The sequence below is a fragment of the Pseudomonas saudiphocaensis genome (assembly GCF_000756775.1).
Classification (GTDB): domain Bacteria; phylum Pseudomonadota; class Gammaproteobacteria; order Pseudomonadales; family Pseudomonadaceae; genus Stutzerimonas; species Stutzerimonas saudiphocaensis.
In genome coordinates this window covers 3118379-3172850 of sequence record NZ_CCSF01000001.1, presented here as the reverse complement: position 1 = coordinate 3172850, position 54472 = coordinate 3118379, and the positions used below count along the sequence as shown (strand labels likewise).

The window sequence follows — 54472 nt, the reverse complement described above, 5'->3', positions numbered from 1 at the left end:
AACACTGGGGTGTTGTTGCCCACCAGGTCCCAGTTGCCCTGCTCGGTGTAGAACTTCAGTGCCGCACCGCGGATGTCCCGCTCGGCATCGGCCGCGCCACGCTCGCCCGCCACGGTAGAGAAGCGTGCGAACATCGGCGTACGCTTGCCCACTTCTGAGAAGAGTGCTGCTTTGGTATAGCGGGTGATGTCGTGGGTGACCACAAATTCCCCGAAAGCACCCGAGCCCTTGGCATGCATGCGTCGCTCAGGGATCACTTCGCGGTCGAAATGGGCAAGTTTTTCCAGAAACCACACATCCTGCAGCAGCATGGGGCCGCGAGCGCCAGCCGTAAGGACGTTCTGATTCTCAGCTACCGGAGCACCGGCTACGGTAGTCAATCTTGGCTTGTCTGTCATAACTGCTTCTCCATGGTGTGCGTCGTCTTGAGCAGTACGGGTGTCTGCTGCATGGCGCCATCATAGGAAAGCGCACCGGTGTCGACCAATGATGAAGGTCAAAGCTTTCAATAGAGCAAATCTTTCAGGCATAAAAAAACCGAGCCGTAGCTCGGTTTTCTTGAACGCTGCGAACTTACTCCGCGGCCTCCACTTCACCGGTAACCGGACGGTCAACCAGCTCGACGTAAGCCATGGGCGCATTGTCACCAGCGCGGAAACCGCACTTGAGAATACGCAGGTAGCCGCCCTGACGGGAGGCGTAACGCGGGCCCAGGTCGTTGAACAGCTTGCCAACGATAGCCTTCGAACGGGTACGGTCGAAAGCCAGGCGGCGGTTGGCAACGCTGTCTTCCTTGGCCAGGGTGATCAGCGGCTCGGCAACGCGACGCAGTTCTTTGGCCTTGGGCAGGGTGGTCTTGATCAGTTCGTGCTCGAACAGCGACACCGCCATGTTCTGGAACATGGCCTTACGGTGTGCGCTGGTGCGGCTCAGATGACGGCCACTTTTACGATGACGCATGATTGAAATTCCTTACCAAACGATCAGTTCGGTGACTAGGGGCGATCAGGCCGTAGCCTTATCGTCCTTCTTGAGACTTGCCGGCGGCCAGTTATCGAGGCGCATACCGAGGGACAGACCACGAGAGGCCAGAACGTCCTTGATTTCGGTCAGGGACTTCTTGCCCAGGTTCGGCGTTTTCAACAGTTCCACTTCGGTGCGCTGAATCAGATCACCGATGTAGTAAATGTTCTCTGCCTTGAGGCAGTTCGCCGAACGCACGGTCAGTTCCAGGTCGTCAACCGGACGCAGCAGAATCGGATCGATCTCGTCTTCCTGCTCTACCACAACCGGCTCGTTGTCACCCTTGAGGTCGACAAATGCAGCCAGCTGCTGTTGCAGGATAGTCGCAGCACGACGGATCGCCTCTTCGGGATCCAGGGTGCCGTTGGTTTCAAGATCGATGATCAGCTTGTCGAGGTTGGTACGCTGCTCAACACGAGCGTTTTCGACCACATAAGCCACGCGACGAACCGGGCTGAAGGTGGCGTCGAGCTGAAGACGGCCAATACTGCGGCTTTCATCTTCATCGTTCTGACGCGCATCAGCAGGCTCGTAACCACGGCCGCGAGCGACCTTGAGCTTCATGTTGATCGAACCATTGGCCGCCAGATTGGCGATCAGGTGATCGCCATTGACGATTTCAACATCGTGATCCAGCTGGATATCGGCAGCGGTAACAGCGCCCGCGCCCTTCTTCACCAGGCTCAAGGTCACTTCATCACGGCCGTGCAGCTTGATGGCGATACCTTTGAGGTTGAGCAGGATTTCGATGACATCTTCCTGCACGCCCTCTATGGCGCTGTACTCGTGGAGCACGCCGTCGATCTCAGCCTCGACCACAGCGCAGCCCGGCATTGAGGACAACAGAATACGACGCAGCGCGTTGCCCAGGGTGTGGCCAAAGCCACGCTCGAGAGGCTCGAGCGTGATCTTGGCACGGGTCGGACTGACCACCTGCACATCAATGTGGCGGGGGGTCAGGAACTCATTTACCGAACTCTGCATGGATACACCTATTTTCTAGCCCTTACTTGGAGTAGAGCTCGACAATCAGGTTTTCGTTGATGTCGGCAGACAGATCACTGCGAGCCGGAACACTCTTGAAAACACCGGTTTTTTTGTCGGTATCTACTTCGACCCACTCAACACGACCGCGCTGTGCGCACAGTTCCAGGGCCTGGGCGATACGCAACTGGTTACGGCACTTCTCACGCACCTCAACCACGTCACCCGCTTTGACCTGATAGGAGGGTACGTTCACAGTCTTGCCGTTGACGCTGATTGCCTTGTGGGATACCAGCTGACGCGATTCGGCACGCGTGGAGCCGAAGCCCATGCGGTACACGACGTTGTCCAGACGGCATTCGAGCAGTTGCAGCAGGTTCTCACCGGTAGCGCCCTTGCGGCTGGCAGCTTCTTTGTAGTAACCGCTGAACTGACGCTCAAGAACGCCGTACATGCGACGTACTTTCTGCTTCTCGCGCAGCTGGGTACCGTAGTCGGAAAGACGACCACGACGCTGACCATGAACACCCGGTGGGGTTTCGATATTGCACTTAGATTCGAGCGCGCGCGCACCACTCTTCAGAAAGAGATCGGTGCCTTCACGACGAGACAGTTTGCACTTGGGACCAATATAACGAGCCATTCTTCACTGTCTCCTGATTACACGCGGCGCTTCTTCGGCGGACGGCACCCGTTATGCGGGATTGGCGTCACGTCGGTGATGCTGGCGATTTTATAACCACAGCCATTCAGAGCACGAACGGCAGATTCACGTCCAGGACCTGGACCCTTGACGTTCACGTCGAGGTTCTTGAGGCCGTATTCCAGTGCCGCCTGACCAGCACGCTCAGCAGCTACCTGAGCAGCAAAGGGGGTGCTTTTACGCGAACCACGGAAACCGGAGCCACCGGAAGTGGCCCAGGACAACGCATTGCCCTGACGATCGGTGATAGTGATGATGGTGTTATTAAAAGAGGCATGGACGTGGGCGATGCCATCAACCACTGTCTTTTTAACTTTCTTACGAGGACGAGCAGCAGGTTTTGCCATTACTTAAATTCCTACGCGATTACTTGCGGATCGGCTTGCGCGGGCCCTTGCGGGTGCGGGCGTTGGTCTTGGTACGCTGACCGCGAACCGGCAGACCACGACGATGGCGCAGGCCGCGGTAGCAACCCAGGTCCATCAAGCGCTTGATCTTCATGTTGACTTCGCGGCGCAGATCACCTTCAACGATGAACTTAGCCACTTCGCCGCGCAGCAGTTCGACCTGCTCGTCAGAGAGATCCTTGATTTTTGCTGCCGGATTTACGCCGGTAGCTGCGCAGATGGACTGCGCACGAGTGCGACCAACACCATAGATGTAGGTCAGCGAGATAACAGTGTGCTTGTTATCCGGAATGTTTACGCCTGCAATACGGGCCATTCAGTGAAACTCCAATTGACAGCTACCCAACGCCCCGGAAGCCAAGAAAAGGGCGCGAGATACTAACGCTGTAGTAACAAATAATCAACCCGGCAGCGCACTAGCTACCGGGTTCTAGCTTTAGCTCACAATCAGCCTTGGCGCTGTTTGTGACGCGGTTCTGCACTGCAGATAACTCGAACGACGCCATCGCGACGGACGATCTTGCAGTTGCGGCACAGCTTCTTGACCGATGCACGAACTTTCATGACCAACTCCTCGAACCTTACGAGCCAATCAGCGGAGCATTCCGCTGCCATAGCCCTTCAGGTTGGCTTTTTTCATCAGGGAATCATACTGGTGAGACATGAGGTGTGACTGCACTTGAGACATGAAGTCCATCACCACTACCACCACGATCAGCAACGACGTCCCGCCAAGGTAGAACGGCACGTTTGCAGCCACCACAAGGAACTGAGGTAACAGGCATACAGCCGTCATGTACAGGGCACCGAACATGGTCAAGCGGGTCAGTACGCCATCGATATAGCGCGCGGACTGCTCACCAGGACGGATTCCCGGGATAAATGCACCGGACTTCTTCAGGTTTTCTGCGACGTCCTTCGGATTGAACATCAAAGCCGTATAGAAGAAGCAGAAGAAGATAATACCGGCACTGAACAGCAGGATGTTCAGGGGCTGACCTGGAGCGATCGCCTGCGACATATCAGCCAGCCAGCCCATGTTCTCGGACTGACCGAACCACTGCCCCAAGGACGCCGGGAACAGCAGAATGCTACTAGCGAAGATCGCAGGAATAACGCCCGCCATATTGACCTTCAGCGGCAGGTGGCTGGTCTGCGCAGCAAAAACCTTACGGCCCTGCTGACGCTTGGCGTAATGCACGGCAATCCGCCGCTGACCACGCTCAATGAACACCACGAACGCAATGATCGCCACAGCCACCAGACCGACCGCCAGCAGCGCGATGATATTGATATCACCCTGCCGGGCAGACTCGAAGGACTGGCCGAGAGCACCCGGCAAGCCAGCAACGATCCCCGCGAAGATCAACATGGAGATGCCGTTGCCAACACCCCGCTCAGTGATCTGCTCGCCCAGCCACATCATGAACATCGCACCAGCCACGAAGGTGGTGATAGCCACGAAGTAGAAGCTGAAATCGTTACTGAAGGCGACACCCTGCCCTGCCAGACCAACCGACATACCGATCGCCTGAACGATAGCCAGCACCAACGTTCCGTAACGCGTGTACTGACTGATCTTACGGCGCCCGGCCTCGCCTTCCTTCTTCAACTGCTCCAGCTGCGGACTGACAGCGGTCATGAGCTGCATGATGATCGACGCCGAGATATACGGCATGATCCCCAACGCAAAAATGCTCATGCGCTCCAGCGCGCCGCCGGAAAACATGTTGAACAGGCTAAGGATGGTCCCTTCGTTCTGACGGAACAGCTCGGCCAATCTGTCGGGGTTGATCCCCGGCACCGGGATGTGTGCGCCAATCCGATAGACGACGATCGCCATCAGCAGAAAACGCAGACGTGCCCAGAGCTCGGACAGCCCACCATTACTCAGCGCGGAGAGAGCACCTTGCTTAGCCATTTATTCCTCGAACTTGCCGCCAGCTGCTTCGATAGCCGCACGCGCACCTTTGGTGGCGGCGATGCCCTTGAGAGTCACCGCACGACCAACCTCACCGGACAGCATGACTTTTACGCGCTGTACGTTGTGATTGATGATGTTGGCGTCTTTGAGGCTCTGCAGAGTTACAACGTCGCCTTCAACCTTGGCCAGTTCGGAAGTACGCACTTCTGCGCGATCCATGGCTTTCAGAGAAACGAAGCCGAACTTCGGCAGACGGCGATGCAGAGGCTGCTGACCACCCTCGAAGCCGGGAGCGATCTTGCCACCGGAACGGGAAGTCTGACCCTTGTGACCACGGCCACCGGTCTTGCCGAGGCCGCTACCGATACCACGGCCCGGACGCAGCTTTTCGCGACGGGCACCTGGCGCAGAACGCAGATCGTTCAGTTGCATGGCTTAGCCCTCCACACGGAGCATGTAATAAGCCTTGTTGATCATGCCGCGGTTTTCAGGAGTATCCTGAACCTCAACGGTATGACCAATGCGACGCAGGCCCAAACCCTTGACGCACAGCTTGTGATTGGGGATACGGCCGCTGACGCTTTTGATCAGCGTAACCTTGACGGTTGCGTTAGCCATGATCAGGAAATCTCCTCAACGCTCTTGCCACGCTTCGCAGCGATCGACTCGGGCGACTGCATGGACTTCAGACCCTTGAACGTAGCGTGCACCACGTTTACAGGGTTAGTGGAGCCGTAGCACTTGGCCAGAACGTTCTGAACGCCGGCGACTTCGAGGATGGCGCGCATGGCACCACCAGCGATGACACCAGTACCTTCAGATGCCGGCTGCATGTAGACCTTGGAGGCGCCGTGGGCGGCCTTCGTGGCGTACTGCAGAGTAGTACCGTTCAGATCGACCTGAATCATGTTGCGGCGAGCCGCTTCCATGGCCTTCTGAATGGCGGCAGGCACTTCGCGGGACTTGCCACGACCGAAACCTACACGACCCTTGCCATCACCCACCACGGTCAGCGCGGTGAAGGTGAAGATACGACCACCTTTTACAGTTTTGGCGACGCGGTTAACTTGAACCAGCTTCTCAATGTAGCCTTCGTCGCGCTTTTGCTCGTTATATGCCATAACTTAGAACTCCAGCCCGCCTTCACGAGCAGCATCAGCCAGTGCCTTGACACGACCGTGGTACTTGAAGCCAGAACGGTCGAACGCCACCTGGGTGACACCTGCGGCCTTAGCACGCTCAGCGACCAGCTGACCAACTTTCTTGGCAGCGTCGACGTTGCCGGTGGCACCGCCGCGCAGTTCTTTGTCGAGTGTCGAGGCGCTGGCCAGGACCTTGTCGCCACCGGCCGCGAGGACCTGGGCGTAGATGTGCTGGGAAGAGCGATACACACAAAGGCGTACGACTTCCAACTCGCGCATCTTCAGACGGGCCTTGCGAGCGCGACGCAGACGAGTAACTTTCTTTAGGCTCATTTGCTATGCCCTACTTCTTCTTAGCTTCTTTACGACGAACCACTTCATCCGAGTAACGCACGCCTTTGCCCTTGTAAGGCTCTGGGCGACGGTAATCACGGATTTCAGCGGCCACCTGACCGACCAGTTGCTTATCGATACCCTTGATCAGGATATCAGTCTGGCTGGGGGTCTCAGCGGTAACGCCTTGCGGCAGTTCATACTCCACCGGATGCGAGAAGCCGAGAGCCAGGGACAGCACTTGACCTTTGGCTTGCGCTTTGTAACCAACACCAACCAGCTGGAGCTTACGCTCAAAGCCCTGGCTGACGCCGACTACCATGTTGTTCACCAGAGCACGAGTGGTACCAGCCATGGCACGGGTCTGCTGATCGCCATTGCGACCGGCAAAACGCAGCTCACCATCTTCCTGGATCACTTCAACCGAAGAGTGAACGTTCAGTTCCAGGGCACCCTTGGCACCCTTGACCGAAAGCTGCTGGCCATTCATCTTGACTTCGACGCCGGCAGGCAGCTTGACGGGGTTTTTAGCAACGCGAGACATGCTTATTCCCCCTTAGAACACAGTGCAGAGCACTTCGCCACCAACGCCTGCGGCGCGAGCAGCACGATCAGTCATCACACCCTTGTTGGTGGACACGATCGAAACGCCCAGACCGCCACGAACTTTCGGCAGCTGGTCGACGGATTTGTACTGACGAAGGCCAGGGCGGCTTACGCGCTTGAGTTCTTCAATGACCGGACGGCCTTCGAAGTACTTCAGCTCGATGGACAGCTGCGGCTTTACATCACCACTGACGTTGTATCCCGCGATATAGCCTTCACCTTGAAGAACGTTGGCTACTGCCACCTTCAGTTTGGAAGACGGCATGCTTACGACGGACTTTTCGGCCATCTGGGCATTACGGATACGAGTTAGCATGTCCGCTAACGGGTCCTGCATACTCATGGGCTCTTGGCTCCTAATACGAAAAAATAAGCCCTTAAGGGCTCGTGTCGCCTCTAGACAAGTCCGCAAAAATGCGAGGCTCTGGCGAGCCGGACATTCTAGAGAGAGAGCTGAAACGAATCAAGCCCCAGAGGGGCTTGATTCATCAACATCCAGTCCGACGGTTAAGCCGGACCTTTTGCTTACCAGCTGGCCTTGACCAGACCCGGTACATCACCACGCATGGCGGCCTGGCGCAGCATGTTGCGCGCAAGACCAAACTTGCGATACACACCATGCGGACGACCAGTCAGGCGGCAGCGGTTACGCAGGCGCGAGGCGCTGGCGTCACGAGGCTGCTTCTGCAGGGAAACCTGGGCTTCCCAGCGCTCTTCCGGCGTGGAGTTCGGGTTGGCGATGACAGCCTTCAGGGCCGCACGCTTTGCCGCGTACTTGGCAACCGTCTGCTGACGCTTCAGCTCGCGGTTCTTCATGCTTTGCTTAGCCATGTACCTACTCCAATCAGTTGCGGAACGGGAAGTTGAAGGCGCGCAGCAGAGCACGACCTTCATCATCCGTCCGGGCGGTAGTGGTCAGAGTGATGTCCAGACCACGCAGCGCATCGATCTTGTCGTAATCGATTTCCGGGAAGATGATCTGCTCTTTCACGCCCATGCTGTAGTTGCCGCGGCCATCAAAGGACTTGGCATTCAGGCCGCGGAAGTCGCGAACCCGAGGCAGGGAGATGGAAAGCAGACGATCCAGGAATTCGTACATGCGATCGCCACGCAGCGTCACCTTGACGCCGATTGGCCAGCCTTCGCGGACCTTGAAGCCAGCGATGGAGTTCCGGGCGTGGGTCACTACGACCTTCTGACCGGTGATCTTCTCCAGGTCGGCAACAGCATGATCGATGATCTTCTTGTCACCGATGGCTTCGCCGAGACCCATATTGAGGGTGATCTTGGTGATGCGCGGAACTTCCATCACGTTGCCCAGCTGAAGTTCTTCCTTCAGCTTGGGAGCGATTTGCTTCCGATAAACTTCTTTTAGTCGTGCCATGGTTATCTACCTAGCAGTCTCAAGCTTCAACCGGCTTTTGGGTCGACTTGAAGACACGAATTTTCTTGCCGTCTTCAACCTTGAAACCAACGCGATCAGCCTTGTTGGTTTCGCTGTTGAAGATAGCGACGTTAGAGACGTGCAGAGGCGCCTCTTTCTCGACGATACCGCCCTGAATGCCAGCCATCGGATTGGGCTTGGTATGACGCTTGATCAGGTTGATGCCACCGACGACCACGCGGTCGTCAGCGAGAACCCGAAGCACCTTACCGCGCTTGCCCTTGTCCTTGCCGGCGATGACGATGATCTCGTCGTTGCGACGAATCTTTTGCATGCGGCTACTCCTTAGAGCACTTCAGGCGCAAGGGAAACGATCTTCATGAACTTCTCGTTACGAAGCTCACGCGTCACCGGCCCGAAAATACGAGTACCGATAGGCTCCTGCTTGTTGTTCAACAGAACAGCAGCGTTGCCATCGAAGCGAATAATGGAACCGTCTGGACGACGAACACCGTGACGGGTGCGAACCACAACAGCGGTCATCACCTGGCCTTTCTTGACCTTGCCACGCGGAATCGCTTCCTTGACGGTAACCTTGATGATGTCGCCGATGCCGGCGTAACGGCGGTGAGAACCGCCGAGCACCTTGATGCACATAACGCGACGCGCGCCGCTGTTATCCGCCACATCGAGCATTGATTGAGTCTGAATCATATAATTTCTCCGACCCCTAGCCCTTAGACTTCGACGGCACGTTCAACGACATCAACCAGCATCCAGGACTTGGTCTTCGCTAGCGGACGAGTCTCGCGGATGGTGACCTTGTCGCCGATACGGCACTGGTTGGTTTCGTCGTGGGCGTGCAGCTTGGTCGAACGCTTCACGTATTTGCCGTAGATCGGGTGCTTGACGCGACGCTCGATCAGTACGGTGATGGTTTTGTCCATTTTGTCGCTGACGACGCGGCCAGTCAGCGTACGGACAGTCTTTTCAACTTCAGCCATGATCACTTACCTGCCTGCTGGTTGAGCACAGTCTTGACACGAGCGATGTCGCGCCTGACTTGCGAGAGCAGGTGAGACTGCCCCAACTGGCCAGTCGCTTTCTGCATACGCAGATTGAACTGGTCGCGCAGCAGCTCGAGCAGTTGCTCGTTCAGCTGCTGAGCGGATTTTTCACGAAGCTCATTCGCTTTCATCACATCACCGTCCGCTTAACAAAGGAGGTGGCGAGCGGCAGCTTTGCAGCAGCCAGGGCGAAAGCCTCACGCGCCAGCTCTTCGGAAACACCCTCGATTTCGTAGAGCACCTTGCCCGGTTGAATCTGGGCTACCCAGTACTCGACGCTACCCTTACCTTTACCCATCCGGACTTCCAGAGGCTTCTTGGTGACAGGCTTGTCGGGGAATACACGGATCCAGATCTTTCCACCACGCTTAACGTGACGGGTCAACGCACGACGTGCGGACTCGATCTGGCGGGCCGTCAGACGGCCACGGGAGACAGACTTCAGAGCGAACTCGCCGAAGCTGACCTTGCTACCGCGCTGAGCCAGACCACGGTTGTGGCCGGTCATCTGCTTGCGGAATTTTGTACGCTTGGGTTGCAACATTTGGCGTACTCCTTACTTGGCAGCTTTTTTACGAGGCGCAGGCGCTTGCGGCTTGAGCTCTTCGTGGCGACCACCAATCACTTCGCCTTTGAAGATCCAGACCTTGACGCCGATCACACCGTAAGTGGTGTGCGCTTCGTAGGTGTTGTAGTCGATATCGGCACGCAGGGTGTGCAGCGGCACACGACCTTCCCGATACCATTCCGTACGGGCAATTTCAGCCCCACCCAGACGACCGCTCACCTGGATCTTGATGCCTTTGGCACCAATGCGAATGGCGTTCTGTACGGCGCGCTTCATGGCGCGACGGAACATAACGCGACGCTCCAGCTGCTGAGCAACGTTCTGTGCTACCAGCATTGCATCGAGTTCCGGCTTGCGGATTTCTTCGATGTTGATGTGCACCGGCACACCCATTTGCTTGGTCAGGTCCTGACGCAGCTTCTCAACATCTTCACCTTTCTTGCCGATCACGATGCCGGGACGAGCGGTGTGGATGGTGATGCGTGCGGTCTGAGCCGGGCGAGCAATATCGATACGGCTTACGGACGCGTTTTTTAGTTTGTCTTGGAGGTACTCACGTACGTTCAGATCTGCAAGCAGATAATCGGCGTACGTACGACCGTCTGCGTACCAGACGGAGGTGTGCTCCTTGACGATTCCCAGGCGAATGCCAGTGGGATGTACTTTCTGACCCATCTGATCGACTCCGTTACTTGTCCGCAACCTTGACAGTGATATGGCAAGACCGCTTGACGATGCGATCAGCGCGGCCTTTGGCACGCGGCATGATGCGCTTAAGCGAACGCCCCTCGTTGACGAAGACGGTGGAAACCTTCAGGTCATCCACGTCAGCGCCTTCGTTGTGCTCGGCGTTGGCTATGGCCGACTCCAGCACTTTCTTCATGATCTCGGCGGCTTTCTTGTTGCTGAAAGCCAGCAGGTTGAGCGCTTCGCCCACCCCTTTCCCGCGGATCTGGTCGGCGACCAGGCGGGCTTTCTGGGCGGAGATGCGAGCGCCCGACAACTTAGCGGCTACTTCCATCTTCATTACCCCTTAGCGCTTGCCTTTCTTGTCGGCAACGTGACCACGATAGGTACGAGTGCCGGCAAATTCGCCGAGTTTGTGACCGACCATGTCTTCGCTCACGAGAACTGGAACATGCTGACGACCGTTATGCACAGCGATGGTCAAACCGACCATTTGCGGCAGGATCATGGAACGACGCGACCAGGTTTTCACCGGCTTGCGATCGTTCTTCTCCATCGCCACTTCGACCTTCTTCAGTAGGTGAAGATCGATAAAAGGACCTTTTTTCAGAGAACGTGGCACTGTCGTATCCCTCTAGTTACTTGCGACGACGGACGATCATGTTATCGGTGCGCTTGTTCGAGCGAGTCTTCGCGCCCTTAGTCGGGAAGCCCCACGGCGACACCGGATGACGACCACCAGAGGTACGACCTTCACCACCACCGTGGGGGTGATCGACCGGGTTCATGGCCACACCGCGCACGGTCGGACGAACACCACGCCAGCGCTTGGCGCCCGCCTTGCCCAGCGAACGCAGGCTGTGCTCGGAGTTCGAGACTTCGCCCAGGGTCGCACGGCACTCGGCCAGTACCTTGCGCGTTTCGCCGGAGCGAAGACGCAGCGTTACGTATGCACCTTCACGCGCGACCAGCTGAGCCGAAGCACCAGCGGAACGAGCGATCTGGGCACCTTTACCCGGCTTCAGCTCAACACCATGAATGGTGGAACCCAGCGGGATGTTGCGCAGCGGCAGGCTGTTGCCAGCCTTGATCGGCGCGTTGACGCCCGACAGCAGCTGATCGCCAGCGCTGACGCCCTTGGGAGCGATGATGTAGCGACGCTCGCCATCGGCGTACTTCAGCAGCGCAATGTGCGCAGTACGGTTCGGGTCGTATTCGATGCGCTCAACGATGGCTGGAATGCCATCCTTGTTGCGACGAAAATCGACCAGACGGTAGTGCTGCTTGTGACCACCGCCGATGTGGCGAGTGGTGATGCGACCGTTGTTGTTACGGCCACCGGTTTTCGACTTCTTCTCGAGCAGCGGAGCATGAGGAGCGCCTTTGTGCAGCTCCTGACCCACCACCTTGACCACAAAGCGGCGGCCCGCGGAAGTCGGTTTGCATTTAACGATTGCCATGATGCACCCCTTCCTTACTCAGCACTGCCGGAGAAATCGAGATCCTGGCCTGGCTGAAGAGCGATGTACGCCTTCTTCCAGTCGTTCCGCTTGCCCAGACCGCGAGCGGTACGCTTGGTCTTGCCCTGAACATTCAGGGTGCTGACCTTGGCGACCTTCACGTTGAACAGGCTTTCGACGGCCTTCTTGATTTCCAGCTTGGTTGCGTCAGTTGCAACCTTGAAAACGAACTGGCTCTTGCTGTCAGCCAGCATGGTTGCCTTCTCGGAGACATGCGGACCAAGCAGGACTTTGAATACGCGTTCCTGGTTCATCCCAGCAGCTCCTCGAATTTCTTCACAGCCGACACGGTGATCAACACCTTGTCATAGGCGATCAGGCTGACAGGATCGGAACCTTGAACGTCACGCACGTCGACGTGAGGCAGGTTGCGAGCAGCCAGATAAAGGTTCTGATCAACAGCGTCGGAAACGATCAGCACGTCATTCAGACCCATACCGTTCAGCTTGTTGGCAAGCAGCTTGGTTTTAGGGCTATCGACGGCGAAGTCTTCAACAACGACCAGACGCTCGGAGCGAACCAGCTCAGCAAGAATGGAGCGCATTGCAGCGCGATACATCTTCTTATTGAGTTTTTGTTCGTGATTCTGCGGACGAGCAGCGAAAGTCACACCACCGCCACGCCAGATCGGACCACGAGTGGTACCAGCGCGCGCGCGGCCCGTACCCTTCTGGCGCCATGGACGCTTACCGCCACCAGCGACGTCGGAGCGAGTCTTCTGCTGCTTGCTGCCCTGACGACCGCCAGCCATATAGGCGACGACTGCCTGATGCACCAGCGTCTCGTTGAACTCACCACCAAAGGTACGCTCGGAGACTTCTATGGCTTGTGCGCCATTAACATTCAATTGCATGTGAACTCCCCCTTACCCGCGAGCCTTGGCGGCCGGACGCACGATCACGTCACCACCGGTGGCACCAGGGACTGCGCCCTTGACCAACAGCAGGTTACGTTCGGCATCGACACGCACGATTTCCAGAGACTGCACGGTTACGCGCTCGGCGCCCATGTGTCCGGACATCTTCTTGCCCTTGAAAACACGACCCGGAGTCTGGCACTGGCCAATCGAACCCGGAACGCGGTGGGATACGGAGTTACCGTGGGTATTGTCTTGACCACGGAAGTTCCAGCGCTTGATGGTACCGGCAAAGCCTTTACCCTTGGACTGACCGGTGACATCCACCATCTGTCCAGCTTGGAAAATCTCAGCATTGATCTGGTCACCGACCTGGAACTCCTCGCCATCAAGGCGGAATTCCCAAACGCCACGACCGGCGGCTACATTCGCCTTGGCGAAATGACCGGCCTGAGCCTTGGTGACACGGGAAGCGCGACGCTCGCCAACAGTGACCTGTACGGCGCGATATCCATCGCTTTCTTCGTTCTTGAACTGGGTGACGCGATTCGGTTCGATCTCAATGACCGTAACCGGAATAGAGACACCATCCTCGGTGAAAACACGGGTCATACCGCATTTGCGACCGACTACACCAATAGTCATATTGTAACCTCTTGAGTGTACGGGGCTTTCACCCGCTATGGCCGCCCATTTCAGAGCGTTACACGACTAAAACTCGAAGTTTTAGCCGAGGCTGATCTGCACTTCCACGCCAGCCGCAAGATCAAGCTTCATAAGCGCATCGACGGTCTTGTCGGTTGGCTGAACAATGTCCAGCACTCGCTTATGAGTGCGGATTTCGTACTGGTCGCGCGCGTCTTTGTTGACGTGCGGAGAGACCAGAACGGTAAACCGCTCTTTGCGGGTCGGCAGTGGAATCGGACCACGCACCTGAGCACCAGTACGTTTCGCGGTTTCCACGATTTCCTGGGTTGATTGATCGATCAGGCGATGGTCAAAAGCCTTCAACCGAATACGGATTTGTTGGTTTTGCATTTTGACCTCAGACTCCAATTAGCCATCCCTACCAAACGCAATACGCCCGGTAAAAGGAGGCGCAATTGTACGGATGCGTCCAGGGGGTGTCAATAAATGATCAGCAATAGAAAAAGGCCCCCGAAGGGGCCCTTTTCCACACCGAATGTTTACTCGATGATCTTGGCAACCACGCCGGCACCAACGGTACGGCCGCCTTCGCGAATTGCGAAACGCAGACCTTCTTCCATGGCGATCGGAGCGATCAGGGTGACAGTCATCTTGATGTTGTCGCCCGGCATGACCATCTCAACGCCTTCCGGCAGTTCGCAGTTACCGGTCACGTCAGTGGTACGGAAGTAGAACTGCGGACGGTAGCCCTTGAAGAACGGAGTATGACGGCCGCCTTCTTCCTTGCTCAGAACGTAGACTTCGCCTTCGAACTTGGTGTGCGGCTTGATGGTGCCCGGCTTGGCCAGAACCTGGCCACGCTCGACGTCATCACGCTTGGTGCCGCGCAGCAGCACGCCCACGTTCTCACCGGCACGACCTTCGTCCAGCAGCTTGCGGAACATTTCAACGCCGGTGCAGGTGGTCTTGGTGGTATCGCGGATGCCCACGATCTCGATTTCTTCCTGCACGCGAACGATGCCGCGCTCGACACGACCGGTTACCACGGTACCGCGACCGGAGATCGAGAACACGTCTTCGATCGGCATCAGGAACGGCTTGTCGATTGCGCGCTCAGGCTCTGGAATGTAGCTGTCCAGGGTCTCGACCAGGGTCTTAACGGCAGTAGTACCCAGACCGTTATCGTCTTCACCATTGAGCGCCATCAGCGCGGAACCGATGATGATCGGGGTGTCGTCGCCCGGGAAGTCGTAGGTCGACAGCAGGTCGCGAACTTCCATCTCGACCAGTTCCAGCAGCTCGGCGTCGTCAACCATGTCGGCCTTGTTCAGGAACACGACGATGTAGGGAACACCAACCTGACGGGACAGCAGGATGTGCTCGCGAGTCTGCGGCATGGGGCCATCAGCAGCGGAGCAGACCAGGATCGCGCCGTCCATCTGGGCAGCACCGGTGATCATGTTCTTCACATAGTCAGCGTGACCCGGGCAGTCAACGTGGGCGTAGTGACGGATCGGGGAATCATATTCAACGTGGGAGGTGTTGATGGTGATACCACGAGCCTTCTCTTCCGGCGCGTTGTCGATCTGGTCGTAACCCTTGGAAGTACCGCCGCTACCGAAGACTTCGGCGCAGACACGGGTCAGGGCTGCAGTCAGCGTGGTCTTGCCATGGTCGACGTGACCAATGGTGCCGACGTTGACGTGCGGTTTGTTACGTTCGAATTTTTCTTTAGCCACGACAGTAAACCTCTTACTTAAAGGGCTGAATCAACCTTGTTTTTTGACAATAGCTTCGACGATGTTCGACGGAGCTTCGGAGTACTTCGAGAATTCCATGGAGTAGCTGGCGCGACCCTGAGACATGGAACGCACATCAGTGGCATAGCCGAACATTTCGCCCAGCGGCACTTCAGCGCGGATGACCTTGCCGGAGACAGAGTCTTCCATACCCTGAATCAGACCACGACGACGGTTCAGGTCACCCATCACGTCGCCCATGTAGTCCTCAGGTGTCACAACCTCGACCTTCATGACAGGCTCAAGCAATACCGCACCGCCCTTCTGGGACAGCTGCTTGGTGGCCATGGAAGCCGCGATCTTGAACGCCATCTCGTTGGAGTCGACGTCGTGGTAGGAACCATCGAACACAGTGGCTTTCAGGCCGAGCAGCGGATAGCCGGCGAGAACACCGTTCTTCATCTGCTCTTCGATGCCCTTCTGGATAGCCGGAATGTATTCCTTCGGAACCACACCACCGACAACCTCGTTCTTGAACTCCAGACCTTCCGCACCTTCGTCGGACGGCTCGAAGCGGATCCAGCAATGACCAAACTGGCCACGACCGCCGGACTGACGAACAAACTTGCCTTCGATCTCGCACTTGTTGCGAATCATCTCGCGATAGGCAACCTGCGGCTTACCGATGTTTGCCTCGACACCGAACTCGCGACGCATACGGTCTACGATGATGTCCAGGTGCAACTCACCCATACCACCGATGATGGTCTGGCCGGTTTCCTCGTCGGTGCGCACGCGGAAAGAGGGGTCTTCCTGAGCCAGACGACCCAGCGCGACACCCATCTTCTCTTGGTCAGCCTTGGTTTTCGGCTCGACGGCTACGTGAATAACCGGCTCCGGGAAGTCCATACGCTCAAGGACGATCGGATTGGCGATGTCGCACAGGGTGTCACCGGTGGTGACGTCCTTCATGCCGATCAGGGCAGCGATGTCGCCTGCACGCACTTCCTTGATTTCCTGACGATCGTTGGCATGCATCTGCACCATACGACCAACGCGCTCCTTTTTGCCCTTGACCGAGTTGATGACGGAATCACCAGAGGCCAGAACACCGGAGTAGACGCGAACGAAGGTCAGAGTACCAACGAAGGGGTCGGTTGCGATCTTGAACGCCAGCGCAGAGAACGGCGCTTCGTCGGAAGATTCGCGCTCGTCGACTTTCTCTTCATCATCCGGGTGAACACCCTTGATCGCAGGCACTTCGTCCGGAGCCGGCAGGAATTCGACCACGGCGTCGAGAACAAGCGGCACACCCTTGTTCTTGAACGAGGAGCCCAGAACCGCCGGCACGATTTCACAAGCGATGGTGCGCTGACGCAGACCCTGCTTGATTTCCTCGATGCTCAGCTCACCCCCTTCGAGGTACTTGTTCATCAGCTCTTCGTTGGCCTCGGCTGCTGCCTCGACCAGATTGGAGCGATACTCCTCAGCCTGTGCCTGCAGTTCGGCAGGGATCTCTTCCTCGCGGAAGGTCATGCCCTTGTCGTCCTCGTTCCAGTAGATGGCCTTCATCTTGATCAGATCGACCTGACCGACGAAGTTTTCCTCGGAACCGATTTGCAGCTGCAGCGGTACCGGGGTGTGACCCAGGCGCTTCTTGATCTGCTCGACGACGCGCAGGAAGTTGGCGCCCTGGCGGTCCATCTTGTTCACGTAGACGATACGCGGAACGCCGTACTTGTTGGCCTGACGCCATACGGTTTCCGACTGCGGCTCGACACCGGAAGTACCACAGAACACGACGACGGCACCATCGAGGACACGCAGGGAGCGCTCTACTTCGATGGTGAAGTCAACGTGACCGGGGGTATCGATTACGTTAACGCGGTGGCTCTTGAATTGCTTGGCGGAACCCTGCCAGAAGGCGGTTACGGCAGCGGAGGTAATGGTAATACCCCGCTCCTGCTCCTGAACCATCCAGTCGGTGGTCGAAGCGCCGTCATGGGTTTCACCCATCTTGTGGTTTACACCGGTATAGAACAGTACGCGCTCGGTGGTGGTGGTCTTACCAGCATCCACGTGGGCGCAAATACCGATGTTACGGTAGAGGTTGATCGGTGTAGTACGAGCCATAAAGCCCTCGCGAGTTGTTGACGCTGAAAATTAGAAGCGGTAGTGCGAGAAAGCCTTGTTGGCTTCAGCCATACGGTGCACGTCTTCACGCTTCTTGACCGCAGCGCCTTTACCTTCAAATGCATCCGTCAGCTCACCTGCAAGACGCAGGGCCATGGATTTCTCGCCACGCTTGCGTGCGGCATCTACCAGCCAGCGCATCGCCAGGGCGTTACGACGGGAGGGACGAACTTCGACCGGAACCTGGTAAGTCGCACCACCTACACGGCGGGACTTCACTTCGACCAGCGGAGCGATGGCGTCGAGTGCTTTTTCGAAGATTTCCAGGGGATCGCTGTTCTTACGCTCTTTGACCTTCTCAAGAGCACCATAAACGATACGCTCGGCAACGGCTTTCTTGCCGCTCTCCATCACGTGGTTCATGAATTTGGCAAGGATCTGACTCCCGTACTTCGGATCGTCAAGGATCTCGCGCTTGGCTGCTACACGACGTCTTGGCATTGATAAGCCCTCAAACGGTCTTCAGGTTAGCTCGGGACAATAAAACTGGTTACGCCCGACCTTACTCTTATCGACTCAGATAAATAAAAAACTGCTTATTTCGGACGCTTGGCGCCGTACTTGGAACGGCCCTGCTTACGGTCTTTGACGCCAGAGGTATCCAGCGAGCCGCGCACGGTGTGGTAGCGAACACCCGGAAGGTCTTTTACACGACCGCCACGGATCAGCACTACGCTGTGCTCTTGCAGGTTATGACCTTCACCACCAATGTAGGAGGCGACTTCAAAACCGTTGGTCAGGCGAACACGGCATACCTTACGCAGTGCAGAGTTCGGTTTCTTTGGCGTGGTGGTGTACACACGGGTGCACACGCCACGGCGTTGCGGGCAGTTCTGCAGCGCAGGGACGTCGCTTTTCTCGACGACCCGCTTGCGCGGCTGACGTACCAGCTGGTTGATAGTTGCCATCTACTAGCTCCACTGTTGTCTTTCGACACAAACGAAAAATGGCAGAGCAAAAGCCCCGCCAAATTAGGGGTACAAGAGTCTAAAGAGGTTCTTGTACACCGTCAAGGCAGACCCCGGCTTGCGCCGGGGTCTTTCTTTTAGTTGCCGCTGGAGTTCAGCGCCTCGGTCAAAGCTGCTTCGACCTCATCAGCACTGACTCGCACTGGCTTCTCGGCATCACGCTTGCGCTTGCGCTCGCTGTGATATTGCAGGCCGGTACCAGCTGGAATCAGACGACCGACCACCACGTTTTCCTTCAGGCCGCGAAGGTAATCGCGTTTTCCGGTAACCGCCGCCTCGGTAAGAACGCGGGTGGTTTCCTGGAAGGATGCCGCCGAGATGAACGACTCGGTGGACAGCGACGCCTTGGTGATACCCAGCAGTACACGAACGTACTTGGCGACGAACTTGTCTTCCGCAGCCAGGCGCTCATTCTCTTCCAGCACATGGGTGAGCTCCATCTGGTCACCCTTGATGAAGCTGGAGTCGCCAGCCTCACTGATCTCAACCTTGCGCAGCATCTGACGAAGGATCGTCTCGATGTGCTTGTCGTTGATCTTCACACCCTGCAGGCGGTACACGTCCTGAATCTCGTTGACGATGTACTTGGCCAGTGCGCTGACACCCAGCAGGCGCAGGATGTCATGCGGGTTGCTCGGACCATCGGAGATCACTTCACCCTTGTTCACCTGCTCGCCTTCAAAGACGTTCAGGTGACGCCACTTCGGAATCAGCTCTTCGTACGGCTCGCTGCCATCGGTCGGCGTAATCACCAGACGACGCTTGCCCTTGGTTTCCTTACCGAACGAGATGGTGCCGCTGATCTCCGCCAGGATCGACGGCTCTTTCGGACGGCGCGCTTCAAACAGGTCGGCAACACGCGGCAGACCACCGGTGATGTCGCGGGTCTTCGAAGTCTCCTGCGGGATACGCGCGATAACGTCACCCACATTGATCTCGGCACCGTCGGCAACACCCACCAGGGCGTTGGCCGGCAGGAAGTACTGAGCCGGCACGTCGGTACCCGGCAGCAGCAGCTCCTTGCCATTGGCATCGACCATCTTGATCGCCGGGCGAATATCCTTGCCGGAAGCCGGACGGTCCTTAGGATCCATCACTTCAATGTTGGTCAGACCGGTCAGTTCGTCGGTCTGGCGCTTGATGGTGATGTTTTCTTCCATGCCAACGAAGGTAACGATACCCTTCATTTCGGTCACGATCGGGTGAGTGTGCGGATCCCACTTGGCCACCACAGTGCCGGCATCGACCTTGTCGCCTTCCTTGATGGAAATCACCGCACCGTAAGGCAGCTTGTAACGCTCACGCTCACGACCGAAGTCATCCGCAACCGCCAGCTCACCGGAACGCGAAACGGCTACGAGTGCACCGTCTAGACGCTCGACATACTTGAGGTTGTGCAGACGGATGGTTCCGCCGTTTTTAACCAGTACGTTATCGACCGCCGAAGTCCGGCTCGCCGCACCACCGATGTGGAAGGTACGCATGGTCAGCTGAGTACCCGGCTCACCGATCGACTGGGCAGCGATGACGCCGACCGCTTCGCCGATGTTGACCTGATGGCCACGGGCAAGGTCACGGCCGTAGCACTTGGCGCAGATACCGTAGCGGGTTTCACAGCTGATTGGCGAACGCACGATCACTTCGTCGATGCTGTTCAGCTCGATGAAGTCTACCCACTTCTCATCAACCAGGGTACCGGCCGGAACCAGAACCTCTTCGCTACCCGGCTTGAGCACGTCGCGTGCAATGACACGACCCAGGACTCGCTCACCTAGCGGCTCAACAACATCGCCACCTTCGATATGCGGCGTCATGTGCAGGCCCTGCTCGGTGCCGCAGTCGGTCTCGGTCACAACCAGATCCTGCGCAACGTCAACCAGACGGCGAGTCAGGTAACCGGAGTTGGCGGTCTTCAGTGCGGTATCCGCCAGACCCTTACGAGCACCGTGGGTGGAGATGAAGTACTGGAGTACGTTCAGACCTTCACGGAAGTTCGCGGTAATCGGCGTCTCGATGATGGAGCCGTCCGGCTTGGCCATCAGGCCACGCATACCGGCCAGCTGACGGATCTGGGCAGCAGAACCACGGGCGCCCGAGTCAGCCATCATGAACATGGAGTTGAAGGAGTCCTGCTCGACTTCCTTGCCCTCGCGATCGACAACCTTCTCTTTCGACAGGTTGGCCATCATCGCCTTGGACACTTCGTCGTTGGCCTTGGACCAAAGGTCGATCACCTTGTTGTACTTCTCGCCCTGGGTGACCAGGCCGGAGGCGTACTGGCTTTCGATTTCCTTCACTTCCTCGGTGGCTGCATCGATGATGCGCGCCTTCTCATCCGGGATGACGAAATCGTTCACGCCGATGGAAACGCCGGAAATCGTCGAATAGGCGAAACCGGTGTACATCAGCTGGTCGGCAAAAATGACGGTGTCTTTCAAGCCAACGGTGCGGTAGCACAGGTTGATCAGCTTGGAGATCGCCTTCTTCTTCATCGACTGGTTGACCACGTCGAATGGCAGGCCGGCAGGCACGATCTGGAACAGAAGTGCACGACCGACGGTGGTGTCGACGATGCGGTCGTTCTCGGTAATGCTGCCGTCACGATCCTTGATGGTTTCGTGAATACGTACCTTCACCCGAGCATGCAGCGAGGCCTCACCGGAGCGGAACACCCGGTCGACTTCCTGCAGGTCAGCAAATACGCGACCCTCGCCCTTGGCATTGATGGCTTCACGGGTCATGTAGTACAGACCCAGAACCACGTCCTGCGAAGGCACGATGATCGGCTCGCCGTTGGCGGGCGAGAGAATGTTGTTGGTGGACATCATCAGCGCGCGCGCTTCCAGCTGGGCCTCGAGGGTCAGCGGAACGTGAACGGCCATCTGGTCACCGTCGAAGTCGGCGTTGTACGCAGCACACACCAGCGGGTGCAGCTGGATCGCCTTACCTTCGATCAGAACCGGCTCGAATGCCTGGATACCCAGACGGTGCAGAGTCGGAGCGCGGTTGAGCAGCACGGGATGTTCTCGGATGACTTCGGCAAGAACGTCCCAAACCTCGGGCAGCTCGCGCTCGACCATCTTCTTGGCGGCCTTGATGGTGGTCGCCATGCCGCGCATTTCCAACTTGCCGAAAATGAACGGCTTGAACAGCTCCAGGGCCATCTTCTTCGGCAGACCGCACTGGTGCAGGCGCAGGGTCGGGCCGACGGTAATAACCGAACGACCGGAGTAGTCCACGCGCTTGCCGAGCAGGTTCTGACGGAAACGGCCCTGCTTGCCCTTGATCATGTCGGCCAGGGACTTCAGAGGACGCTTGTTGGAACCAGTGATGGCACGGCCACGGCGACCGTTGTCCAGCAGCGCATCGACCGCTTCCTGCAACATGCGCTTTTCGTTGCGCACGATGATGTCCGGCGCCGACAGGTCGAGCAGGCGCTTCAGACGGTTGTTACGGTTGATCACGCGGCGATACAGATCGTTCAGATCGGAAGTCGCGAAGCGGCCACCATCCAGCGGAACCAGCGGACGCAGGTCTGGCGGCAGAACCGGCAGAACGGTCAGCACCATCCACTCAGGCAGGTTGCCCGAGCCGTGGAAGGCTTCCATCAGCTTGAGGCGCTTGGACAGCTTCTTGATCTTGGTTTCCGAGTTGGTCTGCGGAATTTCTTCGCGCAGGCGACCGATCTCATGCTCCAGGTCGATTTCGTGCAGCAGTTCGCGAACGGCTTCGGCACCCATGCGGGCGTCAAAGTCATCACCGAACTCTTCGAGGGCTTCGAAGTATTGTTCGTCGTTCAGCAGCTGCCCTTTTTCCAGCGTGGTCATGCCCGGATCGATCACTACGTAGCTCTCGAAATAGAGCACGCGCTCGATGTCACGCAGGGTCATGTCCAGCAGCAGGCCGATACGGCTCGGCAGCGACTTCAGGAACCAGATGTGGGCGACCGGCGAGGCCAGTTCTATGTGCGCCATGCGCTCACGACGAACCTTGGCCAGCGCAACTTCAACACCGCACTTCTCGCAGATAACACCGCGATGCTTGAGGCGCTTGTATTTGCCACACAGGCACTCGTAGTCCTTGACCGGGCCAAAGATCTTGGCGCAGAACAGGCCGTCGCGCTCGGGCTTGAACGTACGGTAGTTGATGGTCTCCGGCTTTTTTACTTCACCGAAGGACCAGGAGCGAATCATCTCGGGCGATGCCAGCGCAATCTTGATGGCATCGAACTCTTCGATTTGACCCTGGTTTTTCAATAGATTCAGCAGGTCTTTCAAGGCCTTTCCTCCCAGCGGAGCAGGGAGCGGACCGACGTCCGCTCCCGATATGCATCGCGTGTTATTCGGTTTCCAGATCGATGTCGATACCCAGCGAACGGATCTCTTTGATCAGTACGTTGAAGGATTCCGGCATACCCGGCTCCATGCGGTGATCGCCGTCCACGATGTTCTTGTACATCTTGGTCCGACCGTTCACGTCGTCCGACTTGACTGTCAGCATTTCCTGCAGGGTGTAGGCGGCGCCGTACGCTTCCAGCGCCCAGACCTCCATCTCCCCGAAACGCTGACCACCGAACTGCGCCTTACCACCCAGCGGCTGCTGAGTAACCAGGCTGTAGGAACCAGTGGAGCGCGCATGCATCTTGTCGTCGACCAGGTGGTTCAGTTTCAGCATGTACATGTAGCCAACGGTGGTGGTGCGCTCGAACTTGTTACCGGTGCGCCCGTCGAACAGCTGCATCTGACCACTCTCTGGCAGGTCGGCCAGTTTCAGCATGGCCTTGATCTCGCTTTCCTTGGCGCCGTCGAACACGGGAGTTGCCATCGGTACGCCGTTGCGCAGGTTGTTCGCCAGATCAAGGATTTCCTGATCATTCAGATCATCCAGGTTCTCCTGACGGCCGCCGATCTCGTTGTAGATCTGACGCAGGAACTTGCGCAGATCAGCAACCTTGCGCTGCTCTTCGAGCATCAGGTTGATCTTCTCGCCCAAGCCCTTGGCCGCCAGGCCCAGGTGGGTTTCGAGGATCTGACCGACGTTCATACGCGACGGTACGCCCAGCGGGTTGAGCACGATATCCACCGGTGTGCCATTGGCGTCATGCGGCATGTCTTCAACCGGCATGATTACCGAGACCACACCCTTGTTACCGTGACGGCCGGCCATCTTGTCACCCGGCTGGATGCGACGCTTGATCGCCAGGTACACCTTGACAATCTTCAGCACGCCCGGCGCCAGATCGTCGCCCTGCTGCAGTTTGCGCTTCTTGTCCTCAAACTTGTCGTCGAGCAGCTGACGGCGGTCGGAAATATAGGCCTGGGCCTTTTCCAACTGCTCGTTCAGCGCATCTTCGGCCATGCGCAGCTTGAACCACTGACCATGTTCCAGCCCATCGAGAATCTCGTCGGTGATCACGGTACCCTTCTTCAGACCGGCACCGCCTTCTGCAGCAGCACCAACCAGGGCCGAGCGCAGGCGCTCGAAGGTCGCGCCCTCGACGATGCGGAACTCTTCGTTGAGGTCCTTGCGGATCTCGTCGAGCTGCATCTTCTCGATGGCCAGCGCGCGGGAGTCACGCTCGACGCCGTCACGGATGAAGACCTGAACGTCGATGACAGTACCCTTGGTGCCGGTCGGCACGCGCAGGGAGGTGTCCTTAACGTCGCTGGCCTTTTCACCGAAGATGGCTCGCAGCAGTTTTTCTTCCGGGGTCAGCTGGGTTTCGCCCTTCGGCGTAACCTTGCCTACCAGAATATCGCCAGGGCCAACTTCGGCACCTACGTAGACGATGCCCGCCTCGTCCAGCTTGTTCAGCGCAGCCTCGCCCACGTTGGGAATATCCGCGGTGATTTCTTCTGGGCCGAGCTTGGTATCACGGGATACGCAGGTCAGTTCCTGAATGTGGATAGTGGTGAAACGATCTTCCTGAACCACACGCTCCGAGAGGAGGATGGAGTCTTCGAAGTTGTAGCCGTTCCAGGGCATAAACGCGACGCGCATGTTCTGCCCCAGAGCCAGTTCACCCATATCGGTGGACGGACCATCGGCCATGATGTCGCCACGCTGAACCACATCACCCTTGCTCACCAGCGGACGCTGGTTGATGCAGGTGTTCTGGTTGGAACGGGTGTACTTGGTCAGGTTGTAGATGTCGACACCGGCTTCGCCAGTTTCGACTTCGTCATCATGAACGCGCACAACGACACGGCTGGCATCAACCGAGTCGATAACCCCGCCACGACGGGCAACCACACAGACACCGGAGTCGCGCGCTACGTTGCGCTCCATCCCGGTCCCCACCAGCGGCTTGTCCGAACGCAGGGTCGGCACAGCCTGACGCTGCATGTTGGAACCCATCAGCGCGCGGTTGGCGTCGTCGTGTTCGAGGAACGGAATCAGCGAAGCAGCAACCGAAACAACCTGCTTGGGCGATACGTCCATCAGGGTGACGTCTTCCGGCGCCTTGACGGTGAACTCGTTCAGGTGGCGTACGGCAACCAGCTCGTCGACCAGTTTGCGGCCGTCCAGCTTGGCACTGGCCTGGGCAATTACGTGGTCGGCCTCTTCGATAGCGGAGAGGAATACGATCTCGTCGGTGACTTCGCCATCCTTGACCACGCGGTACGGGCTTTCCAGGAAGCCGTACTGGTTGGTGCGGGCGTAAGCGGCCAGCGAGTTGATCAGGCCGATGTTCGGACCTTCCGGCGTTTCGATCGGGCACACGCGGCCGTAATGGGTCGGGTGTACGTCACGGACTTCGAAGCCTGCACGCTCACGAGTCAGACCGCCCGGGCCGAGTGCAGAGACGCGCCGCTTGTGGGTGATCTCCGAAAGCGGGTTGTTCTGGTCCATAAACTGCGAGAGCTGACTGGAACCGAAGAACTCCTTCACCGCCGCCGCAACCGGTTTGGCGTTGATCAGGTCCTGCGGCATCAGGCCTTCGCTTTCGGCCATGGACAGGCGTTCCTTGACCGCACGCTCGACACGCACCAGACCTACACGGAACTGGTTCTCGGCCATTTCGCCGACGCAACGTACGCGGCGGTTACCCAGGTGATCGATGTCGTCAACGATGCCCTTGCCGTTACGGATATCGACCAGTGTCTTGAGCACGGCAACGATATCTTCACGAGTCAGAACGCCTGAACCTTCGATCTCGGTACGACCGATACGACGGTTGAACTTCATACGGCCGACAGCCGACAGGTCGTAGCGCTCGGAGGCGAAGAACAGGTTGTTGAACAGCGTCTCGGCTGCATCCTTGGTTGGCGGCTCGCCAGGACGCATCATGCGATAGATCTCGACCAGCGCTTCGAGCTGGTTGGTGGTCGAGTCGATCTTCAGGGTATCGGAGATGAACGGACCACAGTCGATGTCGTTGGTGTACAGGGTCTCGAAACGGACAACCTGAGCCTTGACGATAGCGGCCAGCACTTCGACGGTCAGTTCGGTGTTGCACTCAGCGATGATTTCACCAGTCGCAGGATGCACGATGGCCTTGGCCACGGTACGGCCCAGGACGTAGTCCATCGGCATCTCGAGTTCCTTGATGCCGGACTTGTCGAGCTGGTTGATATGACGGGCAGTGATACGACGACCCTGCTCGACGATAACCTTGCCGTTGCCATCGGTGATGTCGAAAGATGCAATCTCGCCGCGCAGACGCTGGGGTACCAGCTCAAGGGAAAGCGTTTCGCCTTTGACGTGGAAAACGTTGGTGTCGTAGAAGGCGTCGAGAATTTCTTCGGTGCTGTAGTTCAGCGCGCGCAGCAGCACGGAGGCCGGCAGCTTGCGGCGACGGTCGATACGGACGAATACCGCGTCCTTCGGATCGAACTCGAAGTCCAGCCAGGAGCCGCGGTAGGGGATGATCCGCGCCGAATACAGCAACTTGCCCGAGCTGTGAGTCTTGCCGCGGTCGTGGTCGAAGAACACGCCAGGCGAGCGGTGCAGCTGGGAGACGATCACGCGCTCGGTACCATTGATGATAAAGGTACCGTTTTCGGTCATCAGGGGGATTTCCCCCATGTAGACTTCCTGCTCCTTGATGTCCTTGATCGCTTTGCTCGACGATTCTTTGTCGAAAATGATCAGACGGACTTTCACACGCAGCGGGACCGCAAAGGTTACACCGCGCAGAACACATTCCTTGACATCGAATGCCGGCTCGCCCAGGCGATAGCCGACGTATTCCAGCGCTGCATTGCCGGAATAACTGATAATCGGGAAAACGGACTTGAAGGCTGCGTGCAAGCCAATGTCGCGGAACTGATCCTTTGTCGCTCCCGCCTGCAGGAATTCGCGATACGAATCCAGCTGGATGGCCAAAAGATACGGCACGTCCATCACGTGCGGTAACTTGCTAAAGTCCTTGCGGATTCGTTTTTTCTCAGTGTATGAGTAAGCCATCAGCGTTCCCCAGCTTGGTCACCTGCTTGTTTGGCCCCTTCCGACGGAAGCAGCCAGAAAATCGTGCGAATCCTCGATTCGCGCCACTCTTCGAGTGGGTCTTTCCGATAGCCAATCGATTGTCATCAACTGGCTATAACGGAAAAAGGCCGGTGGCAAAAGCCACCAGCCATCAGCCTTGTGCGAGTCGCTCCGGCTGTAGACGCAAGGTCGTCGCTTACTTGAGCTCGACCTTGGCGCCTGCTTCTTCCAGTGCCTTCTTGGCAGCTTCGGCTTCTTCCTTGGAGACGCCTTCCTTGACTACGCCAGGAGCGCTGTCAACAACAGCCTTGGCTTCTTTCAGGCCCAGGCCGGTCAGTTCGCGAACAGCCTTGATCACGTTCACTTTCTTGTCGCCAGCTTCGGCCAGGACGATGGTGAATTCAGTCTGCTCTTCAGCAGCGGCAGCAGCCGGGCCAGCAGCGGCAACGGTGGCAGCAGCAGCAGTAACGCCGAACTTCTCTTCCATTGCCTTGATCAGTTCAACAACCTGCATCACGGACATTTCGGAAACGGCGTTGATGATGTCTTCGTTGGTCAGAGCCATGACTCTAGTTCCTGTATTTAAGTGACGGCCTGCGGCCATCTAATTCATAAGAAGTTTGAAAGCAGCGCGTTTGCCTTAGGCAGCAGCGGCTTCTTTCTGGTCGCGAACAGCCGCCAGAGTACGAGCCAGCTTGCTGGTAGCGCCCTGAATCACGCTCATCAGCTGCGAAATAGCTTCGTCATAGGTCGGCAGAGTCGCCAGTACGTCGATCTGGTTGGCTGCAATGAACTGACCCTCGAACGCAGCGGCCTTGATCTCGAACTTGTCCTGACCCTTGGCGAACTCCTTGAAGATACGAGCGGCAGCGCCCGGATGCTCGGTGGAGAAAGCGATGAGGGTCGGGCCTTTGAACACGTCGTTGAGCACGTCAAACTGAGTGCCTTCAACGGCGCGCTTGAGCAGGGTGTTACGTACAACACGCACGTACACACCCGCTTCGCGGGCCTCTTTACGGAGTCCGGTCATGGCTCCTACGGTCACGCCACGGGCATCAGCCACGACAGCGGACAGGGCAGCATTGGCAGCCTCGTTGACTTCAGCGACGATGGCCTTCTTGTCTTCGAGTTTGATTGCCACGGGTTTACTCCTGGATGTTACCGGTTCATCCGGTCGAAACCGGACGGGTTTTGGTGTCTGATTCGGTACGAATCGGGAGCACCTCTGCGTAGGCTTGAAGAAGCGAACTTCAACGGTTTAAGACTTGCGTCGCCTACGGTCTTGGATAGCCCCCGCCAGGCAGGGACCCCAATAAGTACCGCTCCGACTTGCGGAGCGGATTTTTGACTTACGCGTCGAGCGAAGCCTGATCGATGACCAGTCCCGGACCCATGGTGGTGCTCAGGGTCACACGCTTGACGTAAATACCTTTGGAAGTGGAAGGCTTCAGACGCTTGAGGTCGGAAAGCAGCGCCTCAACGTTCTGCTTGAGCTGACCGGCTTCAAAACCAACCTTGCCGACGGAGCTGTGGATGATGCCGTTCTTGTCAGTACGGAAACGCACCTGACCAGCCTTGGCATTCTTCACTGCAGTCGCAACGTCCGGAGTCACGGTGCCAACCTTAGGGTTCGGCATCAGACCACGCGGACCGAGGATCTGGCCCAGCTGACCAACAACGCGCATCGCATCGGGGGAAGCGATAACCACGTCATAGTTCAGGTCGCCGCCTTTCATTTCGGCAGCCAGATCGTCCATACCAACGCGATCAGCGCCGGCAGCCAGAGCTGCTTCAGCAGCCGGGCCCTGGGTAAATACTGCTACGCGCACAGTCTTGCCAGTGCCGTTCGGCAGAACGGTTGCACCACGAACGACCTGGTCGGATTTACGCGGATCAACGCCCAGGTTGATGGCGATATCGAAGGACTCGGTGAACTTGACAGCCGACAGTTCGGAAAGCAGGTTTGCTGCCTCTTCAAAGCTGTACTGCTTGCCCGCTTCGACCTTCTGGGCAATCGTCTTCTGACGCTTGGTCAACTTAGCCATTATACGCCCTCCACGTTCAGGCCCATGCTGCGAGCAGAGCCCGCGATGGTGCGTACGGCAGCTTCCATTTCGGCAGCGGTAAGATCAGCCTGCTTGGTCTTGGCGATCTCTTCCAACTGGGCACGAGTAACGGTGCCGACCTTCTGAGTGTTGGGGCGAGCCGAACCACTGGCAACGCCAGCGGCCTTCTTCAGCAGCACAGCTGCCGGAGTGCTCTTGGTTTCGAACGTGAAACTACGGTCACTGTATACAGTGATGATCACGGGAGTCGGCAGACCAGGCTCCTGGCCTTGGGTACGGGCGTTGAACGCCTTGCAGAACTCCATGATGTTCACGCCATGCTGACCCAGGGCAGGGCCGACGGGCGGCGATGGGTTGGCCTGACCGGCCTTTACCTGAAGCTTGATATAAGCTTGAATCTTCTTAGCCATAGCTACTCCGTTATGGGTCCAAACGCCTTTCGGCTCCCCTTATTACTTGTTTATCCCAGTGACGACAAAACCCCGCAGCCGTTAGCTGCGGGGTAAGGGATGCATGCCTCAGTCAGACCTTTTCGACCTGACTGAACTCCAGCTCTACCGGCGTAGAGCGTCCAAAAATCAAAACAGCCACTTGAACGCGACTCTTCTCGTAGTTGACCTCTTCGACCACACCATTGAAGTCGGCGAATGGACCGTCAGCTACGCGAACAACTTCACCCGGCTCAAACAGGGTCTTAGGCTTAGGCTTATCGCTGCCATCAGCAACACGGCGCAGAATGGCCTCAGCTTCCTTGTCGGTAATCGGCGCGGGCTTATCGGCAGTACCACCAATGAATCCCATAACCCGCGGGGTATCCTTGACCAGGTGCCAGGCACCCTCGGCCATATCCATCTGAACCAGAACGTAGCCCGGGAAGAACTTGCGCTCACTCTTGCGCTTCTGCCCGTTACGCATCTCCACGACTTCTTCCGTGGGGACCAGGATTTCGCCGAAATGATCTTCCATACCGGCAAGCTTGATGCGCTCGATCAGGGAGCGCATGACATGCTTCTCGTAACCCGAGTAAGCATGAACCACATACCAACGCTTAGCCACGGGACACCCTTAACCTACAATCATGGAAACCAGCCAACCGAGCAGGGAATCCAATCCCCACAACAGCAGCGCCATCACCAGCACGACCGCCAACACAATCAACGTAGTCTGCGTGGTTTCCTGACGGGTCGGCCAAACGACTTTACGAATCTCGACGCGAGCTTCCTTCAGCAAAACGAAGAAAGAGCGACCTTTAGTTGTCTGCAGCGCAACAAAAGCCGCTACGACCGCAACAACAAGCAGGGCAATCACTCGATACAGAATCGGCTCGGCGGCGTAGTACTGATTACCAACGACAGCCACAGCCACCAAAGCAGCAACAACAAGCCACTTCATCAAATCGAAGCGCGTGTCTTTAGCTTCTGCTTTGACATTCATCTGATAGAACCCTGTAAAAAAACTGCCAAATTCGATATTGAAATTGGCAGGCCAGGAGGGAATCGAACCCCCAACCTACGGTTTTGGAGACCGTCGCTCTGCCAATTGAGCTACTGGCCTAAGAAGAGTCAGGCCGACTATTATGCCGGCCTGAATAAAACAGATCAACGATTATTCGATGATCTTGGCAACCACGCCGGCACCAACGGTACGGCCGCCTTCGCGAATTGCGAAACGCAGACCTTCTTCCATGGCGATCGGAGCGATCAGGGTGACAGTCATCTTGATGTTGTCGCCCGGCATGACCATCTCAACGCCTTCCGGCAGTTCGCAGTTACCGGTCACGTCAGTGGTACGGAAGTAGAACTGCGGACGGTAGCCCTTGAAGAACGGAGTATGACGGCCGCCTTCTTCCTTGCTCAGAACGTAGACTTCGCCTTCGAACTTGGTGTGCGGCTTGATGGTGCCCGGCTTGGCCAGAACCTGGCCACGCTCGACGTCATCACGCTTGGTGCCGCGCAGCAGCACGCCCACGTTCTCACCGGCACGACCTTCGTCCAGCAGCTTGCGGAACATTTCAACGCCGGTGCAGGTGGTCTTGGTGGTATCGCGGATGCCCACGATCTCGATTTCTTCCTGCACGCGAACGATGCCGCGCTCGACACGACCGGTTACCACGGTACCGCGACCGGAGATCGAGAACACGTCTTCGATCGGCATCAGGAACGGCTTGTCGATTGCGCGCTCAGGCTCTGGAATGTAGCTGTCCAGGGTCTCGACCAGGGTCTTAACGGCAGTAGTACCCAGACCGTTATCGTCTTCACCATTGAGCGCCATCAGCGCGGAACCGATGATGATCGGGGTGTCGTCGCCCGGGAAGTCGTAGGTCGACAGCAGGTCGCGAACTTCCATCTCGACCAGTTCCAGCAGCTCGGCGTCGTCAACCATGTCGGCCTTGTTCAGGAACACGACGATGTAGGGAACACCAACCTGACGGGACAGCAGGATGTGCTCGCGAGTCTGCGGCATGGGGCCATCAGCAGCGGAGCAGACCAGGATCGCGCCGTCCATCTGGGCAGCACCGGTGATCATGTTCTTCACATAGTCAGCGTGACCCGGGCAGTCAACGTGGGCGTAGTGACGGATCGGGGAATCATATTCAACGTGGGAGGTGTTGATGGTGATACCACGAGCCTTCTCTTCCGGCGCGTTGTCGATCTGGTCGTAACCCTTGGAAGTACCGCCGCTACCGAAGACTTCGGCGCAGACACGGGTCAGGGCTGCAGTCAGCGTGGTCTTGCCATGGTCGACGTGACCAATGGTGCCGACGTTGACGTGCGGTTTGTTACGTTCGAACTTTTCTTTAGCCATCGAGACCGTCTCCCATCGTTGAATTGAGCTAGTCACGCCACCATTAAAACAAAGGCAGATATATACATATCTGCCTTTGGGTTTTGGAGCTCATGAGCGGATTTGAACCGCTGACCTCACCCTTACCAAGGGTGTGCTCTACCAACTGAGCTACATGAGCGAAACACTTGAAGCTTGTTGCACAGACCTGAAACTTGGAGCGGGTAGCGGGAATCGAACCCGCATCATCAGCTTGGAAGGCTGAGGTTCTACCACTAAACTATACCCGCGCTAGCCAAGGGCCATGCTTAAATCTGGTGGAGGGAGAAGGATTCGAACCTTCGAAGTCGATGACGTCAGATTTACAGTCTGATCCCTTTGGCCACTCGGGAACCCCTCCAAAACGAGGCGGCATTCTCTATGCCTAGAACCTCACTGTCAAGCAATTTCTCATTTAAAAACTTGAGGTTAGCTTTGCTGACAGCTGCTTGCGAATAGCCACCAGGACTATACCGCGAAGCGGGCGCCATTCTATGCAAACTATTCCGAAGTTGCAACGCTTGCGCAGGGCATTTGCTGATGTTGCAAGCCAGGGAAGTCTCGAACCATAGCCTGCAGTAGCTGCTCATCCACATGGTGCCGACTGCGACTTTCAACCCGGACCCAGTATTTACGGTGAGCCCTCGGCAGCTCCCGAATTGAAGCCCTGTAATCAAGACTCTGCAGCCGGCTCACTACGCTTTCTGCCGAGTCCTTGCGCGAGAATATTCCCAGGGAAATACCGTTGGAGAGATCCCCAACCGTGATGATGTAGCTATCTATATTGCGCGACTGCAACTCCCGCAGCTGACGCAGCGATGCCTGCCGCGAAACCAGAGGCGGCAGATATACCCAGTAATCCACTCCGGCGGTCGAATCGATAGCCTGCAATGAGGAGTCGACATCAAGACTCAGCAGTCGCTGTCGCAAGGCAGCTGCTGATGACTCCTCATCAAAACCACCTAAAAACAGACAACCCTCATCCTCTGACGCCGCCGGTAGTTTATTACGTCTTTTCGGCTCGCCCGACTCACTCAGCAAGCGAATACTCGGATCGGACACATCACCAGCCAAAATCGGCAGCTCCTGCTGTTGCCAAGGAGCCTCTTGCTGATTGTGGATGTAATAAAAAAGATTGAGCAATACCAGGAGCAGAAAAAGCCAGCGCATCCGAACCTCATAATGGACAGGCTATTGCTAGCCCCTTGAACACCAGATCCGGCACCTTCTTCACCGGGCGCCGCTCAGCCAAAAGGGATACATCACCGCCAGTCACGAAAACCTCTGGCTGCCCCCCAAGATAATGAGCCGCACTGTCGATCTGACTTTCGATATAGCTATGCAGCATTTTCAGGCAACCGCGCTCAACCGCCTCACTCGTGCTACGCCCTGGAGCGACATCGCTCAACGCCGCCTTCGCCTCCTGCTCGTCGTACAGAATACGCTTGGTATGAGTGCGCAACTGCGCGGTCAGAAGCGACATCCCGGGAGCGATATAGCCGCCAAGGTGCTGCCCGCCCTCGTCGATCAGGTCGACCGTCACCGCCGTGCCCAGATCAATCACAACGCACGGACCGCGGCAAAGCTGATAAGCCCCTACGATCGCCAGCCAACGATCGAGCCCAAGACGCTGAAAATCCTTGTACCCGTTCGTCACACCTCCCAACTTCTCGGAAGCAGCGGCACACAGCACCTCGACACCCAGCGACCTGGCTATTGCCCCGACCAATAAGGCGGTCTCACTGTCACTTCTGACACTGACCAGGCGGCATTTGGAAATAGTGACAGGTAAAGAAAGCAACTCAACCAGCAGACCATCTGCCTCTGTCGCAATTCCCGATCCGAGGATGCTACCCTGCCCAATCGGATCAAGTACACGCCACTTGATGAAGCTATTACCGCAATCGAGCTCAAGAATCATCTTCTAGCCTCAAACTGAGCTCTCCGCCACTAAAGCGCTTTTCCTGTCCATTCACGCTTAGCCTCAGCGCCCCTTGATCATCGACACCCAGCACCAGACCCTTGGCATGCTGTGACCCGCTACTCAGGCAGCAGTACCGCCCACGCCAGATATTGCAGGCCTCCCACTCGGCCCGGAGCCCGGAAAACCCCTCTTCGGCATGCCGCTCCAGGTAATGATGCAGCGAATGACTCACAACCCTGACGAGCTCGTTTCGATCGACTAACGCCAGCGTCTCGTTACGCATTGACGTCCAGGCCTGCTCTATTCCGACGGCACTGGAGGTCATATTCACATTAACGCCGATACCGATGAGCACATGGCATAGATCAGCAGGGTCCCCGGATAGCTCCATCAGGATTCCGGCAATCTTCTTCCCATCGACATAGATATCATTGGGCCATTTGACCCCGGCCTGCTCCACACCCATCTGACGCAAGGCCCGCATTACCGCAAGCCCGACTACCAGACTCAAGCCAGACAAGCGCTGTGCGCCCCCTGAGATGGTAAGCGCCAGCGTGTAATAAAGATTCTGTGCAGGCGGGCTTACCCAGGCACGACCTCGTCGCCCTCTGCCGCTTGTCTGCGCCTCAGCCAGCACCACGAAAGGCGCCTGCACTCCCGCGTGCAACATTCGTAGCGCCTCGGCATTCGTCGAGTCCGTGCTATCTAGGACTTTCACAGCCCAGCCAAGCTGCTTGAGCGACTCAGCGCTACCGTTCTCATCAAGCAGCGAGATGGACTCAGCCAAGCGATATCCCCGCCCAGGCACCTTGTAGAGCTGAATACCCAAGGACGCCTCAAGCCGCTGCAGGTGCTTCCATACTGCACTGCGACTGATTCCGAGGGCTGCTCCGAGTTTCTGCCCCGAATGGAAATGGCCATCCTGCAGTATTTTGAGCAACCTGTTCATAAGCCCCCTTTCGACAAGGCGGGCATCATAACGACAGATATAAAAAGAACCCAGAGCTTCCTTTCTTTTTCCGCGCAAAGACAAACCCCCGACCTTCTTTCGATGATCGGGGGTTTGGTGTATGAGCTTGACGATGACCTACTCTCACATGGGGAAGCCCCACACTACCATCGGCGATGCGTCGTTTCACTTCTGAGTTCGGGATGGGATCAGGTGGTTCCAACGCTCTATGGTCGTCAAGCAATTCAGTTGTTAAAGAGCGTTTCGATCAGGCCTTTCGGCTCAACCGAGGCCGCGCATTCTACAGCAGCCTTGTGTCGCGTCAAGCTGTTTTTGAAGAAGTTTTTCTTTCTTCTCAACCGCTTATGCCTTCGATCAACTCAGCGTCTCTCGTCAGCGGGAGGCGAATTCTACAGCGTTCAAACCCGCTGTCAACCACCTCTTTCAACCGCTTTCGATCAACCTGACCGAAGCACCGACAGAGCCAAACCACCGCCCTGTCAGTCCGGCGCATTCTACGTGAATCCGCCGTCCGCGCAAGCCTTTAATTTAGCTAACTTCTTGATTTACAAGAGGTTTTGCCGAAGGCCTGCGCCGGAGAAGGTGCGCATTATAGGCACCTCAAATCTCGCGTCAACCGCTATTTTAAGATTTATTCGGCGAGCAGCGAAATACGGCCAAAAGCCTTCTTACCCGCCTGACATACATGGGTCGCGCCGAGCTTGAACATAAAGCTGCGGTCTACCACCTCTCCGTCAACCCGCACGCCGCCAGAGCCAAGCAGATCACGAGCCACTGCAGCATTCTTGACCAAGCCAGCGCGGTTCAACACAGAGGCTATAGGCATATCGTCGGGTGAAAGCAGCTTGATCTCAGGGATGTCTTCCGGCAGCTCGCCTTCTTTCATTCTATTACCGACTGAGCGATGTGCAGTTGCTGCAGCCTCTTCCCCGTGAAAGCGCGCGACGATTTCCTCAGCCAGCTTGATCTTGATATCACGCGGGTTGGCGCCATTCTGCACGTCCGCTTTGAACGACTCGATCTCACCCAGGCTCCGGAAGCTGAGCAATTCGAAGTAACGCCACATCAACTCATCGGGAATCGAAACCAGCTTGCTATACATAACACCGGGCGCTTCCTGGATGCCCACGTAATTGCCCAGCGACTTTGACATCTTCTTGACGCCGTCCAGCCCCTCAAGAAGCGGCATGGTCACAATGCACTGCGACTCCTGGCCGTAAGCGCGCTGCAACTCTCTGCCCATCAGCAGATTGAACTTCTGATCCGTACCGCCCAACTCAACGTCAGCCTTCAATGCAACCGAGTCATAGCCCTGCACAAGGGGATACAGAAACTCGTGAATGGCGATTGGCTGATTGGACGTATAGCGCTTGCTGAAATCCTCACGTTCGAGCATGCGCGCTACGGTGTACTGCGATGCCAAGCGAATGAAATCCGACGGCTTCAACTGATCCATCCAGGTGGAGTTGAAGACAACTTCTGTTTTCGCCGGATCGAGAATCTTGAACACCTGAGTCTTGTAGGTCTCAGCGTTTTCTAGAACCTGCTCACGTGTCAAAGGTGGACGAGTCGTGCTTTTGCCACTCGGGTCACCAATCATCCCGGTGAAATCACCTATAAGGAATAGGATGTGATGCCCCATATCCTGGAGCTGACGAAGCTTATTTATAAGTACCGTATGCCCCAGGTGGAGATCGGGCGCTGTCGGGTCAAAGCCGGCCTTGATTCGAAGCGGGAGCCCTCGCTCCAGTTTCGTGATCAGCTCAGCCTCTACAAGCACCTCATCAGCGCCCCGCTTGATCACCGACAACTGCTCTTGAACCGACTTCATTTGAGGCCCCGTACCGAGTATTAAAAAGGGCGTAAACCTTACAAGATCGACCAAAAATTACAACGCTAGAGCGCGTGTACTGTGGAAATCGACAGCATCACAAGGGTTGCCTAGACAGCACTTTGCTTATATTTTAGGCAGATATTTTTCCTGTACAAAAAATCGCCAGACATCCAATGACCCATTCCAAATCGAAAGCACCTTACTACCCGAAGAGCCATCTATTGGCTGCAAGCGGTGTAGCTGCGCTTCTGAGCCTGGCACTGCTGGTATTTCCTTCACGTGAAGTCGAGGCGAAGAAGACATTTCTCGACCTCAGACTGGATGCTGCCCACGAGCTGGCACCGCTAGAGACAGCAGAGCCCTCACCAGAGACCGATACTGCTCACAGTCCATTCGCAAGCACCTCAGTCACTGATCAGCAAGCCACCAACCAAGTTCCGTCCGAACCTCAGCCAGAAGCAAATCCCCTCTTCAAGGAAATCACAGTCGCCAACGGCGATACCCTCTCGACCGTCTTTGCCAAGGTCGGACTGCCCCAATCCACGGTTCATGAAGTACTGGCCAGCAGCAAGGAAGCCAAGCAGCTGAGCCGCCTGCGCATTGGCCAACGCCTGGAGTTCGAACTGGATGAGCAGGGCGGGCTTGCACGCCTCAGCAGCCCAATAAACAGACTGGAAAGTCTGCAGCTGGAAAAAACCGATAGCGGCTACAGCTTCAAGAAAGACAAGCTCAAGCCAGACGTCAAAACCGCCTACGCCTACGGCCAGATAGAAAGCAGCCTCTTTCTCGCGGCCAAGCGCGCTGGCCTTAGCCACAACCTGACAATGGATCTGGCCAACGTTTTCGGCTACGACATCGACTTCGCCATGGATATCCGCAAGGGCGACTCTTTCGAAGTCGTCTATGAAGAAAAGACCATCGATGGTGAACGCGTAGGCACCGGCAATATCCTTGCCGCCCGCTTTACCAACCGCGGCAAAAATTACACGGCCGTTCGCTACACCAACAAGCAGGGCAACACCAGCTACTACACCGCCGACGGGACCAGCATGCGCAAGGCTTTCATCCGCACCCCCGTCGATTTCGCCCGGATCAGTTCGCGCTTCTCCAACGGTCGCAAGCACCCCATCCTGAACAAGATCCGCGCTCACAAGGGCGTGGACTATGCCGCGCCACACGGCACCCCTATCAAAAGCGCCGGTGACGGCAAGGTGATTCTGGCAGGACGCAAGGGCGGTTACGGCAACACGGTAATCATCCAGCACGGCAACCGCTATCGCACCCTGTATGCCCATATGCAGGGCTTTGCCAAGGGCGTCAGGAATGGCTCCCAAGTCAAGCAGGGGCAGATCATCGGCTACATCGGGACGACCGGCCTCTCCACCGGCCCGCATCTGCATTACGAGTTCCAGGTCGACGGCGTTCACGTTGACCCGCTCGGTCTCAAGCTTCCCATGGCCGATCCGATTGCCCAGAACGAAAAGCAGCGATTCCTTCAGATCAGTCAGCCTCTGATGGCGAAGATGGATAAAGAGCGCGAAACCATGCTCGCCATGCAGACCGAATAACGATGCCGATGTATGTCGGCATTATGTCCGGCACCAGCCTCGACGGACTGGACTTTGCCCTGATCGAGCACGATAGCCATACCAGGCTGATCGCTACTCACTACGAACCCATGCCGCATCAACTGAAACAGGACCTGCTCGAGCTCTGCTCGACAGGTCCTGATGAGCTTGCGCGCGCGGCAATCACAGAACAGGCCTGGGCCAAGCTGGCCGGTGACGGAGTCCTTAGGCTGCTTCAGCAGGCGCAAGCCCCTAGCAAGGCCGTCCGCGCCATTGGCAGTCACGGTCAAACCGTGCGGCACGAGCCTCAGCGCGGCTTCACCATTCAGATTGGAAATCCCGCCCTGCTGGCAGAGCTGACCGGCATTAGTGTGGTTGCGGATTTCCGTCGACGCGACGTGGCCGCAGGCGGTCAGGGCGCGCCCCTGGTGCCTGCCTTTCATGAAGCGCTATTTGGCGACGCCGAACATGCCAGGGCGGTATTGAATATCGGCGGATTCAGCAATCTCAGCCTGTTACGACCGGGACAAGCCGCGCGCGGTTTCGATTGCGGGCCTGGAAACGTACTGTTGGATGCCTGGATTCAACGCAACCTCGGGCACGCCTATGACCAGAACGGCGCATGGGCTGCCAGCGGAGAAGTCAACGGCACACTCCTGCAGGCGTTTCTCTCCGCGCCCTTCTTTTCGGCCCAGGGCCCTAAGAGCACTGGGCGGGAGCTATTCAATCTGGAATGGCTGGAAGCTCACCTGGAGAATTTCCCGGCATTGCCCGCCGAGGACGTACAGGCCACGCTGCTTGAGTTGACTGCAATTAGCATCTGCGATGCCCTGCGAGCAAGTCAACCGGAAACCAAGGATGTGCTGGTTTGCGGGGGCGGCGCGCATAACGCCGCGTTGATGACCAGGTTACAAGCTCACCTGCCAAGCTGTCAGGTAAACAGCACCACCCGCTTCGGAGTAGAGCCTGACTGGATTGAAGCCATGGCCTTCGCCTGGCTGGCGCATTGCTGCCTGGAAGGCATTGCCGCCAATCGGCCGAGCGTTACCGGTGCTCAAGGATTGCGCGTATTGGGTGCGATCTATCCCGCCTGACCGCCCAAACAAAAACGCCGCGCATAGCGCGGCGTTTTACAAGCTAGAAGATCAGATTGAGAATGAAGAACCGCAACCACAGGTAGTGGTGGCATTGGGGTTCTTGATCACGAAGCGCGAGCCTTCCAAGCCTTCCTGGTAGTCGACTTCAGCACCGGCCAGGTATTGATAGCTCATGGCGTCCACCACCAGGCTCACACCCTCACGCTCGATGATGGTGTCATCCTCAGCCAGCTCCTCATCGAAGGTAAAACCGTACTGGAACCCGGAGCAGCCCCCACCGGTGACAAAGACGCGCAATTTCAGGCGCGGATTACCTTCTTCCTCGACCAGGGTCTTCACCTTGCTCGCAGCATCCTGACTGAACTGGATCGCGGTGGGCGTGAAGGATACGACACTCATTCGGTTCTCCCGGCGCAAAGCGCCCTGTACTGCGTTGATGACGCATTATCGTCTTACCCTACGAAATCGGTCAACTATTGCCAGCAAACCGACTCCTGCGGGTTGTCGCCTGCGCCGTCATTAGGCTGCAGACAGCCCGGTACTACGGCAACAGCGCCACATTCCCAAGACCGAGGCGCTCATCCAGCCCGAAGAGGATGTTCATGTTCTGCAGAGCCTGGCCGGATGCGCCCTTCACCAGGTTGTCGATAACCGAAAGCACCACCACCAGGTCACCACCCTGGGGGCGATGCACGGCAATGCGGCACATGTTGGCGCCTCTCACACTGCGGGTCTCGGGGTGGCTTCCAGCCGGCATCACATCGACGAACGGCTCCTCGGCGTAGCGCTGCTCGTACAGCGCCTGCAGATCGACCGACGTATCAATAACCGTCGCATAAAGCGTTGCATGAATGCCACGAATCATCGGGGTCAGGTGCGGCACGAAGGTAAGCCCTACATCGCCGCCAGCCGCACGACGCAGCCCCTGGCTGATCTCCGGCAGATGGCGGTGCCCTTTGACTGCATAAGCCATCATGCTCTCGCCGGCCTCGGTGAACAGCGAACCAAGCTTTGCCGCACGACCAGCACCGCTCACGCCCGACTTGCAGTCAGCGATCAGCTTCGAGGCATCGGCAAGTCCGTTTTCCAGCAATGGCAGAAAACCCAGCTGAGTCGCCGTCGGGTAACAGCCTGGAACGGCAATCAAGCGCGCTCCGCGAATCTGCTCACGGTTGACTTCTGGCAGACCATAGACCGCCTCGGGCAGCAGGTCAGGCGCGCCATGGGGCTGGCCGTACCATTTCGCCCACTCATCGGCATCCTGCAGGCGGAAGTCCGCTGACAGGTCAATCACCCGAGTACCTGCATCCAGCAATTCTTTCGCCAGAGCATGAGCGACCCCATGAGGCGTGGCAAAAAACACTACGTCACAGGCGCCCAGAGTTGCCGCATCCGGCACGCTGAAGGCCAGGCCGTCGTAATGACCACGCAAGTTCGGATACATATCCGTGACCTTGACGCCGTCCTCGGAGCGTGAGGTGATCACGGTTACGTCGGCCTGTGGATGCTGCGCAAGCAATCGCAGCAGTTCGACACCGGTGTAGCCTGTGCCGCCGACAATTCCGACCTTGATCATGAGCCGCCTCTCGAATGCAACGATAAAGACCGTGGATGATAAAGCTGCCAACGCTTGCGGCCAACCATTGAGGTGACGCATGGCTGCCCGAGCCACTACTATCTACGCGCAAATCGGTCCAGGGAAAACCTCAATGCTCTATCTATGGCTCAAGGCTCTACACATCATCGCCATCGTCTGCTGGTTCGCCGGGCTGTTCTATTTGCCAAGACTGTTCGTCTACCACGCCATGAGCGAAGATCAGCCCAGCCGCGAGCGCTTCAAGGTCATGGAACGCAAGCTGTATCGGGGCATCATGACCCCCTCGATGATCGCCACCTTGATCTTTGGTGCCTGGATGATCGCCCTCAACCCGGCGTTGTTCAGCACCGGCGGCTGGCTGCATGCCAAGCTTGCGTTGGTCGCATTGCTGATCGCCTATCACCTCATGTGCGGGGCGCAATTGAAGCGCTTTGCACGGGACGAGAATTCCCGCAGCCACGTGTTCTACCGTTGGTTCAATGAGGTTCCTGTGCTGTTTCTGCTGGCCATCGTCATCCTTGTGGTGGTCAGGCCGTTCTGACGACGCTGACGACAGCGTGATGTAGCACTCATTCTGCAAACCGCTAACCCCGGCGAAACGCATGTCGCTTGTTGCGGCATTGGCGGCGATTTAGGCTTTGCTGAAACCCATTACAAGGACGTGCCATGCAGGCCACCCAGTACCGAATCGTCTTCGATGGCGAGCTGATGCCTGGCATGGCAGTCGAAACCGTCAAGGCCAACCTCGCTCGCCTCTTCAAGAGCGATGCCGACACGATTGACCGCCTGTTCCAACAGGACTCGGTCAACATCAAGCGTGAGCTGAGCGAAACGCAGGCAGACCAATACCTGCGCGCCCTTCAGGCTGCCGGGGCGAAGGTTCGCAAGGAACCCGAGCCCAACCCAGCCCTTAGCCTCGCACTGATGGATAGTGCCGAGGTAACGCCCCTGGCAACAGCACACATGGAATGTCCAAAATGCGGACATGCCCAGGCACAGGCGATCCAGTGCGAAAGCTGCGGCATCGTTATCGAGAAGTACCTTGCACGACAGGCCCAGAATACGGCCCCGGAAGCCCTGCACGAGCTCAACCAACCCTACGCACCACCCCGCGCTCAGGTGGCCGAACCCACACCCGAATTCGGCGAACTCAAGCCATTCTCCGTGCATGGCCGAATCGGTCGCCTGCGCTATCTGGCCTGGTCGATGATCCTGTCGCTGTCGGCCCTGGGCTTGCTGGTAGTCGGCGGCGGTATCTTTGCCTTTTCCAGTCTGGTCGGCTTTCCCCTGATGGGACTGATCGTTATCGGTTTTCTCATAGTTACGGTACAGCTGGGTGTACAGCGCCTGCATGACATCGGCTGGTCCGGCTGGCTCATACTGCTGACCCTGATCCCGGTGATCGGCTCGATATTCCCCTTCGTCATGCTGCTCGCGCCCGGTAGCAAAGGCCTCAATCGATTCGGCCCGCCACCGCCACCCAACAGCAGGGCGGTGAAGATTCTAGCCGTCCTCTGGCTGCTGGTACCGGTTATCGGCATCTTCGCCGCCATCGCCTTACCGGCTTACCAAAGCGCTCTGTGGCACGCGCCCTTTTAGGGGATCAGGCCTGCACCGTCCGCCCCGAAGCCCAGGTACGGAGCTTGTCGAGAGATTCAGCCATCACCACCGAAAGCGGTGATGTCGAGCGGATACAACCAAGCAGTATCTCTTGGTCCGGCTCCCGGGACTGCGCCTGGCTGGCATACACAGCGGCTACCACCACCTGCTCGATCTCTGCGCCGGAAAAGCCCTCACAGGCCGCTGCCAGCTCGGCAAGATCGAATTTCTCCGGGTCCAGCTCACGCCGCAGCAGATGGATGCGGAAGATATCTGCCCGAATGACGGCATCCGGCAGGTCAACAAAAAACAGCTCGTCGAAACGCCCCTTGCGTAGAAGCTCTGGCGGCAGGCGATCTACCGCGTTGGCCGTGGCCACCATAAACACCGGCGCCTGCCGCTCGGCCATCCAGGTCAGCAGCGTACCGAGGACACGCTGACTGACGCCGCCATCCATCTCGCCGGTTGCCAGTCCTTTCTCCAACTCGTCCATCCAGAGTACGCAAGGTGCCATCTGCTCAGCGAGCTTCAGCGCTTCGCGCAAATTGCGTTCGGTTTCACCGAAGAACTTGTTGTAGAGACAGGCGAAATCCAGACGCAGCAATGGCAGCCCCCAGAGTCCGGCTACCGCCTTGGCCGCCATGCTCTTGCCGCCACCCTGCACGCCCACCAGCATCACGCCACGCGGCATGTCCTTTTGACGGCCCGTCATGAACGCTGCCTGGCGCTCGCCGAGCCAGCGCTTGAAGTTGAACAGCCCGCCCACATCGGCAAAACGCGCCGTTTCGTGCTCGAAACCCAGCACGCCCTGCATGTCCAGCAGCTCAAATTTTTTGCGATTGAGCTCCGGCAGATCTTCCTGAGTGATCGCCCCGTCATCGCAGATCAGGCTCTGCGCCAGATTGCGGGCCTCGGCATGACTCAAACCACGCAGATTCTTCACCACTTGCTGCAGGGTGCGATTGTCGGTGCGCACCCGAGCCCCACGGTTGCGCTCACTCCAGCGGGTCGCCTCGTCACGAACGATACTCAGCAACTCTTCTTCTGAAGGCAGGGTCAGGCTGAAACGTGCGGCGTAGCGCTGCACCTCGGCTGGCAGTTTCAGCGCATGGGACACCAGCACCAACGTGGGTGTCGCTGCTCCTTCAGCCGTGGCGATTTCCTTGATCAGCCGTACCACCTGCGGCTCCCCGAGGAACGGGTGTAGGTCGCAGAAGACATAGAGGCTGTGCTGAGGATCATGTTTGACACGCTTGAGCGCGACTTCCGGCGCACAGCTCTCACCCTCGTCCAGCGCTTCACCGCCAAAGCTCAGGCGACGCAAACCCTCCGTCACCGACCACAGTTGCAGCCCCAAACCACGCGCGACAGCCAGGCCTGTGAGCGTTTCCAGCACGCGCCGCTCATCCCAGGACTCGATGACCACCAGCCGCAAGCGCGACTCCAATACCAGCGCCAAATCACGAATATCATTCTTCATCATCGCCTCCTTGCCCGACCTGACCCAGCGCTCGAGGGCCTGCTAAACTGCGAGCCGATCATACTTCCGGAGACATGCCATGGATTGTTTGTTTTGCAAGATCGTGGCCGGGGACATTCCCACCCACAAGCTCTATGAAGACGATCAGGTCATCGCCTTCAGGGACATCGCTCCCCAAGCGCCGGTGCATTTCCTGGTCATCCCGAAGAAACATATCGCGACGCTGCACGACCTCAGCGAGGAAGATGACAAGGCGCTTGCCGGCCATATCCTCTTCACGGCCCAGCGCCTCGCCGAAGAGCAGGGCTGCCAGGAAGGCTTCCGCGTAGTCATGAACTGCAACGACCTGGGAGGCCAGACGGTCTATCACATACATATGCATGTGCTCGGCCAGCGCCAGATGCATTGGCCGCCTGGCTGAAGGGCAGCAGCACACCCGACCGACGTCCGTCCACAAACAAGGAGGCCACATGCCGAACCAGCGTGAATATTCACCTGCCGACCGTCTGCTGATGCAGGCCGATGCGGCATTACGAACGCTTCTGCCCTTCAGTGGCCAACCAAACCGGCCAAGCCCGGCGCTATTGAAGAACGAGACCGAGCTTGATGACAGCGAAACGCGTCACGTTGCCGGACTGATGCGTATCAACCACACCGGGGAAGTTTGTGCTCAGGGCCTCTACCAAGGTCAGGCGTTGACAGCCCGACTGCCGAATGTGCGCAAAGCAATGGAGCAGGCCGCCGACGAGGAAATCGACCACCTCGCCTGGTGCGAACAGCGTATCCGCCAGCTGGGCAGCCACACCAGCGTGCTCAATCCACTCTTCTATGGAATGTCATTTGGCATTGGCGCTACCGCAGGACTGATCAGCGACCGTGTTAGCCTGGGTTTTGTTGCCGCCACCGAAGACCAGGTCTGCAAGCACCTCGACGAGCATCTCGCGCAGATTCCAGCGAGCGACGAGAAGTCCCGGGCCATTCTTCAGCAGATGCGGGTAGACGAGGCCGAACACTCCACCGCCGCCCTGGAAGCAGGCGGCTTCCGCTTCCCTGCACCCGTCAAGTTCGGCATGAGCCTGATGGCCAAGGTCATGACCAAGACGACTTACAGGATTTAACGGGAGGCTGGAAGCCAGCGTGCGGCTCAACCTTCTGAACCGCTGTTCACTTTCTTCCAGCTTCTGACTTCAATTAATCCTCAAGCCAGCTCGATGATCTCGTAGTCATGGGTAATCTCGACGCCGGCACGGCCGAGCATGATCGAAGCTGAGCAGTATTTTTCCGCTGAAAGTTCTACCGCACGCTTGACCTGAGCCTCCTTTAACCCGCGCCCCTTGACCACAAAGTGCAGGTGAATCCGGGTGAACACTTTCGGATCTTCACTCGCGCGCTCCGCCTCCAGGAAGGCCTCACAACTTTCTACCGGTTGCCGTGATTTCTTCAGAATGCTCACGACATCGAAGTTACTGCAGCCGCCCAGCCCAAGCAGAATCATTTCCATTGGGCGCACGCCCAGATTGCGCCCGCCATTTTCCGGCGGACCGTCCATCACCACGACATGCCCGCTGCCCGACTCGCCAAGAAACATCGCTTCGCCAGCCCACTGAATGCGCGCTTTCATTGACAGACTCCGTAGAAAAAAGAGCGAAGCTTAGCACGAGCATTTCCATCTAAAAGAGGCGGTAAATCGGCAAATCGCTATAAGAAAGTCGTATTCGTGTCGCAGTCTTGTTGTCGACCCGATCCGGTCTGCTAAGCTCTCGGCGATCAAAATAGAAGCACAACCATAAATAATAAAAATCTGCCTCCACTGGTAATTTCTTTCGGGACTACAGCATGGTTGCTATAACACTTACGCCCAAGATCAAAAACATCGACAAACTACTCGCTCACTGCCATCGACGGCGCTACACGGCCAAGAGCACCATCATTTACGCAGGAGACCGCAGCGAGACTCTGTTCTTTATCGTCAAAGGTTCGGTCACCATCCTGATCGAGGATGATGACGGGCGCGAAATGATCATCGCCTACCTGAACTCTGGCGACTTTTTCGGTGAGATGGGGCTTTTCGAGAAGGAAGGCACCGAGAAGGAGCGCAGTGCCTGGGTTCGCGCCAAGACCGAATGCGAAGTAGCCGAATTGAGCTATGCCAAGTTCCGTGAGCTGACCCAGCAGGACCCTGACATTCTCTACGCCTTGGGCAGCCAGATGGCCGAGCGGCTGCGCAACACTACGCGCAAGGTCGGCGACCTGGCATTCCTTGACGTCACCGGGCGCGTTGCCCGCACCCTGCTTGACCTGTGCAAGCAGCCGGACGCGATGACCCACCCGGACGGCATGCAGATCAAGATCACCCGTCAGGAGATCGGTCGTATTGTCGGCTGCTCGAGGGAAATGGTCGGACGTGTACTAAAGAGCCTGGAGGCCCAGGGACTGGTCTTCGTCAAAGGCAAGACCATGGTGGTGTTCGGCACTCGCTGAGTACCAATCAGCGCGGGCCGGTCTCACGGACCGGCCCATCGCTTGCTCAATCCGATTCGATAGCTGCTCTGGGGCGGCTGCGCCCAGGGAAGAACAGGCGCTGCAACTCCGCACCGGGCTGTTCGGCACGCATAAAGGCTTCGCCTACCAGAAACGCATAGACCTGATTGATTTCCATCAGCTCGACATCTGCACGATGCAGAATGCCGCTCTCGGTCACCACCACGCGGTCACGGGGGATGCGTGGCAGCAGATCCAGCGTGGTTTCCAGATCCAGCTCAAAAGTGTGCAGATCGCGATTGTTGATGCCAATCAACGGCGCTTCGATACGCAAGGCCCGCTCCAGCTCAGCGCCGTCGTGTACCTCCACCAGTACATCCAGCCCCTGCTCCGCGGCAACGTCGGCCAACTCCTTCATTCGCTCGTCGCTCAACGCAGCGACGATCAGCAGAATGCAGTCGGCGCCCAGCGCGCGCGCCTCCACTACCTGGTAGGGATCGACCATGAAATCCTTGCGGATCACCGGCAGGTTGCAGGCACTGCGCGCCTGCTGCAGGTATTTATCGGCACCCTGAAAGAAGTCGATATCGGTCAACACCGACAAACAGGTCGCACCGCCTGCCTCGTAGCTTCTGGCGATTTCCGCCGGATCGAAATCCTCACGAAGCACGCCCTTGCTCGGCGAGGCCTTTTTGATCTCGGCAATCACTGCCGGCTGCTTGCTGGCAACCTGCTCCTGTAGCCGCCGGGCAAAACCACGGACCGGGTCGGCAATCCCCGCCAGTCTCTCCAGCTCGGCCAGCCCCACCTGCGCACGGCGCTGCGCCACCTCTTCATACTTTCGCGTAATGATCTTTTCCAGAACGGTTGGCACGCTCATTGTGCATTCTCCTGCCTGAATACCGCCGTGAAGGACACCAGCTCTTCGAACTTGTCCCGTGCCAGTCCGCTGTGCAATGCGTCATGGGCCATTTCCACGCCCTGTTTCAGGCTCGACGCCACATCTGCCGCATAGAGCGCGGCACCGGCGTTGAGGACGATCAGATCGGCGGCTTTCTGGCCATTCTCGGTTTTCCGCCGGCCCAGCGCATCACGAATCAGGGTCAGCGAGCCTTGAGCGTCTTCGACGTTCAGCCCGATCAGACTCTGGCTCTTGATGCCGAAGTCCTCAGGTTGCACGCGGTATTCGCTGATCTCGCCATTGCGCAGCTCGGCAACGTAGGTCGGTGCCGCCAGGCTGATTTCATCCAGACCATCCTGCGCATGCACCACCAGCACATGGGTGCTGCCCAGCCGCGCAAGCACTTCAGCCATCGGCCGGCACAGCTCCTTGCTGAACACACCGAGCACCTGGTGTTTGACACCCGCCGGGTTGGACATCGGCCCAAGAATATTGAACAGGGTACGCAGCCCCAGCTCGCGGCGTGGGCCCGCGGCATGTTTCATGGCGCCATGATGGGCAGGTGCGAACATGAAGCCCACGCCCACCGCATCGACGCTGCGCGCCACCTGCTCGGGGCTGAGATCGAGATAGACGCCTGCGGCTTCGAGCAGATCCGCACTGCCGCTCTTGCCAGACACCGCGCGGTTGCCATGTTTCGCCACCTTGCCGCCGGCAGCTGCGACGACGAAAGCCGCCGCCGTGGAGACGTTGAAGATGTTCATGCCGTCGCCGCCAGTGCCACAGGTATCCACCAGGCGATGGGTATCGAATTGCACCGGCTCGGCCAGCTCACGCATCACTTGCACCGCGCCGACGATCTCGTCGATGGTTTCGCTCTTCATGCGCATCCCCATCAGGAACGCGCCAACCTGTGCATCCGTGCACTGCCCGGTCATGATCTGGCGCATGACCGCCTTCATCTCTTCCGTGGTCAGATCCAGCTGGCCGACAATCCTGTTCAGGGCTTCCCTGATGTCCATTAGCGCATGCCTCCGGTCTGCTTCAAGAAATTGGCAAAGAGTTCATGACCCTGCTCGGTCAGGATCGACTCGGGGTGGAACTGCACGCCCTCGACATTCATCGTGCGATGCCGCAGTCCCATGATTTCGTCGACGCTGCCATCCTCACGGCGCGTCCAGGCTGTGACTTCCAGGCAATCGGGCAGGGTTTCGAGGCTAACCACCAGCGAGTGATAGCGGGTAACGGTCAGCGGGTTGTTCAGCCCGCTGAAGACGCCGCCGTCTTCATGGAAAACCGGACTGGTCTTGCCATGCATTACCTGACGAGCTCGTACCACGTCACCACCGAAGGCCTGACCGATGCTCTGGTGACCGAGGCATACGCCGAGAATCGGTAGCTTGCCGGCGAAATGACGAATCAGCTCAAGCGATATGCCCGCTTCATTCGGCGTGCAGGGACCGGGAGAGACGACGATGCGCTCGGGGTTGAGCGCCTCAATCTCGGCCACGGTCATTTCGTCGTTGCGCACTACCCGCACCTCGGCACCAAGCTCACCCAGGTACTGCACGACGTTGTAGGTAAAGGAATCGTAGTTATCCAGCATCAGCAGCATGTGCATCACCCCTTATGAATTGACCTGCCCACCGCGCCGCCGAAACAGTCGTGGCCGCAAAAAGGCGCTACCGGAGGCTGTGGACGACGCGCGAAGCGAATGATTTCTGGCTGGCGCCAGCAAGACCGGATCAGGTGCGCCAACGCCATCGGGCGCTGGCCTTGAAAAGGCACATCAGGAGGATGCTGCTGAATATCACGGAAAGGTCTCGCAAAACGATCGACGCAAAGTAGCCTATGCCAGCCCCCGATTCAACCGGCAGCGCCCGCTACCAGCAGGCCGGGCAACCATTTGCGTCGCAATACTGCGCATAAAACAGCTCGGGAATTCGCTTGCAGCAACAGCTTCAGCGCGGACGCAATGAGTACTGCTCATATAAGCTGCTACACACGCACCCAGCGCGACCCGCTACACCCTGCGACAGTTACTTAGCTACGACGCGTTTCTCGCCTACCTCTGTCTATCCCGCATGGCTCGCCTATACGCCAGCGGTTTACTGGGCCAGCGCGCTGCCATGCACCTGTTCCCGGATCGCAGCCAGAGTCGCACTCAGCTCCTGAGCCGGAACCGGTCGTGCATAGAGATATCCCTGGGCCTGGCGGCAGCCAAGACGCAGCAGCTCATCGGCGACCGCCTGATCCTCGACACCCTCGGCAAGCGTCGAGAGCCCAAGCGAATCAGCCATCTGGATGATAGTGGCGACAATCGCGTGACCGTCCTCGGTATCGATACCTTGCACAAAGGACCGATCAATCTTCAGCGTATCCACCGCCAGCTGGCGCAGATAGGCGAGGCAGGAATAACCTGTGCCGAAGTCGTCGATCGACAGCTGTATGCCAAGCGCCTTGAGCCTGTTTAGCATGAGTACGACCTCGGCGTCGTTTTCCAACAGGCTCGACTCGGTCAGCTCAAGCTCCAGCGCAGACGCCGGCAGCCCGGTCTTGGCCAGCGCATCCTGAACAACGCGCTCCAGCGACCCGTCATGCAGCTGGGCCGCTGCCACATTGACCGCAACCCTCGGAATCATCATGCCCTGGGCTCGCCAGCTGGCGGCCTGGCTACAGGCTTCGAAAAGTACCCAGCTGCCAATTTCGACGATCAGCCCGTTCTCTTCGGCGGCCGGTATGAAGCGCCCCGGCAACACCAGCCCCCATTGCGGATGCTGCCAGCGCACCAGCGCCTCCACACCCAACAACCGCCCCGTGGCGATATCCACCTGCGGCTGGTAATGCAGCAGCAGCTCGTTGCGTGAAAGCGCAAGCCGCAGACCGTTGACCAGATAGAGACGCCCGCGCATCTCAGCATCCAGCTCCGAATCGTAATAGCAACAACTCTTGCGTCCGCCCTGTTTGGCTTTGTACATGGCCATTTCGGCGTTGCGCAGCAACGTGGGGAAATCCTGGCCATCGTTGGGACCCAAGGCCACACCAATGGAAACCGGCACCACGATGCTCTGCCAATCCAGCACGAAGGGCTCGGACAGCTCCTTGAGCAATGCTTGGACAACCGCCGAGGTCGCTCCGGCATCCGTCAACTCAGTCAACAGAACCAGAAACTCATCGCCGCCAGCCCTGGCCAGCATGGCGCTCTCGGGGAGCAATTGCTGCAGACGCTCCGAGGCTCGACAGAGCAGCCGGTCGCCGAAGGCATGACCGAAAGAGTCGTTGACCATCTTGAAATGGTCGAAGTCTACATAGAGCACCGCTACCGAAGCCTGTTGCCCCCTGGCATCCATCAGCGCTTGCCGCGTGCGCTCCTGCAGGAGCTCAGGCTTGGGCAGCCCCGTGAGACTGTCATAGGAACTCAGATACTGGGCCTTCTTCTCAGCGGCATCGCGCTCGGCTTTTTCCACCGCAAGCCTGGCATAGGGCGCGCGCACATTGGCGACGAACATCACCTGGTAGATAAAGCAGTAGGAAAGGATCTTGTAGGAGTGCCCGAGCAGGCTGAATAGGCCGTTGACGTTGTCGTAGGCGATAAAGCACAGCTCGGCGAAGATGGAAATCAGCGTGGCCGCGAGCAGACCCTCCGCCTGCCACGCCGGCCGCTCCTTGCGACCGACCCAGAAGCGCCAGGCGGCGACGACGAACAGGGCGATAATCAGCCATTCGCTCATGATCTTGAACGACGTGAGCCCTGTGCCTTCGATAAAAGTACGTGGCAGGAGCTGCGGCTGATAGAGCTGCATAAACGTGGTGATGCCTGCCACAGCCAGCGCAACGAGGAGCAAGGCCGGGCGCGACAACGGACGTTTCGGCTGTAGACGGAAGGCAACAGCAAGCAGCGTGCAGGCCAGCAGAATGCGCGATACCAGCCAGAAGCTTATGGCCTTTTCCACCGACGCCGGGGTTATCCAGTCCGGCATGCCGTTGTAGGACAGCATATGCGCCAGGTCGATCAGAGCGATGGCGAGAAAGGCGCAGCCTAGCAGCGGGCTCGACGCACGCTGTGGACCCTGGCTGTGCCAGACCACTGCAAAAACCAGGGAAGCAACGACGATAGCGAAAACTTCACAGGCGATATGTACCGACAATGGAAACCAGCCGGTGCCGGCCTGCAGGTCGGTAAAGCAGGACAACAACCAGACCAGGCCCAGCAACAGCCCGGAGGCGATAACCAGAACGCTGGTCGGGTAACGATTGCTGGTGGATGCGGCGGTACTGCTATCCGTCTGATACGACATGCGTGATACCGGCTGGTAATTCGGTCAAGCGCCCTGTACAGGCGAAATCGGACTATATACAGGGCATTTGGCCATTACCATACGTACAGTGTGGAATTTAGACGTACGTCCTGAGTAGAAGTCAGCGCTCGGCCTTCTCCGCCAATGCCACCGCGCGGAACATGGCGCGCCGCTTGTTCAGCGTTTCTTCCCATTCCAGTGCCGGCTGCGAGTCGGCCACGATGCCGGCACCGGCCTGCACATGCAGCTCGCCATCCTTGATTACCGCCGTGCGGATGGCGATGGCGGTGTCCATGTTGCCGTTCCAGGCCAGGTAGCCCACCGCACCGCCGTAGACACCGCGCTTGACCGGCTCCAGCTCGTCGATGATCTGCATCGCACGCACCTTGGGCGCCCCGGAGAGGGTGCCGGCGGGCAGGATCGCGCGCAGTGCATCCATCGCCGTCAGCGGCGCCTTGAGCTGGCCGGTGACGTTGGAGACGATGTGCATGACGTTGGAGTAGCGCTCGATGACCATTTTCTCGGTCAGCCGAACCGAGCCGTTTTCAGCAACACGACCGACGTCGTTGCGGCCCAGGTCGATCAGCATCAGGTGCTCGGCCAGTTCCTTGGCGTCGCTGAGCAGGTCCTGCTCCAGCGCCAGGTCGGCCTCTTCGGTGGCGCCACGCGGGCGAGTGCCGGCAATCGGCCGCACCGTGACCAGGCCGTCCTCGACCCGCACCAGCACTTCCGGCGACGAACCCACCACGTGGAAGTCGCCGAAGTTGAAGAAGTACATGTAGGGAGTCGGGTTGAAGCAGCGCAGCGCCCGGTAGAGGTCGATGGGGGCGGCCTCGAACGGAATCGACATGCGCTGGGAAATCACCACCTGCATGCAGTCGCCGGCAAGGATGTAATCCTTGATGCGGTTGACCGAATGCTCGTAATTTTCGCGAGTGAAGCTTGAGCGAAACTCCGGCTCGGTCGCAGCCGGGCCCTCGAAGTCCAGCCCCAGTCGCGGCGCAATCGGCTGGCGCAGCTTGTCGCGCAGCACCTTCAGGTGCGCGAGACCCTCTTCATAGGCATTCGGCTGCGCCGGGTCGACCAGCACGATGCAGTGCAGCTTCCCTGCCAGATTGTCGAACACCACCACGGCATCGGAGACCATCAGCAGAATGTCCGGCGTGCCCAGCGGATCGGGATTCGGACACTGGGCCAGCTTGTGCTCCACATAGCGCACGCTGTCATAGCCGAAATAACCCACCAGACCACCGTTGAACCGGGGCAGCCCATCAACCGGCGCTACGCGGTAGCGCTGCTGGAAGGCCTCGACGAAGGCCAGGGGATCTTCCACCTGGGCACTCTCCGTCTCGACGCCATCGGTGGTCACGCAGATGTGGTGATCCTGTACCCGCAGAACCGTGCGGCACGGCAGACCGATGATGGAGTAGCGCCCCCACTTTTCGCCGCCCTGCACCGACTCCAGCAAATACGAATTGGGCGCGTCGGCCAACTTCAGGTACAGCGACAACGGCGTGTCAAAGTCAGCCAGGGTTTCGAAAGACAGGGGGATGCGGTTATGGCCTGCAGCGGCCAAACGCTGGAATTCTTCGCGGGTCATTATCAGCCTCGTGGTCGGAGGGAAATTCGGAAACAGCTCGGCAAACACACCGGCACAAAGCCGGTCAGAAAGTCAGAGTCGCCAGCGCCAGCGCGCCAGGGCCTTGATGACCTTCATCCACTGTTTACGGGTAACCACCACGATCTGATCTCTTCGGCGGGGTGCAAATGTGAAGAACACTAGCCCAGCCCCTGAGCCGAAGCAACCAGCTCACGCAGGTCATCCAATACCATGGCCGGCGACTCTTCGGCGATGGGTTCGCCGTGGTTATAGCCGTAGCTGAGCGCAACACAGGCGACACCGGCCGCCTTCGCCGCACGCACATCGTTGCGTGAATCACCGATGAACAGGGATTGCTCTGGCAAAACGCCCGCCTTGTCCATTACCCAGAACAACGCAGCCGGATCGGGCTTCTGCTGCGGCAGGGTATCGCCACCGACCAACCACTGGAAGTAACCGGAAAGACCCTTCTCTTCCAGCAGCGGCTCGATGAACTCAGAGGGTTTGTTGGTGATGATCGCCAACGGCACATCGCGAGCACGCAGCCAGTCCAGGCATTCGCGTACGCCGGGGTAAACGGTGGTCAGCTCGTGTCCGCCTGCGTAGGCCCGCATAAACAGCGCCAACGCCTCCTGGGCTTGCGTTTCATCCACGCCGTCATGCTCCAGCTGACCGGCCAGCGCACGACGCACCAGCACCCGCGACCCGTTGCCGACCCAGTTGCGCACCCGAGAGACTCCGGCCGTTTCACGGCCGAGCTGCAGCAACATATCATCCACCGCGGCAGCCAGATCCGGCACCGAATCAATCAGGGTGCCGTCCAGGTCGAACATCACCAGGCGCGGCAATTGGCCGTTGAACAGCTGCTCCAGACGAGTCATGAGCGAGCCAGGGCCAGTTCGGCGCGCATCTGGTCGATCACCGCCTTGTAGTCCGGCTGATTGAAGATCGCCGAGCCGGCAACGAAGGTGTCGGCACCGGCCGCGGCGATCTCGCGAATATTCTTTGGATTTACCCCGCCATCGATTTCCAGACGAATCTCGCGACCGCTG

At 58.0% G+C, this 54472-nt stretch carries 64 protein-coding genes, 4 tRNA genes and 1 rRNA gene (2 of these 69 cut by a window edge); 7 read left to right on the top strand and 62 right to left on the bottom strand.

Features of this window, described 5'->3' with window-relative positions; all coding sequences use genetic code 11:
* The 51 genes from BN1079_RS14755 to tyrS all read right to left on the bottom strand — a co-directional run.
* Window positions 1-398 carry the beginning of a catalase gene (locus BN1079_RS14755; RefSeq protein WP_037025773.1) on the bottom strand. Its footprint begins 1063 nt before the window's first position, so the window shows 398 of its 1461 coding nt (coding positions 1-398); it begins with the start codon at window positions 396-398; its stop codon lies beyond the left edge, outside the window.
* A gap of 175 nt (window positions 399-573) precedes the next feature.
* Complete coding sequence (rplQ, locus tag BN1079_RS14750; protein WP_037025770.1) at window positions 574-960, bottom strand: 50S ribosomal protein L17; 387 nt, start codon at window positions 958-960, stop codon at window positions 574-576.
* 45 nt (window positions 961-1005) lie between these two features.
* Window positions 1006-2007: a DNA-directed RNA polymerase subunit alpha gene (locus BN1079_RS14745; protein WP_037025769.1), complete on the bottom strand. Its 1002-nt coding sequence runs from the start codon at window positions 2005-2007 to the stop codon at window positions 1006-1008.
* Between the two features lie 22 nt (window positions 2008-2029).
* Entirely contained in the window at window positions 2030-2650 is a 621-nt protein-coding gene (rpsD, locus tag BN1079_RS14740) for a 30S ribosomal protein S4 (RefSeq protein ID WP_037025767.1), read from the bottom strand.
* A gap of 17 nt (window positions 2651-2667) precedes the next feature.
* Window positions 2668-3057 carry a 30S ribosomal protein S11 gene (rpsK, locus tag BN1079_RS14735; RefSeq protein ID WP_037025765.1) on the bottom strand — a complete coding sequence of 130 codons (390 nt, stop codon included), beginning with the start codon at window positions 3055-3057 and terminating at the stop codon, window positions 2668-2670.
* 19 nt (window positions 3058-3076) lie between these two features.
* A complete protein-coding gene (gene rpsM, locus BN1079_RS14730) occupies window positions 3077-3433 on the bottom strand; it encodes a 30S ribosomal protein S13 (protein WP_037025764.1) in 357 nt (118 codons plus the stop codon).
* A 131-nt stretch (window positions 3434-3564) separates the two neighbouring features.
* Window positions 3565-3681, bottom strand: coding sequence for a 50S ribosomal protein L36 (rpmJ, locus tag BN1079_RS14725; protein WP_037025762.1), 117 nt, complete (start codon window positions 3679-3681; stop codon window positions 3565-3567).
* Window positions 3682-3709: 28 nt separating this feature from the next.
* Window positions 3710-5038 (bottom strand): preprotein translocase subunit SecY, encoded by a 1329-nt coding sequence (gene secY / locus BN1079_RS14720; RefSeq protein ID WP_037025761.1) that lies wholly within the window; start codon window positions 5036-5038, stop codon window positions 3710-3712.
* A complete protein-coding gene (gene rplO, locus BN1079_RS14715; RefSeq protein ID WP_037025760.1) occupies window positions 5039-5473 on the bottom strand; it encodes a 50S ribosomal protein L15 in 435 nt (144 codons plus the stop codon).
* Window positions 5474-5476: 3 nt separating this feature from the next.
* Complete coding sequence (gene rpmD, locus BN1079_RS14710; protein ID WP_014854212.1) at window positions 5477-5659, bottom strand: 50S ribosomal protein L30; 183 nt, start codon at window positions 5657-5659, stop codon at window positions 5477-5479.
* A gap of 2 nt (window positions 5660-5661) precedes the next feature.
* A complete protein-coding gene (gene rpsE / locus BN1079_RS14705) occupies window positions 5662-6162 on the bottom strand; it encodes a 30S ribosomal protein S5 (RefSeq protein WP_037025759.1) in 501 nt (166 codons plus the stop codon).
* A 3-nt stretch (window positions 6163-6165) separates the two neighbouring features.
* On the bottom strand, window positions 6166-6516 hold the full coding sequence (rplR, locus tag BN1079_RS14700; RefSeq protein WP_037025758.1) for a 50S ribosomal protein L18: 351 nt from the start codon (window positions 6514-6516) through the stop codon (window positions 6166-6168).
* Between the two features lie 10 nt (window positions 6517-6526).
* On the bottom strand, window positions 6527-7060 hold the full coding sequence (rplF, locus tag BN1079_RS14695; protein WP_037025757.1) for a 50S ribosomal protein L6: 534 nt from the start codon (window positions 7058-7060) through the stop codon (window positions 6527-6529).
* Between the two features lie 12 nt (window positions 7061-7072).
* Window positions 7073-7465: a 30S ribosomal protein S8 gene (gene rpsH, locus BN1079_RS14690; RefSeq protein WP_037025756.1), complete on the bottom strand. Its 393-nt coding sequence runs from the start codon at window positions 7463-7465 to the stop codon at window positions 7073-7075.
* 182 nt (window positions 7466-7647) lie between these two features.
* Window positions 7648-7953 (bottom strand): 30S ribosomal protein S14, encoded by a 306-nt coding sequence (gene rpsN / locus BN1079_RS14685; RefSeq protein ID WP_037025755.1) that lies wholly within the window; start codon window positions 7951-7953, stop codon window positions 7648-7650.
* 13 nt (window positions 7954-7966) lie between these two features.
* Entirely contained in the window at window positions 7967-8506 is a 540-nt protein-coding gene (gene rplE / locus BN1079_RS14680; protein ID WP_037025754.1) for a 50S ribosomal protein L5, read from the bottom strand.
* A gap of 19 nt (window positions 8507-8525) precedes the next feature.
* A complete protein-coding gene (gene rplX / locus BN1079_RS14675; RefSeq protein ID WP_037025753.1) occupies window positions 8526-8840 on the bottom strand; it encodes a 50S ribosomal protein L24 in 315 nt (104 codons plus the stop codon).
* A gap of 11 nt (window positions 8841-8851) precedes the next feature.
* Window positions 8852-9220: a 50S ribosomal protein L14 gene (rplN, locus tag BN1079_RS14670; protein WP_014854220.1), complete on the bottom strand. Its 369-nt coding sequence runs from the start codon at window positions 9218-9220 to the stop codon at window positions 8852-8854.
* A gap of 23 nt (window positions 9221-9243) precedes the next feature.
* A complete protein-coding gene (rpsQ, locus tag BN1079_RS14665; RefSeq protein WP_037025751.1) occupies window positions 9244-9510 on the bottom strand; it encodes a 30S ribosomal protein S17 in 267 nt (88 codons plus the stop codon).
* 2 nt (window positions 9511-9512) lie between these two features.
* On the bottom strand, window positions 9513-9704 hold the full coding sequence (rpmC, locus tag BN1079_RS14660; protein WP_037025749.1) for a 50S ribosomal protein L29: 192 nt from the start codon (window positions 9702-9704) through the stop codon (window positions 9513-9515).
* Complete coding sequence (gene rplP, locus BN1079_RS14655; protein WP_037025747.1) at window positions 9704-10117, bottom strand: 50S ribosomal protein L16; 414 nt, start codon at window positions 10115-10117, stop codon at window positions 9704-9706. The genes rpmC and rplP overlap by 1 nt, the downstream gene beginning before the upstream one ends.
* Before the next feature lie 12 nt (window positions 10118-10129).
* On the bottom strand, window positions 10130-10816 hold the full coding sequence (gene rpsC, locus BN1079_RS14650) for a 30S ribosomal protein S3 (protein WP_037025746.1): 687 nt from the start codon (window positions 10814-10816) through the stop codon (window positions 10130-10132).
* 13 nt (window positions 10817-10829) lie between these two features.
* Window positions 10830-11162, bottom strand: a complete 333-nt coding sequence (rplV, locus tag BN1079_RS14645) for a 50S ribosomal protein L22 (protein WP_037026993.1) — start codon at window positions 11160-11162, stop codon at window positions 10830-10832.
* Between the two features lie 12 nt (window positions 11163-11174).
* The gene (gene rpsS, locus BN1079_RS14640) at window positions 11175-11450 is read right to left on the bottom strand and encodes a 30S ribosomal protein S19 (RefSeq protein WP_021209376.1); all 276 of its coding nucleotides are present in this window, start codon (window positions 11448-11450) and stop codon (window positions 11175-11177) included.
* 16 nt (window positions 11451-11466) lie between these two features.
* Window positions 11467-12288, bottom strand: a complete 822-nt coding sequence (rplB, locus tag BN1079_RS14635; RefSeq protein ID WP_037025745.1) for a 50S ribosomal protein L2 — start codon at window positions 12286-12288, stop codon at window positions 11467-11469.
* Between the two features lie 14 nt (window positions 12289-12302).
* Window positions 12303-12602 (bottom strand): 50S ribosomal protein L23, encoded by a 300-nt coding sequence (gene rplW / locus BN1079_RS14630; RefSeq protein WP_037025744.1) that lies wholly within the window; start codon window positions 12600-12602, stop codon window positions 12303-12305.
* Complete coding sequence (rplD, locus tag BN1079_RS14625) at window positions 12599-13201, bottom strand: 50S ribosomal protein L4 (protein WP_037025742.1); 603 nt, start codon at window positions 13199-13201, stop codon at window positions 12599-12601. Before rplD ends, rplW begins: the two co-directional genes overlap by 4 nt.
* A 12-nt stretch (window positions 13202-13213) precedes the next feature.
* Window positions 13214-13849: a 50S ribosomal protein L3 gene (gene rplC / locus BN1079_RS14620; RefSeq protein WP_037025740.1), complete on the bottom strand. Its 636-nt coding sequence runs from the start codon at window positions 13847-13849 to the stop codon at window positions 13214-13216.
* 81 nt (window positions 13850-13930) lie between these two features.
* A complete protein-coding gene (gene rpsJ, locus BN1079_RS14615) occupies window positions 13931-14242 on the bottom strand; it encodes a 30S ribosomal protein S10 (protein ID WP_003186070.1) in 312 nt (103 codons plus the stop codon).
* A gap of 149 nt (window positions 14243-14391) precedes the next feature.
* On the bottom strand, window positions 14392-15591 hold the full coding sequence (gene tuf, locus BN1079_RS14610; protein WP_037025708.1) for an elongation factor Tu: 1200 nt from the start codon (window positions 15589-15591) through the stop codon (window positions 14392-14394).
* Window positions 15592-15621: 30 nt separating this feature from the next.
* On the bottom strand, window positions 15622-17724 hold the full coding sequence (gene fusA, locus BN1079_RS14605; RefSeq protein ID WP_037025738.1) for an elongation factor G: 2103 nt from the start codon (window positions 17722-17724) through the stop codon (window positions 15622-15624).
* Between the two features lie 30 nt (window positions 17725-17754).
* A complete protein-coding gene (gene rpsG / locus BN1079_RS14600) occupies window positions 17755-18225 on the bottom strand; it encodes a 30S ribosomal protein S7 (protein WP_037025736.1) in 471 nt (156 codons plus the stop codon).
* Window positions 18226-18320: 95 nt separating this feature from the next.
* Window positions 18321-18692, bottom strand: coding sequence for a 30S ribosomal protein S12 (rpsL, locus tag BN1079_RS14595; RefSeq protein WP_003291416.1), 372 nt, complete (start codon window positions 18690-18692; stop codon window positions 18321-18323).
* Window positions 18693-18829: 137 nt separating this feature from the next.
* Window positions 18830-23029 (bottom strand): DNA-directed RNA polymerase subunit beta', encoded by a 4200-nt coding sequence (rpoC, locus tag BN1079_RS14590; protein ID WP_037025734.1) that lies wholly within the window; start codon window positions 23027-23029, stop codon window positions 18830-18832.
* Window positions 23030-23090: 61 nt separating this feature from the next.
* Complete coding sequence (gene rpoB / locus BN1079_RS14585; RefSeq protein ID WP_037025730.1) at window positions 23091-27161, bottom strand: DNA-directed RNA polymerase subunit beta; 4071 nt, start codon at window positions 27159-27161, stop codon at window positions 23091-23093.
* 217 nt (window positions 27162-27378) lie between these two features.
* Entirely contained in the window at window positions 27379-27747 is a 369-nt protein-coding gene (gene rplL, locus BN1079_RS14580; protein WP_037025727.1) for a 50S ribosomal protein L7/L12, read from the bottom strand.
* A gap of 75 nt (window positions 27748-27822) precedes the next feature.
* The gene (gene rplJ / locus BN1079_RS14575; RefSeq protein ID WP_037025724.1) at window positions 27823-28323 is read right to left on the bottom strand and encodes a 50S ribosomal protein L10; all 501 of its coding nucleotides are present in this window, start codon (window positions 28321-28323) and stop codon (window positions 27823-27825) included.
* A 208-nt stretch (window positions 28324-28531) separates the two neighbouring features.
* On the bottom strand, window positions 28532-29227 hold the full coding sequence (gene rplA / locus BN1079_RS14570; protein ID WP_037025716.1) for a 50S ribosomal protein L1: 696 nt from the start codon (window positions 29225-29227) through the stop codon (window positions 28532-28534).
* Window positions 29227-29658, bottom strand: coding sequence for a 50S ribosomal protein L11 (gene rplK / locus BN1079_RS14565; protein WP_037025714.1), 432 nt, complete (start codon window positions 29656-29658; stop codon window positions 29227-29229). Before rplK ends, rplA begins: the two co-directional genes overlap by 1 nt.
* Window positions 29659-29770: 112 nt before the next feature.
* Entirely contained in the window at window positions 29771-30304 is a 534-nt protein-coding gene (nusG, locus tag BN1079_RS14560; RefSeq protein WP_037025712.1) for a transcription termination/antitermination protein NusG, read from the bottom strand.
* 9 nt (window positions 30305-30313) lie between these two features.
* Window positions 30314-30682 carry a preprotein translocase subunit SecE gene (gene secE, locus BN1079_RS14555; RefSeq protein WP_037025711.1) on the bottom strand — a complete coding sequence of 123 codons (369 nt, stop codon included), beginning with the start codon at window positions 30680-30682 and terminating at the stop codon, window positions 30314-30316.
* Between the two features lie 44 nt (window positions 30683-30726).
* Window positions 30727-30802: transfer RNA gene (locus tag BN1079_RS14550), tRNA-Trp, on the bottom strand.
* 51 nt (window positions 30803-30853) lie between these two features.
* Window positions 30854-32053 (bottom strand): elongation factor Tu, encoded by a 1200-nt coding sequence (tuf, locus tag BN1079_RS14545; protein ID WP_037025708.1) that lies wholly within the window; start codon window positions 32051-32053, stop codon window positions 30854-30856.
* Window positions 32054-32137: 84 nt separating this feature from the next.
* Window positions 32138-32213 (bottom strand) — tRNA-Thr (locus BN1079_RS14540).
* Between the two features lie 35 nt (window positions 32214-32248).
* Window positions 32249-32322, bottom strand: a tRNA-Gly gene (locus tag BN1079_RS14535).
* Between the two features lie 25 nt (window positions 32323-32347).
* A tRNA-Tyr gene (locus BN1079_RS14530) sits at window positions 32348-32432 on the bottom strand.
* A 140-nt stretch (window positions 32433-32572) separates the two neighbouring features.
* The gene (locus tag BN1079_RS14525; protein ID WP_037025705.1) at window positions 32573-33241 is read right to left on the bottom strand and encodes an SPOR domain-containing protein; all 669 of its coding nucleotides are present in this window, start codon (window positions 33239-33241) and stop codon (window positions 32573-32575) included.
* Window positions 33242-33248: 7 nt separating this feature from the next.
* A complete protein-coding gene (locus BN1079_RS14520; RefSeq protein WP_037025701.1) occupies window positions 33249-33992 on the bottom strand; it encodes a type III pantothenate kinase in 744 nt (247 codons plus the stop codon).
* Window positions 33982-34944: a bifunctional biotin--[acetyl-CoA-carboxylase] ligase/biotin operon repressor BirA gene (birA, locus tag BN1079_RS14515; protein ID WP_037025698.1), complete on the bottom strand. Its 963-nt coding sequence runs from the start codon at window positions 34942-34944 to the stop codon at window positions 33982-33984. Before birA ends, BN1079_RS14520 begins: the two co-directional genes overlap by 11 nt.
* A 125-nt stretch (window positions 34945-35069) precedes the next feature.
* Window positions 35070-35185: ribosomal RNA gene (gene rrf / locus BN1079_RS14510) — 5S ribosomal RNA — on the bottom strand.
* A 411-nt stretch (window positions 35186-35596) separates the two neighbouring features.
* Entirely contained in the window at window positions 35597-36796 is a 1200-nt protein-coding gene (gene tyrS / locus BN1079_RS14505; RefSeq protein ID WP_037025695.1) for a tyrosine--tRNA ligase, read from the bottom strand.
* Window positions 36797-36972: 176 nt separating this feature from the next.
* Between tyrS and BN1079_RS14500 the strand changes: the two genes are divergently transcribed.
* Entirely contained in the window at window positions 36973-38367 is a 1395-nt protein-coding gene (locus BN1079_RS14500; protein ID WP_081950837.1) for a peptidoglycan DD-metalloendopeptidase family protein, read from the top strand.
* Window positions 38368-38369: 2 nt separating this feature from the next.
* On the top strand, window positions 38370-39461 hold the full coding sequence (locus BN1079_RS14495; protein ID WP_037025689.1) for an anhydro-N-acetylmuramic acid kinase: 1092 nt from the start codon (window positions 38370-38372) through the stop codon (window positions 39459-39461).
* Window positions 39462-39512: 51 nt separating this feature from the next.
* Here the strand turns inward: BN1079_RS14495 and erpA are convergent, their stop codons facing one another.
* Window positions 39513-39863 carry an iron-sulfur cluster insertion protein ErpA gene (erpA, locus tag BN1079_RS14490; RefSeq protein ID WP_037025686.1) on the bottom strand — a complete coding sequence of 117 codons (351 nt, stop codon included), beginning with the start codon at window positions 39861-39863 and terminating at the stop codon, window positions 39513-39515.
* Between the two features lie 142 nt (window positions 39864-40005).
* Window positions 40006-41040, bottom strand: a complete 1035-nt coding sequence (gene argC / locus BN1079_RS14485) for an N-acetyl-gamma-glutamyl-phosphate reductase (RefSeq protein WP_037025684.1) — start codon at window positions 41038-41040, stop codon at window positions 40006-40008.
* Window positions 41041-41173: 133 nt separating this feature from the next.
* On the opposite strand from argC, the gene hemJ reads away from it, so the two are divergent.
* Together hemJ and BN1079_RS14475 are read left to right on the top strand one after the other, a co-directional pair.
* Window positions 41174-41602 carry a protoporphyrinogen oxidase HemJ gene (gene hemJ, locus BN1079_RS14480; RefSeq protein WP_037025681.1) on the top strand — a complete coding sequence of 143 codons (429 nt, stop codon included), beginning with the start codon at window positions 41174-41176 and terminating at the stop codon, window positions 41600-41602.
* Window positions 41603-41727: 125 nt separating this feature from the next.
* Window positions 41728-42660 carry a DUF805 domain-containing protein gene (locus BN1079_RS14475; protein WP_037025679.1) on the top strand — a complete coding sequence of 311 codons (933 nt, stop codon included), beginning with the start codon at window positions 41728-41730 and terminating at the stop codon, window positions 42658-42660.
* Window positions 42661-42664: 4 nt separating this feature from the next.
* Here BN1079_RS14475 and BN1079_RS14470 read toward each other — a convergent pair whose 3' ends face one another.
* The gene (locus BN1079_RS14470; protein ID WP_037025677.1) at window positions 42665-44140 is read right to left on the bottom strand and encodes an AAA family ATPase; all 1476 of its coding nucleotides are present in this window, start codon (window positions 44138-44140) and stop codon (window positions 42665-42667) included.
* A 79-nt stretch (window positions 44141-44219) separates the two neighbouring features.
* Here BN1079_RS14470 and BN1079_RS14465 point away from each other — a divergent pair, with 79 nt between their 5' ends.
* Window positions 44220-44561, top strand: coding sequence for a histidine triad nucleotide-binding protein (locus tag BN1079_RS14465; protein ID WP_037025675.1), 342 nt, complete (start codon window positions 44220-44222; stop codon window positions 44559-44561).
* Window positions 44562-44610: 49 nt separating this feature from the next.
* Window positions 44611-45258, top strand: coding sequence for a 2-polyprenyl-3-methyl-6-methoxy-1,4-benzoquinone monooxygenase (gene coq7 / locus BN1079_RS14460; RefSeq protein WP_037025674.1), 648 nt, complete (start codon window positions 44611-44613; stop codon window positions 45256-45258).
* Window positions 45259-45338: 80 nt separating this feature from the next.
* On the opposite strand, the gene BN1079_RS14455 is transcribed toward coq7, so the two are convergent.
* On the bottom strand, window positions 45339-45761 hold the full coding sequence (locus tag BN1079_RS14455) for an OsmC family protein (protein ID WP_037025672.1): 423 nt from the start codon (window positions 45759-45761) through the stop codon (window positions 45339-45341).
* Window positions 45762-45976: 215 nt separating this feature from the next.
* Here BN1079_RS14455 and crp point away from each other — a divergent pair, with 215 nt between their 5' ends.
* Window positions 45977-46621 carry a cAMP-activated global transcriptional regulator CRP gene (gene crp / locus BN1079_RS14450; RefSeq protein ID WP_037025670.1) on the top strand — a complete coding sequence of 215 codons (645 nt, stop codon included), beginning with the start codon at window positions 45977-45979 and terminating at the stop codon, window positions 46619-46621.
* Between the two features lie 46 nt (window positions 46622-46667).
* Here crp and trpC read toward each other — a convergent pair whose 3' ends face one another.
* From trpC to rpe, 7 genes are all read right to left on the bottom strand, one after another.
* Window positions 46668-47501 carry an indole-3-glycerol phosphate synthase TrpC gene (gene trpC, locus BN1079_RS14445; RefSeq protein WP_037025668.1) on the bottom strand — a complete coding sequence of 278 codons (834 nt, stop codon included), beginning with the start codon at window positions 47499-47501 and terminating at the stop codon, window positions 46668-46670.
* The gene (gene trpD, locus BN1079_RS14440) at window positions 47498-48544 is read right to left on the bottom strand and encodes an anthranilate phosphoribosyltransferase (protein ID WP_037025666.1); all 1047 of its coding nucleotides are present in this window, start codon (window positions 48542-48544) and stop codon (window positions 47498-47500) included. Before trpD ends, trpC begins: the two co-directional genes overlap by 4 nt.
* Entirely contained in the window at window positions 48544-49137 is a 594-nt protein-coding gene (locus tag BN1079_RS14435) for an aminodeoxychorismate/anthranilate synthase component II (protein WP_037025664.1), read from the bottom strand. The genes trpD and BN1079_RS14435 overlap by 1 nt, the downstream gene beginning before the upstream one ends.
* A gap of 493 nt (window positions 49138-49630) precedes the next feature.
* Window positions 49631-51820: a bifunctional diguanylate cyclase/phosphodiesterase gene (locus BN1079_RS17170; protein WP_052114492.1), complete on the bottom strand. Its 2190-nt coding sequence runs from the start codon at window positions 51818-51820 to the stop codon at window positions 49631-49633.
* Window positions 51821-51941: 121 nt separating this feature from the next.
* Window positions 51942-53420, bottom strand: coding sequence for an anthranilate synthase component I (gene trpE / locus BN1079_RS14425; protein WP_037025662.1), 1479 nt, complete (start codon window positions 53418-53420; stop codon window positions 51942-51944).
* Between the two features lie 179 nt (window positions 53421-53599).
* Entirely contained in the window at window positions 53600-54301 is a 702-nt protein-coding gene (locus BN1079_RS14420; RefSeq protein ID WP_037025660.1) for a phosphoglycolate phosphatase, read from the bottom strand.
* Window positions 54298-54472, bottom strand: partial view of a ribulose-phosphate 3-epimerase gene (rpe, locus tag BN1079_RS14415; protein WP_037026991.1) — the final stretch only. Its footprint extends 500 nt past the window's final position; the window shows 175 of its 675 coding nt (coding positions 501-675); its start codon lies off the right edge, out of view; the stop codon is at window positions 54298-54300. The genes BN1079_RS14420 and rpe overlap by 4 nt, the downstream gene beginning before the upstream one ends.

What these genes read in the sequence shown, in the direction of transcription:
- rplQ (WP_037025770.1), bottom strand. Translation starts at nt 960, where the DNA reads ATGCGTCATCGTAAAAGTGGCCGTCATCTGAGCCGCACCAGCGCACAC.
- BN1079_RS14745 (WP_037025769.1), bottom strand. Translation starts at nt 2,007, where the DNA reads ATGCAGAGTTCGGTAAATGAGTTCCTGACCCCCCGCCACATTGATGTG.
- rpsD (WP_037025767.1), bottom strand. Translation starts at nt 2,650, where the DNA reads ATGGCTCGTTATATTGGTCCCAAGTGCAAACTGTCTCGTCGTGAAGGC.
- rpsK (WP_037025765.1), bottom strand. Translation starts at nt 3,057, where the DNA reads ATGGCAAAACCTGCTGCTCGTCCTCGTAAGAAAGTTAAAAAGACAGTG.
- rpsM (WP_037025764.1), bottom strand. Translation starts at nt 3,433, where the DNA reads ATGGCCCGTATTGCAGGCGTAAACATTCCGGATAACAAGCACACTGTT.
- rpmJ (WP_037025762.1), bottom strand. Translation starts at nt 3,681, where the DNA reads ATGAAAGTTCGTGCATCGGTCAAGAAGCTGTGCCGCAACTGCAAGATC.
- secY (WP_037025761.1), bottom strand. Translation starts at nt 5,038, where the DNA reads ATGGCTAAGCAAGGTGCTCTCTCCGCGCTGAGTAATGGTGGGCTGTCC.
- rplO (WP_037025760.1), bottom strand. Translation starts at nt 5,473, where the DNA reads ATGCAACTGAACGATCTGCGTTCTGCGCCAGGTGCCCGTCGCGAAAAG.
- rpmD (WP_014854212.1), bottom strand. Translation starts at nt 5,659, where the DNA reads ATGGCTAACGCAACCGTCAAGGTTACGCTGATCAAAAGCGTCAGCGGC.
- rpsE (WP_037025759.1), bottom strand. Translation starts at nt 6,162, where the DNA reads ATGGCATATAACGAGCAAAAGCGCGACGAAGGCTACATTGAGAAGCTG.
- rplR (WP_037025758.1), bottom strand. Translation starts at nt 6,516, where the DNA reads ATGAGCCTAAAGAAAGTTACTCGTCTGCGTCGCGCTCGCAAGGCCCGT.
- rplF (WP_037025757.1), bottom strand. Translation starts at nt 7,060, where the DNA reads ATGTCTCGCGTTGCTAAAAACCCCGTCAAGCTGCCTGCCGGCGTCGAA.
- rpsH (WP_037025756.1), bottom strand. Translation starts at nt 7,465, where the DNA reads ATGAGTATGCAGGACCCGTTAGCGGACATGCTAACTCGTATCCGTAAT.
- rpsN (WP_037025755.1), bottom strand. Translation starts at nt 7,953, where the DNA reads ATGGCTAAGCAAAGCATGAAGAACCGCGAGCTGAAGCGTCAGCAGACG.
- rplE (WP_037025754.1), bottom strand. Translation starts at nt 8,506, where the DNA reads ATGGCACGACTAAAAGAAGTTTATCGGAAGCAAATCGCTCCCAAGCTG.
- rplX (WP_037025753.1), bottom strand. Translation starts at nt 8,840, where the DNA reads ATGCAAAAGATTCGTCGCAACGACGAGATCATCGTCATCGCCGGCAAG.
- rplN (WP_014854220.1), bottom strand. Translation starts at nt 9,220, where the DNA reads ATGATTCAGACTCAATCAATGCTCGATGTGGCGGATAACAGCGGCGCG.
- rpsQ (WP_037025751.1), bottom strand. Translation starts at nt 9,510, where the DNA reads ATGGCTGAAGTTGAAAAGACTGTCCGTACGCTGACTGGCCGCGTCGTC.
- rpmC (WP_037025749.1), bottom strand. Translation starts at nt 9,704, where the DNA reads ATGAAAGCGAATGAGCTTCGTGAAAAATCCGCTCAGCAGCTGAACGAG.
- rplP (WP_037025747.1), bottom strand. Translation starts at nt 10,117, where the DNA reads ATGTTGCAACCCAAGCGTACAAAATTCCGCAAGCAGATGACCGGCCAC.
- rpsC (WP_037025746.1), bottom strand. Translation starts at nt 10,816, where the DNA reads ATGGGTCAGAAAGTACATCCCACTGGCATTCGCCTGGGAATCGTCAAG.
- rplV (WP_037026993.1), bottom strand. Translation starts at nt 11,162, where the DNA reads ATGGAAGTAGCCGCTAAGTTGTCGGGCGCTCGCATCTCCGCCCAGAAA.
- rplB (WP_037025745.1), bottom strand. Translation starts at nt 12,288, where the DNA reads ATGGCAATCGTTAAATGCAAACCGACTTCCGCGGGCCGCCGCTTTGTG.
- rplW (WP_037025744.1), bottom strand. Translation starts at nt 12,602, where the DNA reads ATGAACCAGGAACGCGTATTCAAAGTCCTGCTTGGTCCGCATGTCTCC.
- rplD (WP_037025742.1), bottom strand. Translation starts at nt 13,201, where the DNA reads ATGCAATTGAATGTTAATGGCGCACAAGCCATAGAAGTCTCCGAGCGT.
- rplC (WP_037025740.1), bottom strand. Translation starts at nt 13,849, where the DNA reads ATGACTATTGGTGTAGTCGGTCGCAAATGCGGTATGACCCGTGTTTTC.
- rpsJ (WP_003186070.1), bottom strand. Translation starts at nt 14,242, where the DNA reads ATGCAAAACCAACAAATCCGTATTCGGTTGAAGGCTTTTGACCATCGC.
- fusA (WP_037025738.1), bottom strand. Translation starts at nt 17,724, where the DNA reads ATGGCTCGTACTACACCGATCAACCTCTACCGTAACATCGGTATTTGC.
- rpsG (WP_037025736.1), bottom strand. Translation starts at nt 18,225, where the DNA reads ATGCCAAGACGTCGTGTAGCAGCCAAGCGCGAGATCCTTGACGATCCG.
- rpsL (WP_003291416.1), bottom strand. Translation starts at nt 18,692, where the DNA reads ATGGCAACTATCAACCAGCTGGTACGTCAGCCGCGCAAGCGGGTCGTC.
- rpoB (WP_037025730.1), bottom strand. Translation starts at nt 27,161, where the DNA reads ATGGCTTACTCATACACTGAGAAAAAACGAATCCGCAAGGACTTTAGC.
- rplL (WP_037025727.1), bottom strand. Translation starts at nt 27,747, where the DNA reads ATGGCTCTGACCAACGAAGACATCATCAACGCCGTTTCCGAAATGTCC.
- rplA (WP_037025716.1), bottom strand. Translation starts at nt 29,227, where the DNA reads ATGGCTAAGTTGACCAAGCGTCAGAAGACGATTGCCCAGAAGGTCGAA.
- rplK (WP_037025714.1), bottom strand. Translation starts at nt 29,658, where the DNA reads ATGGCTAAGAAGATTCAAGCTTATATCAAGCTTCAGGTAAAGGCCGGT.
- secE (WP_037025711.1), bottom strand. Translation starts at nt 30,682, where the DNA reads ATGAATGTCAAAGCAGAAGCTAAAGACACGCGCTTCGATTTGATGAAG.
- tuf (WP_037025708.1), bottom strand. Translation starts at nt 32,053, where the DNA reads ATGGCTAAAGAAAAGTTCGAACGTAACAAACCGCACGTCAACGTCGGC.
- BN1079_RS14525 (WP_037025705.1), bottom strand. Translation starts at nt 33,241, where the DNA reads ATGCGCTGGCTTTTTCTGCTCCTGGTATTGCTCAATCTTTTTTATTAC.
- BN1079_RS14520 (WP_037025701.1), bottom strand. Translation starts at nt 33,992, where the DNA reads ATGATTCTTGAGCTCGATTGCGGTAATAGCTTCATCAAGTGGCGTGTA.
- birA (WP_037025698.1), bottom strand. Translation starts at nt 34,944, where the DNA reads ATGAACAGGTTGCTCAAAATACTGCAGGATGGCCATTTCCATTCGGGG.
- tyrS (WP_037025695.1), bottom strand. Translation starts at nt 36,796, where the DNA reads ATGAAGTCGGTTCAAGAGCAGTTGTCGGTGATCAAGCGGGGCGCTGAT.
- BN1079_RS14500 (WP_081950837.1), top strand. Translation starts at nt 36,973, where the DNA reads ATGACCCATTCCAAATCGAAAGCACCTTACTACCCGAAGAGCCATCTA.
- BN1079_RS14495 (WP_037025689.1), top strand. Translation starts at nt 38,370, where the DNA reads ATGCCGATGTATGTCGGCATTATGTCCGGCACCAGCCTCGACGGACTG.
- erpA (WP_037025686.1), bottom strand. Translation starts at nt 39,863, where the DNA reads ATGAGTGTCGTATCCTTCACGCCCACCGCGATCCAGTTCAGTCAGGAT.
- argC (WP_037025684.1), bottom strand. Translation starts at nt 41,040, where the DNA reads ATGATCAAGGTCGGAATTGTCGGCGGCACAGGCTACACCGGTGTCGAA.
- hemJ (WP_037025681.1), top strand. Translation starts at nt 41,174, where the DNA reads ATGCTCTATCTATGGCTCAAGGCTCTACACATCATCGCCATCGTCTGC.
- BN1079_RS14475 (WP_037025679.1), top strand. Translation starts at nt 41,728, where the DNA reads ATGCAGGCCACCCAGTACCGAATCGTCTTCGATGGCGAGCTGATGCCT.
- BN1079_RS14470 (WP_037025677.1), bottom strand. Translation starts at nt 44,140, where the DNA reads ATGAAGAATGATATTCGTGATTTGGCGCTGGTATTGGAGTCGCGCTTG.
- BN1079_RS14465 (WP_037025675.1), top strand. Translation starts at nt 44,220, where the DNA reads ATGGATTGTTTGTTTTGCAAGATCGTGGCCGGGGACATTCCCACCCAC.
- coq7 (WP_037025674.1), top strand. Translation starts at nt 44,611, where the DNA reads ATGCCGAACCAGCGTGAATATTCACCTGCCGACCGTCTGCTGATGCAG.
- BN1079_RS14455 (WP_037025672.1), bottom strand. Translation starts at nt 45,761, where the DNA reads ATGAAAGCGCGCATTCAGTGGGCTGGCGAAGCGATGTTTCTTGGCGAG.
- crp (WP_037025670.1), top strand. Translation starts at nt 45,977, where the DNA reads ATGGTTGCTATAACACTTACGCCCAAGATCAAAAACATCGACAAACTA.
- trpC (WP_037025668.1), bottom strand. Translation starts at nt 47,501, where the DNA reads ATGAGCGTGCCAACCGTTCTGGAAAAGATCATTACGCGAAAGTATGAA.
- trpD (WP_037025666.1), bottom strand. Translation starts at nt 48,544, where the DNA reads ATGGACATCAGGGAAGCCCTGAACAGGATTGTCGGCCAGCTGGATCTG.
- BN1079_RS14435 (WP_037025664.1), bottom strand. Translation starts at nt 49,137, where the DNA reads ATGCTGCTGATGCTGGATAACTACGATTCCTTTACCTACAACGTCGTG.
- BN1079_RS17170 (WP_052114492.1), bottom strand. Translation starts at nt 51,820, where the DNA reads ATGTCGTATCAGACGGATAGCAGTACCGCCGCATCCACCAGCAATCGT.
- trpE (WP_037025662.1), bottom strand. Translation starts at nt 53,420, where the DNA reads ATGACCCGCGAAGAATTCCAGCGTTTGGCCGCTGCAGGCCATAACCGC.
- BN1079_RS14420 (WP_037025660.1), bottom strand. Translation starts at nt 54,301, where the DNA reads ATGACTCGTCTGGAGCAGCTGTTCAACGGCCAATTGCCGCGCCTGGTG.